Annotated in this window: 50 protein-coding genes (1 of these 50 running past the window's edge); 8 read left to right on the forward strand and 42 right to left on the reverse strand. The window is 50.7% G+C overall.

What is annotated here, in order from left to right:
* Nucleotides 1–187: hypothetical protein (locus J2Z18_RS19335; protein ID WP_210095189.1), on the forward strand; the 187-nt coding region annotated here is incomplete at its 5' end.
* Between the two features lie 35 nt (nucleotides 188–222).
* Here the strand turns inward: J2Z18_RS19335 and J2Z18_RS19340 are convergent.
* The 3 genes from J2Z18_RS19340 to J2Z18_RS19350 all read right to left on the reverse strand — a co-directional run bounded on the left by J2Z18_RS19340 (nucleotide 223) and on the right by J2Z18_RS19350 (nucleotide 2,660).
* Entirely contained in the window at nucleotides 223–771 is a 549-nt protein-coding gene (locus J2Z18_RS19340; protein ID WP_007130122.1) for a GNAT family N-acetyltransferase, read from the reverse strand.
* A gap of 252 nt (nucleotides 772–1,023) precedes the next feature.
* Nucleotides 1,024–1,494: a DinB family protein gene (locus tag J2Z18_RS19345; RefSeq protein ID WP_007130123.1), complete on the reverse strand. Its 471-nt coding sequence runs from the start codon at nucleotides 1,492–1,494 to the stop codon at nucleotides 1,024–1,026.
* Nucleotides 1,495–1,745: 251 nt separating this feature from the next.
* Nucleotides 1,746–2,660 (reverse strand): LysR family transcriptional regulator, encoded by a 915-nt coding sequence (locus J2Z18_RS19350; protein WP_040738675.1) that lies wholly within the window; start codon nucleotides 2,658–2,660, stop codon nucleotides 1,746–1,748.
* 287 nt (nucleotides 2,661–2,947) lie between these two features.
* Between J2Z18_RS19350 and J2Z18_RS19355 the strand changes: the two genes are divergently transcribed.
* Complete coding sequence (locus tag J2Z18_RS19355; protein ID WP_007130125.1) at nucleotides 2,948–4,168, forward strand: hypothetical protein; 1,221 nt, start codon at nucleotides 2,948–2,950, stop codon at nucleotides 4,166–4,168.
* A gap of 89 nt (nucleotides 4,169–4,257) precedes the next feature.
* Here the strand turns inward: J2Z18_RS19355 and J2Z18_RS19360 are convergent, their stop codons facing one another.
* The 6 genes from J2Z18_RS19360 to lacZ all read right to left on the reverse strand — a co-directional run bounded on the left by J2Z18_RS19360 (nucleotide 4,258) and on the right by lacZ (nucleotide 12,046).
* Nucleotides 4,258–4,530: an ATP-dependent DNA ligase gene (locus tag J2Z18_RS19360; protein ID WP_007130126.1), complete on the reverse strand. Its 273-nt coding sequence runs from the start codon at nucleotides 4,528–4,530 to the stop codon at nucleotides 4,258–4,260.
* Nucleotides 4,531–4,604: 74 nt separating this feature from the next.
* Nucleotides 4,605–5,123 carry a hypothetical protein gene (locus J2Z18_RS19365; protein WP_210095190.1) on the reverse strand — a complete coding sequence of 173 codons (519 nt, stop codon included), beginning with the start codon at nucleotides 5,121–5,123 and terminating at the stop codon, nucleotides 4,605–4,607.
* Between the two features lie 52 nt (nucleotides 5,124–5,175).
* Nucleotides 5,176–6,177 carry a hypothetical protein gene (locus J2Z18_RS19370; protein ID WP_007130128.1) on the reverse strand — a complete coding sequence of 334 codons (1,002 nt, stop codon included), beginning with the start codon at nucleotides 6,175–6,177 and terminating at the stop codon, nucleotides 5,176–5,178.
* Nucleotides 6,178–6,436: 259 nt separating this feature from the next.
* Complete coding sequence (locus tag J2Z18_RS19375) at nucleotides 6,437–7,348, reverse strand: tyrosine-type recombinase/integrase (protein ID WP_007130129.1); 912 nt, start codon at nucleotides 7,346–7,348, stop codon at nucleotides 6,437–6,439.
* 204 nt (nucleotides 7,349–7,552) lie between these two features.
* The gene (locus J2Z18_RS19380) at nucleotides 7,553–8,272 is read right to left on the reverse strand and encodes a YebC/PmpR family DNA-binding transcriptional regulator (protein WP_040738722.1); all 720 of its coding nucleotides are present in this window, start codon (nucleotides 8,270–8,272) and stop codon (nucleotides 7,553–7,555) included.
* 651 nt (nucleotides 8,273–8,923) lie between these two features.
* Nucleotides 8,924–12,046 carry a beta-galactosidase, LacZ type gene (gene lacZ, locus J2Z18_RS19385; protein WP_210095191.1) on the reverse strand — a complete coding sequence of 1,041 codons (3,123 nt, stop codon included), beginning with the start codon at nucleotides 12,044–12,046 and terminating at the stop codon, nucleotides 8,924–8,926.
* Nucleotides 12,047–12,165: 119 nt separating this feature from the next.
* On the opposite strand from lacZ, the gene J2Z18_RS19390 reads away from it, so the two are divergent.
* On the forward strand, nucleotides 12,166–12,990 hold the full coding sequence (locus J2Z18_RS19390) for an AraC family transcriptional regulator (protein WP_007130133.1): 825 nt from the start codon (nucleotides 12,166–12,168) through the stop codon (nucleotides 12,988–12,990).
* A 16-nt stretch (nucleotides 12,991–13,006) separates the two neighbouring features.
* Here J2Z18_RS19390 and J2Z18_RS19395 read toward each other — a convergent pair whose 3' ends face one another.
* From J2Z18_RS19395 to J2Z18_RS19415, 5 genes are all read right to left on the reverse strand, one after another.
* Complete coding sequence (locus tag J2Z18_RS19395) at nucleotides 13,007–14,590, reverse strand: extracellular solute-binding protein (protein WP_007130134.1); 1,584 nt, start codon at nucleotides 14,588–14,590, stop codon at nucleotides 13,007–13,009.
* 45 nt (nucleotides 14,591–14,635) lie between these two features.
* Nucleotides 14,636–16,393 (reverse strand): cache domain-containing sensor histidine kinase, encoded by a 1,758-nt coding sequence (locus J2Z18_RS19400; protein WP_007130135.1) that lies wholly within the window; start codon nucleotides 16,391–16,393, stop codon nucleotides 14,636–14,638.
* Nucleotides 16,390–17,907, reverse strand: coding sequence for a response regulator (locus J2Z18_RS19405; RefSeq protein WP_007130136.1), 1,518 nt, complete (start codon nucleotides 17,905–17,907; stop codon nucleotides 16,390–16,392). The genes J2Z18_RS19400 and J2Z18_RS19405 overlap by 4 nt, the downstream gene beginning before the upstream one ends.
* A 201-nt stretch (nucleotides 17,908–18,108) precedes the next feature.
* Nucleotides 18,109–19,020, reverse strand: a complete 912-nt coding sequence (locus tag J2Z18_RS19410) for an NADP-dependent oxidoreductase (protein WP_007130137.1) — start codon at nucleotides 19,018–19,020, stop codon at nucleotides 18,109–18,111.
* A 72-nt stretch (nucleotides 19,021–19,092) separates the two neighbouring features.
* Complete coding sequence (locus tag J2Z18_RS19415; protein WP_007130138.1) at nucleotides 19,093–20,484, reverse strand: MFS transporter; 1,392 nt, start codon at nucleotides 20,482–20,484, stop codon at nucleotides 19,093–19,095.
* A gap of 145 nt (nucleotides 20,485–20,629) precedes the next feature.
* On the opposite strand from J2Z18_RS19415, the gene J2Z18_RS19420 reads away from it, so the two are divergent.
* Together J2Z18_RS19420 and J2Z18_RS19425 are read left to right on the forward strand one after the other, a co-directional pair.
* Nucleotides 20,630–21,517: a LysR family transcriptional regulator gene (locus tag J2Z18_RS19420; protein WP_007130139.1), complete on the forward strand. Its 888-nt coding sequence runs from the start codon at nucleotides 20,630–20,632 to the stop codon at nucleotides 21,515–21,517.
* 307 nt (nucleotides 21,518–21,824) lie between these two features.
* Nucleotides 21,825–23,024, forward strand: coding sequence for an MFS transporter (locus J2Z18_RS19425; RefSeq protein ID WP_007130140.1), 1,200 nt, complete (start codon nucleotides 21,825–21,827; stop codon nucleotides 23,022–23,024).
* 73 nt (nucleotides 23,025–23,097) lie between these two features.
* Here J2Z18_RS19425 and cysI read toward each other — a convergent pair whose 3' ends face one another.
* A complete protein-coding gene (gene cysI, locus J2Z18_RS19430; RefSeq protein WP_007130141.1) occupies nucleotides 23,098–24,819 on the reverse strand; it encodes an assimilatory sulfite reductase (NADPH) hemoprotein subunit in 1,722 nt (573 codons plus the stop codon).
* A gap of 43 nt (nucleotides 24,820–24,862) precedes the next feature.
* Nucleotides 24,863–26,701 carry an assimilatory sulfite reductase (NADPH) flavoprotein subunit gene (locus tag J2Z18_RS19435; protein ID WP_007130142.1) on the reverse strand — a complete coding sequence of 613 codons (1,839 nt, stop codon included), beginning with the start codon at nucleotides 26,699–26,701 and terminating at the stop codon, nucleotides 24,863–24,865.
* Nucleotides 26,702–27,006: 305 nt separating this feature from the next.
* Here J2Z18_RS19435 and cdaS point away from each other — a divergent pair, with 305 nt between their 5' ends.
* The gene (gene cdaS, locus J2Z18_RS19440) at nucleotides 27,007–27,630 is read left to right on the forward strand and encodes a sporulation-specific diadenylate cyclase CdaS (protein WP_007130143.1); all 624 of its coding nucleotides are present in this window, start codon (nucleotides 27,007–27,009) and stop codon (nucleotides 27,628–27,630) included.
* 102 nt (nucleotides 27,631–27,732) lie between these two features.
* Here the strand turns inward: cdaS and bshB2 are convergent, their stop codons facing one another.
* From bshB2 to J2Z18_RS19480, 8 genes are all read right to left on the reverse strand, one after another.
* On the reverse strand, nucleotides 27,733–28,389 hold the full coding sequence (gene bshB2 / locus J2Z18_RS19445; protein WP_007130144.1) for a bacillithiol biosynthesis deacetylase BshB2: 657 nt from the start codon (nucleotides 28,387–28,389) through the stop codon (nucleotides 27,733–27,735).
* Between the two features lie 22 nt (nucleotides 28,390–28,411).
* Nucleotides 28,412–28,756 (reverse strand): YojF family protein, encoded by a 345-nt coding sequence (locus tag J2Z18_RS19450; RefSeq protein WP_007130145.1) that lies wholly within the window; start codon nucleotides 28,754–28,756, stop codon nucleotides 28,412–28,414.
* A 307-nt stretch (nucleotides 28,757–29,063) separates the two neighbouring features.
* The gene (locus J2Z18_RS19455; RefSeq protein ID WP_007130146.1) at nucleotides 29,064–29,858 is read right to left on the reverse strand and encodes a helix-turn-helix transcriptional regulator; all 795 of its coding nucleotides are present in this window, start codon (nucleotides 29,856–29,858) and stop codon (nucleotides 29,064–29,066) included.
* Nucleotides 29,859–30,115: 257 nt separating this feature from the next.
* On the reverse strand, nucleotides 30,116–31,204 hold the full coding sequence (locus tag J2Z18_RS19460; protein ID WP_007130147.1) for a Gfo/Idh/MocA family protein: 1,089 nt from the start codon (nucleotides 31,202–31,204) through the stop codon (nucleotides 30,116–30,118).
* 14 nt (nucleotides 31,205–31,218) lie between these two features.
* Nucleotides 31,219–32,169, reverse strand: a complete 951-nt coding sequence (locus tag J2Z18_RS19465) for an AraC family transcriptional regulator (RefSeq protein ID WP_007130148.1) — start codon at nucleotides 32,167–32,169, stop codon at nucleotides 31,219–31,221.
* Between the two features lie 27 nt (nucleotides 32,170–32,196).
* On the reverse strand, nucleotides 32,197–33,198 hold the full coding sequence (locus tag J2Z18_RS19470) for a Gfo/Idh/MocA family protein (protein ID WP_040738678.1): 1,002 nt from the start codon (nucleotides 33,196–33,198) through the stop codon (nucleotides 32,197–32,199).
* Nucleotides 33,199–33,353: 155 nt separating this feature from the next.
* Entirely contained in the window at nucleotides 33,354–33,878 is a 525-nt protein-coding gene (locus J2Z18_RS19475) for a YfiT family bacillithiol transferase (RefSeq protein ID WP_007130150.1), read from the reverse strand.
* A gap of 261 nt (nucleotides 33,879–34,139) precedes the next feature.
* The gene (locus J2Z18_RS19480; protein WP_007130151.1) at nucleotides 34,140–35,120 is read right to left on the reverse strand and encodes an aldo/keto reductase; all 981 of its coding nucleotides are present in this window, start codon (nucleotides 35,118–35,120) and stop codon (nucleotides 34,140–34,142) included.
* Nucleotides 35,121–35,233: 113 nt separating this feature from the next.
* Here J2Z18_RS19480 and pdxR point away from each other — a divergent pair, with 113 nt between their 5' ends.
* The gene (pdxR, locus tag J2Z18_RS19485; RefSeq protein WP_007130152.1) at nucleotides 35,234–36,655 is read left to right on the forward strand and encodes a MocR-like pyridoxine biosynthesis transcription factor PdxR; all 1,422 of its coding nucleotides are present in this window, start codon (nucleotides 35,234–35,236) and stop codon (nucleotides 36,653–36,655) included.
* A 139-nt stretch (nucleotides 36,656–36,794) separates the two neighbouring features.
* Here the strand turns inward: pdxR and J2Z18_RS19490 are convergent, their stop codons facing one another.
* The 18 genes from J2Z18_RS19490 to J2Z18_RS19575 form a co-directional block, all read right to left on the reverse strand.
* Entirely contained in the window at nucleotides 36,795–37,703 is a 909-nt protein-coding gene (locus J2Z18_RS19490) for a hypothetical protein (protein ID WP_007130153.1), read from the reverse strand.
* A complete protein-coding gene (locus J2Z18_RS19495) occupies nucleotides 37,700–38,065 on the reverse strand; it encodes a glyoxalase superfamily protein (RefSeq protein WP_007130154.1) in 366 nt (121 codons plus the stop codon). Before J2Z18_RS19495 ends, J2Z18_RS19490 begins: the two co-directional genes overlap by 4 nt.
* Nucleotides 38,066–38,397: 332 nt before the next feature.
* Nucleotides 38,398–39,054: a DedA family protein gene (locus J2Z18_RS19500; protein WP_007130155.1), complete on the reverse strand. Its 657-nt coding sequence runs from the start codon at nucleotides 39,052–39,054 to the stop codon at nucleotides 38,398–38,400.
* 19 nt (nucleotides 39,055–39,073) lie between these two features.
* Entirely contained in the window at nucleotides 39,074–40,315 is a 1,242-nt protein-coding gene (locus J2Z18_RS19505) for an MGDG synthase family glycosyltransferase (protein ID WP_007130156.1), read from the reverse strand.
* A gap of 22 nt (nucleotides 40,316–40,337) precedes the next feature.
* Nucleotides 40,338–40,874 (reverse strand): phosphatase PAP2 family protein, encoded by a 537-nt coding sequence (locus J2Z18_RS19510; protein ID WP_007130157.1) that lies wholly within the window; start codon nucleotides 40,872–40,874, stop codon nucleotides 40,338–40,340.
* A gap of 1 nt (nucleotide 40,875) precedes the next feature.
* Nucleotides 40,876–41,502, reverse strand: coding sequence for a YqaA family protein (locus tag J2Z18_RS19515; RefSeq protein WP_007130158.1), 627 nt, complete (start codon nucleotides 41,500–41,502; stop codon nucleotides 40,876–40,878).
* Between the two features lie 309 nt (nucleotides 41,503–41,811).
* Nucleotides 41,812–42,462 carry an HAD family hydrolase gene (locus tag J2Z18_RS19520; protein ID WP_007130159.1) on the reverse strand — a complete coding sequence of 217 codons (651 nt, stop codon included), beginning with the start codon at nucleotides 42,460–42,462 and terminating at the stop codon, nucleotides 41,812–41,814.
* 81 nt (nucleotides 42,463–42,543) lie between these two features.
* Nucleotides 42,544–42,702, reverse strand: coding sequence for a hypothetical protein (locus J2Z18_RS19525; protein ID WP_007130160.1), 159 nt, complete (start codon nucleotides 42,700–42,702; stop codon nucleotides 42,544–42,546).
* On the reverse strand, nucleotides 42,699–43,241 hold the full coding sequence (locus J2Z18_RS19530; protein ID WP_312889666.1) for a GNAT family N-acetyltransferase: 543 nt from the start codon (nucleotides 43,239–43,241) through the stop codon (nucleotides 42,699–42,701). The genes J2Z18_RS19525 and J2Z18_RS19530 overlap by 4 nt, the downstream gene beginning before the upstream one ends.
* A 217-nt stretch (nucleotides 43,242–43,458) precedes the next feature.
* On the reverse strand, nucleotides 43,459–44,205 hold the full coding sequence (locus J2Z18_RS19535) for a GNAT family N-acetyltransferase (RefSeq protein ID WP_007130162.1): 747 nt from the start codon (nucleotides 44,203–44,205) through the stop codon (nucleotides 43,459–43,461).
* Between the two features lie 201 nt (nucleotides 44,206–44,406).
* Nucleotides 44,407–45,294 (reverse strand): sugar phosphate isomerase/epimerase family protein, encoded by an 888-nt coding sequence (locus J2Z18_RS19540; RefSeq protein WP_210095192.1) that lies wholly within the window; start codon nucleotides 45,292–45,294, stop codon nucleotides 44,407–44,409.
* A gap of 188 nt (nucleotides 45,295–45,482) precedes the next feature.
* Entirely contained in the window at nucleotides 45,483–47,759 is a 2,277-nt protein-coding gene (locus J2Z18_RS19545) for a glycoside hydrolase family 95 protein (RefSeq protein ID WP_007130164.1), read from the reverse strand.
* A 479-nt stretch (nucleotides 47,760–48,238) separates the two neighbouring features.
* Nucleotides 48,239–49,897, reverse strand: a complete 1,659-nt coding sequence (locus J2Z18_RS19550) for an ABC transporter substrate-binding protein (RefSeq protein ID WP_007130165.1) — start codon at nucleotides 49,895–49,897, stop codon at nucleotides 48,239–48,241.
* 52 nt (nucleotides 49,898–49,949) lie between these two features.
* Nucleotides 49,950–50,876: a carbohydrate ABC transporter permease gene (locus J2Z18_RS19555; RefSeq protein WP_007130166.1), complete on the reverse strand. Its 927-nt coding sequence runs from the start codon at nucleotides 50,874–50,876 to the stop codon at nucleotides 49,950–49,952.
* Between the two features lie 24 nt (nucleotides 50,877–50,900).
* Nucleotides 50,901–51,875 (reverse strand): ABC transporter permease, encoded by a 975-nt coding sequence (locus tag J2Z18_RS19560; protein WP_007130167.1) that lies wholly within the window; start codon nucleotides 51,873–51,875, stop codon nucleotides 50,901–50,903.
* A gap of 272 nt (nucleotides 51,876–52,147) precedes the next feature.
* A complete protein-coding gene (locus J2Z18_RS19565; RefSeq protein ID WP_007130168.1) occupies nucleotides 52,148–54,451 on the reverse strand; it encodes a helix-turn-helix domain-containing protein in 2,304 nt (767 codons plus the stop codon).
* 277 nt (nucleotides 54,452–54,728) lie between these two features.
* On the reverse strand, nucleotides 54,729–55,997 hold the full coding sequence (gene xynC / locus J2Z18_RS19570; RefSeq protein WP_210095193.1) for a glucuronoarabinoxylan endo-1,4-beta-xylanase XynC: 1,269 nt from the start codon (nucleotides 55,995–55,997) through the stop codon (nucleotides 54,729–54,731).
* Nucleotides 55,998–56,066: 69 nt separating this feature from the next.
* Entirely contained in the window at nucleotides 56,067–56,891 is an 825-nt protein-coding gene (locus tag J2Z18_RS19575; protein WP_007130170.1) for a sugar phosphate isomerase/epimerase family protein, read from the reverse strand.
* 132 nt (nucleotides 56,892–57,023) lie between these two features.
* On the opposite strand from J2Z18_RS19575, the gene J2Z18_RS19580 reads away from it, so the two are divergent.
* Nucleotides 57,024–57,671, forward strand: the 5' portion of a protein-coding gene (locus J2Z18_RS19580; protein ID WP_007130171.1) for an AraC family transcriptional regulator. Its footprint extends 135 nt past the window's final position; only the first 648 of its 783 coding nucleotides appear in the window; the start codon lies at nucleotides 57,024–57,026; its stop codon lies off the right edge, out of view.

Genomic DNA, 57,671 nt, shown 5'->3' on the forward strand with positions numbered 1-57,671 from the left:
GTCTTGTTGGTCAAACCTCGATCTCTCCACCCGCATAGCGGGTGGTTTTTTGTTTCGCACGCTTCGCGAGCTCAACTGGCTAAAGCCGCAACAAAAAAAAGGTCTCCATCCTCTGATAGGACGAAGACCTTTTTCAATTGGCATCGTTTATCGGCTTCAAGCCGGTTCTACCATATCGTTAAGTTGATGCTGCATTTCAATCCCCACGCCTTGTGGAACTTCCTACTTCACATCCTTGCTGCTCCGGCTTGAACAGAGTACCCACTCCGACTTCAGCACCGCGTAATAGTATTCGTCCCACCAGGTACCGTCTTCCCTTGGGATGCACTGAATAAAATGCCCTTCCCGGCGCATGCCGATCTTCTCCATCACCCTGTAAGAAGCGATGTTATCCGGCTGACAAGTAGCCACCACCCGGTGCAACCCAAGGTTGGTGAAAGCGTAATTCAACGTGGAAGCAGCGGCTTCCGTTGCGTATCCTTTACGCTGATATCCGGGATGGAATACCCAGCCGATCTCGTACGTGTGCTCGCCGAACCACGGGTGAAATACGATATGACCGATCAGTGCTTGTCCCTCTCGAAGCGTAACCGCATAATTTTTGGCGTTCTTGCCCTGATGGAGCAGCACGAACTGCCTGGCTTTCTCTTCAGTAAATACGCCCTCTGGGATATATTTCATCACAACCGGATCTGCGGTGTATGCCAATACTTGATCCCAATCATCTTCAACGAATTCCCGTATGATCAATCTTTCTGTCACGATATGCATCTTAAAGCGCTCCTTATTAAAGTTATTTAATGATCTAATAACTTCAATAGAGTCGCAAATGCGTTTCGTCGAATAAAGCGATGTGCTTGAATAACTACGAATCAACCCCTTTTGTTCACCCTGCCATTGTTGGCATAACCATCATATTCGACATGAATATGATCATTCCCTTCGTACGCTTTCGCATGCTCATCTAATTTAAGGTAGAATATGTACAAAAGAGTCCTTTGGAGGACTTCTGCTTTGCCTTTTTTAGTACGTTACCCTATTTAGAATCGTCTTGATTTTGTCAAAATGCATGCCTTCATGGTAGAGACAGAAGCTTAGAAATTCTTCCACGGTCGTAAGCTTCAAGCCTTTGGAGGTCGTATACGGGGATTTCACGGTTTCTTGCAAACGATGGGCGTATCGCTCCTCGATCCGTCGAACCTGACCTTCAAGATGCTGGATGATCTCCTCCATCGACGGCCAAGCTGCCTCAATTTCTCTTGGCTTGGTCCCCGAGCGGAACAGCTTTTGGTAGGCCTCCGGCAGCTCCGCCGGTTCACCGTTCACAACGAAAGCAAACGATTCCAGCGTGTAATAAATATGCCCGGCATTCCACTTTATATGGTTGTTGATGCCCTCCGGGATCATCTCGGCTTCCGCGTCGGAAACCTGCCGGATGACATTCAATGTCTGATTCCGTACGAAATCTAAATGCTCAAATATAAAATCTCTCATGTTTGGCACCCCTTCTAAAGGAAAAAATAGTGTGTAGCGTAATTTCGCTTATTTCGATACTGGCGTCGTTTCCCTTCTAACGCTCGAAAAGTCGTATTTTGATGTTGTTATGAATGATCGATATTCTCTCTCCTCCATACTCGTAGTCGGCGCCCCGGTTATCCCGAGTGTATCGTATGGCATGAAAAAAGAATAATATGGATTTCAAGCGGATTCATAAAAAAAATGGATGAATCATAATTATTCGCATCTCATCCTTCGATGGTCTGGTCTGCCGTCCTTATATCGGATTGGATAAAGGAAATGAACGAGCGAATGACGGGCGATTCGGTCCCGTGCTTGCGCGTGCACACCCGAATTGGATGCGGCAGCTTCACACCTTTGACATGAATCCGCTTAAGCTGACCGGAAGCAAGCTCTTTCTTCACGAACAGCGAAGGCAGAAGCGCGATGCCGAAGCCTGATTGAACGGCCTCTGCCGTTTCTTTCAGGCCTTCGATCAGAATCGCACAACGGGGCTGGTCGTATCCAGTGGATCGAAATAACGTGAGCAGCTGGTCACGCGTGTAGCTCCCCTCCTCTCTCATGACAAAAGGCTCCTTCACCAGCTCATCGAGCGTAACCTCCCTCCCGGCAAGCCGGTGGCTGTCCGGGACGGCAAATATCAACTCATCCTCGAGGATGGTGAAATAATCCACGGCTTCATCCTCAATCGGCCAATTGCCGCAAACGATCGAAATATGTACTTGCTCATCCAGCAAGCGCTGCAATGCAGAGCGGGCTTGGCCCTTAAGAAGCTGGATCGCCACTTCAGGATGCTCAAGCTTATAGCCGGTTATCCAGCGATGCAGCAGCGTACGTTCAGGAAGTTCCGTCGCGCAAATTTTCAAGCTTCCTAGAAGGCCTGTTTTCATCGCAGCCATGACGCCCTCGATTTCAGCTTCCATTGCGAATAACCGCTGCGAATGCTGAGCCAGAAGCTCCCCTGCTTCGGTAAGACCGATATTCCTTCCCCTGGCCTCAACGAGCTTCAAACCGAGTTCGCGCTCAAGGTTTCGAATTTGCGCGGTGACGGCCGGCTGGCTTAAGAGCAGGTTCTGTGCTGAACGCGTGATGCTTCCTGTTTTGGATACGTCGTTAAATATTCGAAGAGCATGAAGGTTCATACGAATCCCCCCTTTATAATCCATTAACAGCTCCATAATCAATTAGATATCTTATATCCTACAGCAAGCCGATTTGTAAACCGGAAGTTTTTCAATTGGCATGAGGCCGTCCTAATCACATAAACAAAAAGATGAGGAATTTCGTTTTCCGTTTTTTTAGCGGACTGCAACCTTTGCATTTATTTGCCGTCTATGACTATGAATCCAGCACATTTTACCAAGAAAATCGTGCCTGGTTACTTCCTATCGCGTTAGGACAATCTACATAATAATGGAGGAGACCCGTAATGAACAAAATTTACAAAGTACTAGCAACGACAACACTTCTTGCGATGGCAGCCATGCCGGTTGTTAATGCGCAAGCAGTGTCTCCCGCCCCGATAACTTCCGGTCAAGGAAACTTACAGCAGCAAGTGAAGGTTGTGCCCGGAACGATGGGTTATATCACCGATTATGTAAATGACAGCAATGAAAAATGGATTACCGTAACCGGACGCGGGCTCGGGCCTACCGATCAGAGCGAGATCCGTTTGTCGGTGAACCAAGATACGAAGATCATCGATGCCAAAGGCAATAAAGTACAGCTGCAGTCGATCGTCGACAAGAACAAAGCAATCAAAGCATTTTACAGCCCGAATATCACCAAGAGCCTGCCCGCACAAGGTCAAGCATTGACCATCATCGCGCTGGACAGAGACTTCGCCGCGATTGACGGTACAATCTCTGAAATCAGCAAGGCCGGTATTCTTGTGGAAGGACGCAACCTCTACACATCCGATGAGGAGACCATATTGCTCCATCTGGATCCGAAAGCTAAAATCATTGACCAGAACGGAAATACGCTGGAGGAAAGCGAGCTTAAAGCCGGCATGCAGGTGAAGTCTTTCTATGGCCCGGCCGTTGCCATGAGTCTTCCTCCGCAATCGACAACCAACTATATCCTGGTTAACACCGAAGCTGCAGAACTGCCTGATCTTGACCAGCCTGCGGGAACGACCGGTATCATAACCGACACGACAGATGGCAAAATCACCGTCATTGGTCAGGCTCTTGAGACCGGCGGCGTCAACTACGTCATCTTAACGGTGGATGAAAAGACAGAGATTGTAGACAAGAACGGGGCTGCGCTCAGCCGTGACGTTTTGAAGGAAGGCGTGCGCATTGAGGCATTGTACTCCCAGGTGATGACGCTGATTTATCCTGCCCGGACCCATGCCGACAAGATCGTTGTATCCGATACGAAAGCTCCGAAGATTGAAGGAACCATCGCCGAGTCGGAGCGCAACTCAAAGGAACAGCTCTATATCAATGTGGGATCGGATTCCTCCACCGACAATGACGTGATCCTGAACATTTCGAAGGATACACAGATTATTGCGGGACTTGACCCGGATGCAGAGCTTGCACCTGGTACCAAAATTACGGCTTATCATTCGCCGGTAATGACGAAATCGCTGCCGCCAATTACGGCTGCCGAAGTGATTATCGTTCATCAGAATCAAGAGTAATAGGCCCCATACGTCAAATATGACGAAAGTGGATGGTAGAGTTGCAGTTAATGCAGCGATTTTATCCGCCTTGTTCGCCTGGAAGCGCGTCATAACGGATTCGAATTCGGAGATGCCTTTGCTGGATCAACGCATGCAACTTCGCCGTCCAAAACTATGTCATGTGGAAACAGAGCATTAATTGAGCCGTTTATTTCGGGATATTGACGCGTACAATCGTTGTTATTTCGAGTGTATAGGCGAACGGTACCGTTCTGCTGCGAGTAGATCAAGCGGTGACCATCGATTTTAGGTTCGAATATATAGTGCAAGTCCGAGAACGGGGTTTTTGCTGTTGCGAGTAACATCGGTTCAATAAACATAAAAACGCCTCCTTATCGAATTATAGCGTTTTGCTAAACGATAAGGAGGTGGTAAATTTTAGAGATTAAACTTTTTACTTTTTTTCGTATATTAGATCACCATTAGCTGAAAAGGCCTCGAGTTTACTGTCCGCAGAGTAGGGTTCTTCTAATATGAGGTACCAGAAAGTTAGACCATCACTTAAGGTAATTTTATTTGTTACTTCTCCATTTACCTTAATCTGTTCTATATCTCCTTGATTAATTGATCCATAAACAATCCTAAACGGTACTGTTTCTGAATAGTCCCAAACGTAAGAAATTGGAATATCTTTATCAACTAAAGAGGCACTTCCACTACTATTAACCAATTTCCATTTCCCTGAGTTATATTCAATATAGCTCTCATTAAGACTGTCATCATGAGTGTAAAAAACAACAATTCCATTATCTACTACTTCGTAATGCAATATTTTGTCAAAGCTAATACTTGCTTTCTCTAGTACACTTTTTAACTGATTCTCTAGAGCAGGGCTATCTGGTGCTTTTGTGCAACCAGAAAGGATCGAGATTAACAGACACACCAGTAAAGTGAATTTAAGTTGAATTTTCATTTGATGTCAATCTCCTTGATGAAAAGGCGCATATATAGACGCCCGATTCCTTTTAATATGCTCTGCCTGTGCTAGTACGAGGGTAACGATTATTAACCGATTTATATGTGACAGTAAGTTGAGTATCTTTTAAACCTGTTCCTGAGATTGTTGCAGAAGCATCAAGTTTATGAGTTTTCCAGTTGTGTTCGAAGTCGAGAAAAACTTTGTTTGTAGAAGCTGAGCCTATTTTAGTAAAGTATAGCGTTGCTCTACCATGATCCGTATCATAACTTCTAATTAATATCGACTTGTCTGCAGCACTTCCACAAGACCAAGGAATACTAGATGAGTAAGCATTAGTATCATCAATTGTCCAGATAACTCCATTCGCAGTTTCTTTTTGCTTAGTTACTTTAGAATTGGCAATAGGAACTCCATTGTTATCGTAGCCAGATTGACTCTCTTTATATGATATCCTATTTGCCGCAGTAACGCTACCACAATAACGCGCTTCAACTTTAGTAGTAGTTGCGTATGATTTCACTATGCCAATCTGATTATTGCTTCTAATGGCTAAAACATCGTAAGTATCAGCATAATTATCCCATCCAGTGAGGTCCGTGAAGTTAAACTCTCCTGAAAATTGATATTGTTTTGTACTGGAGTTATACAAGATAGTTTCGTCCGTCATTGCCAACTGAGAAGGAGTTGAGAGCGGAGTAACAACATTTTCAGTTTCCGATACTTCGCTCCATCCATTCTCTAAAAGAAACTTTTTGTTCTCCTCTTTAGCTGCTTCCCGATACTTATCATAAATTGCCTTTTCATCTATGACTGCATTGTCTATATTCAAACTAATGCTTTTTCTCGTTTTTTCTTTCTCAATCTCTTCTTCTGCTTTTTTATAAGCATTCTCGTAAATTTGGTCTGTTATTTTTTGCGTTTCCTCAGCTTGTTGAATCTGCTCTTGTGTCGGGAGTTGCTCATTTCCTGCATCTGCAAAAGATATTGCACTTCCGCCGATAGAGAAAGCTAAAAGTACAGATGTCAAAGTGACTGCTATTTTCTTCATTTGAAACCTCCAGTTGTTAGTATGTACATCAATTTACAATTTTTGAGACAAACATACAATAGGAGTATTTAACTGTTTATTCCAATATAAAACCAAAAAATGGGACTTTCGTATCTAATTTGGATGTTTTGGAACTTCTCTATCTTTCACACGCTACTCAATAACCATCGCTATCATAGCGCCTCCATTTTGTAACGAAAATTTTAATTGATTCTCTTCTTAAACATTCAATTATTTCAATGAAAATATAATGCAAACTCTATAAGTTCATTAACGGGCTGGTTGTCTTTGCCAACTCAAGTATCTGCTCATCTTGAATTGACTGTAGATAACGATTAGTGATAACAGTCGACTCATGTCCTAATAATCTACTAAGACTGTAAACATCCAATCCTAATCTTAATTGTTTTTGAGCATAGTAATGTCTAAGTGTATGGGGACTGCAACGAATATGTTCTCGAACCTTAGCCTCCGCTCCAGCTTTTTTGACTATTACCTCAATTGCAACAACTGTAAGAGTTTTACCATTTTGAGATAAGAAAAAATTCGAATCAGTCATAATTTTATCTTTAAAATATGCCTCTTTTACTCTCTCGTATTTGATAATGTACTTTTTCAAAAGAGGTGAAATGTATAAATGTCTTTCCTTATTCCCTTTTCCATGTATCTTTATAACACTATCTCTTACATCAAGAGAACTAAGAGTACATAATTCCAAATTTCTGATTCCTAAGTCCACAAAGAACATCAGAATTAGCTTATTACGTAAACTTAAATAGTAATCCCCTTTAAAAACGTTAAGCATTCTCTTCACTTCTTCATCATTGAAAGTCTGAATCAGAACCTTTGGTTCCTTCATCCACTTCAAACCAAGAACAGGATTTCTTTTTTCAGCAATATATCCTTCTTCAACATTGAAACGGAAAAACGAACGAATGTTTTTTTGTATCCCATTGATGTAGGTTTCAGATAAACCTTTGTCTTTTAAGTTCCTAAGATAGGCTTTGATATGGGAAGTATTAACTTCTTCCACTTCCGTCACGTCATATTCATTAATTAAAAAATTTAAGAAGGCTCTGTTATTATTTCTGTATCCTTTTATAGTTCTGATACTATAATTCTTGATCTCCAAATCAAATAGAAACTCTTTGTAAACATCCTCTAATAACATAAAAAACTCACTCCTTGTATAGTCATACAAAAAGTGAGTTAAAATAGCGAGCACTTCTGGAAAAACGTACATCATCATAAATTTCATCAATCAACAAAATGTATACCATCGCTGATTGAGAAAAACGGTGAAATTCGGATATTTACCCATGTTTGAATCAGCAGTAAGAGCATCTAAACACTGAGTTTAAAGGATTCTTGTATCCTATTCCTCAAATTCCACGTTGTGATATACCTGCTGGACGTCTTCGAGGTCTTCCAACGCATCGATCAGCTTCTCGAACTGGGCTAAGCCATCTTCCGGCAAGGTGACGAAGTTTTGCGCCAGCATCGTCAGCTCGGCGACCGTAAACTCGGTTACCCCTGCATTCTTGAACGCTTCCTGAACCGCATGGAATTGATCCGGCTCTGCATAAACGATAACCGCCTGATCCTCTTCGATAATGTCACGGACATCCAGGTCCGCCTCGAGTAGAAGATCCATAACCTCCTCGGAAGTTTTGCCTTCTACGCCGAATACGGCTGTTTCATCGAACATATACGTAACCGATCCGCTGACACCCATATTGCCGCCGTTTTTATTGAACGCTGCGCGTACAGCGGAAGCTGTACGATTCACATTGTTCGTCAGCGCATCGACAATGATCATGGAGCCATTCGGCCCGAAGCCTTCGTAACGAAGCTCCTCATAGTTCTCATCGCCGCTGCCTTTGGCTTTCTCCAGCGCACGGTCAATGATGGCTTTCGGCACGTTATATGTTTTGGCACGCTCCAGAACGACCTTCAGTGCACGGTTGGATTCCGGATCCGGCTCACCCTTCTTCGCGGCGACATAAATTTCAACGCCGAACTTCGCATACACGCGACTTGTATTCGCATCCTTGGATGCTTTTTTCTCTTTAATATTATTCCATTTACGGCCCATACTTTTCCGCTCTCTTTCATCATTGAATCTGTAGCCGGTATTCAACAAATACCCTCGTCCATTATATCTCTATTAGAGAAGATGAACAAGTTAAGAGCGAAGATTAGGGGATGTGGAAGGATAAGCAGTCCTTCGGTCATCCCCTAGCCGCGTCCGATACCAAACTGGTCAATAGGGCGTAAAGTAACTCGGATATGGATGTTGAAAGTAACGTTAACGATACAAGTCCCTTTTGGGGACTTGCTGCGCCTTTGGAGCTCCGGTTCGCTCGTACTAGTCCCTTTTTGCAGCTAGAATAGAAAGTAGACACCCCTTAGTGATAAAACGATAATGAAACAAAGGAGACGAGAAGGTGTCCAAAAAATGAGTGGCCATAGACAACATTATAACGAGACATTTAAACGTGAAACCGTAAAGTATGTGCAAGAACAATCGAAGACGGTGGAGCAGATCGCCGATGAATTGAGTATTCGTGCACGAGTCTGTCAACCATGGTGAAACCTTACGTCAGCGGGGCAACCGGCAAGCTCTTCTCTTGTCTCCACTCCCACCATCCAATAAGGAAACGACCGTTTCTCCTAAGCGGGAAACGGTCGCTTCTTATTTTTATGGCTCGGTGGTTCTTCGGTCGTTCCTTTTTAAAACTTCAAATTACTTTCCGAACGCTTTTAATGTTAGTGCCAGGCTGTATTCCCGGTTCGCGTACAGGATATGCTCCGGATGAGGCTTTGCTCCCCAGCTGTCGTCACCGCCGACGCCCATTTGCTTCACCATGAGCCGGATAACGGTTTTGTCGGAAGCCGGCAGCTTATAGGCATGATCGCTCGCCTCGATTTCGGACGGCGTATACGGCAACGCATTAAATTCAAACCTGGTGTTACCTTCGAACAAGAAACCCGTTCCGACTTTGTTCTCCACCGATGCCCATCGAACTTCCGTCTTGTTTCCGCATTCCTGCGGCCGCAAATATGGAACCCATTGATCTTTGACGAGCCCTTCATATTTACCGATCTTCACTCCGCTGTTCCGGTCGGAATAATTCTCAAACGGGCCCTTTCCGTACCACTTGATTAGATCGAACGAGCCTTCCATTGCAAACAGCAAACCGACTTCCGGGATTTCCGGCAAGCCCTCGCCGGGTGTGAGCCGCATCCGCACATCCATCGTTCCATCGCCTTGAATGCTGTATTCCAGGGTACAGCTGGACTCCGGTACGGTCGGCAATGCATAGCGAACCCTGACATCTGCCAAAGCCGGAGCTGCACGATAGGAGAACTCGAGCAGCCTCCGCTCCATGCTGGCTGCGCGCCATATTCCGCTGCGCTCCTCCAGATTGTTCCCGCGGTCATTATCCACCATGGCCCGCCAGAAGTTCGGACGGAGCGGCACAGCGATAAGCTCTACGCCTGCGGCTGCGTAAGAAACCAGTTCCCCCGTGATTTTATCAAAAACAACCGCAAACTCCTCCCCTTTTACGGTAACCTGATCCTGTTTCACGTCCAGCTGTACCGGCTTCCCGGCAGGAATCGGGTTCACTCGAGTCTTCTGAACGGCCGGAAGCACAAACTGTCCGAAGGCAACCTCATACCCTCGTTCAGCCCATGTCGTGCCTTCTTTCAACTGAAATCCGAAGGTTGCGATAAATTCATCACCGGCCGATCCAGCTTCCGTATGCTTCAGGATGTCCGTGACGTCAACCTGGATGACGTCGCCCGGCGCGCAAGGAATTAAGCGTTCGCCTTCCGCGACTGGATCGCCGTTACGCATGAGATTCCATACAAAATCAAATTCCGAAAGATCCGTAAACAGATACTTGTTCGTTATGCTCAAGCGGCCTTCTGAGAGCTTGCTTCCGTCAAATCGGACGCTTTGATAGCATTTTTTCACTTCAGCGATCTTCGGCGACACGGTTCGATCCGCAAAGATGAGGCCATTGCCGCAGAAGGTGCCGTCATGCGGCGATTCGCCGAAATCTCCGCCATAAGCCAAGTACTCCTCGCCGTCTTGGTTGCGGGTAAGAATGGATTGATCGATCCAATCCCAGATAAACCCTCCCTGAAGCACCGGATACCGGTCGAACAGCTCCCAGTAGGCGCTTAACCCGCCGCAGGAGTTGCCCATAGCATGGCTGTACTCGCACAGGATGAACGGTTTGGGCGGGTTGTTTCGGGCATAGCTCTCGATATAATCGAGCTTCGTATACATATGGCTTTCGATATCAGATGCCGCATCCGACCGGCGATCGTGGAACACGCCCTCGTAGTGCACGATGCGGGACGGGTCATTATCTTTGAAGTAACGGTACATATGAAGGAAATTGTCTCCGCCGAACGATTCGTTGCCTAGCGACCAGATCACGATCGACGGATGATTTTTATCCCGTTCATACATCGACTTGGAGCGGTCCAGCACGTTGCCTAGCCATTCCGGCTTGCTTCCGGGGACCGTATCCTCTTCCTCTTTCTGTCCGTAGCGCCAAGTTCCGTGGGTTTCAAGATTCACCTCGTCAATGACGTATAAGCCGTACTCATCGCAAAGATCGTACCATTTCGGATGGTTCGGATAATGGGAGGTCCGGACCGCATTGATGTTATGTTCTTTCATCAGCTTGATATCCGTCAGCATCTCTTCGACGCCGATCGCGCGGCCCTTCTGCGGAGAAAATTCATGGCGGTTGACGCCCTTGAATTCCACCGTCTGTCCGTTAATCTTCATCAGCCCGTCTTGAATCTCAAACCGGCGAAAGCCTACTTTGCAGCTTACGTATTGAACGGGCTCGTTTCGTTCATTTTTCAAACAAACGACCAACGTATACAAATTCGGATATTCCGCGCTCCATAGCTTTGGAGAATCGACCTGGCCAGGCAAAGTGATCGTCTGCGCCTTGTCGGTGCCGAGCGTGAAGCCTTCCGATACGGCATTGCTCCACACCGGCTGCCGATGCTCGTCAAACAGCTGCATTTCCAGCGCCAATTCCCCTTGATGCTGTTCGCTATAATTGTTGATTCGCACGGCAACGTTCAGAGAAGCATTCTTATAATCGTCATCCAGCTCAGGGAGCGCTTTAAAATCGTAAATATGGGCATCCGACGCCGTGTAAAGGTACACATCCCTGAATATGCCGCTCATTCTCCAGAAATCCTGATCCTCCAGCCAGCTGGCATCACTCCAGCGATATACCTCGACGGCGAGCTTATTCTCGCCCTGCACCAGGTAAGGGGTAAGATCAAATTCAGCTGGCGTAAAGGAATCCTCGCTGTATCCAACCATCTCTCCGTTCAGCCAAACATAAAATGCCGATTCAACGCCTTGAAAGCTGATAAAAACAGGTTGGCCGCTCCAGTCGTCCGGAACTGCGAACGTTTTTATATAGGAACCGACGGGATTGTATTTCGTCGGCGCGTAAGGCGGTTTCAAATTCTCCTGCTCGACCCAGGGATAACGGACGTTCGTATATTGTGGGTAATCATAGCCTTGAAGCTGCCAATGCCCGGGGACGGTAATCTCTTTCCAGTTCGACGCATCATAATCTCGTTTGTAGAAATCCTTGATCCGCTTCTCCGGATTTTCCGCCCAAGCGAATTGCCATGAGCCGTTTAAACTCAAATAGTTTCGGGAATCCTCGAACCTACCTTCGATAGCTTCCTCCAAAGTGTCATATGTAATGAGCGTGGCATGGGCATCCATACGGTTCAATTGATAAATTTCAGGGTTATTATTCCATTCGGGATAACCGTTCGCTGGCGGGCTGTAGATCCACTTCGTCTTTCCCAAATTCCGTTCACTCCATTTCTGTTATAATTATATTCACATTATAGAGTGATGAATTTTCTTTTTTCCATTAAACGATATTCAGCATGATTTAAATATTTGAAACCGAGGTGCAGACTTCTATGGATATTATCCATTTCTGCCATCTGAGTGAATCGGACAGACGTCTTCCCGTGTATCTTACGTCAGCGGGACAATGGAACCACCAGGAGCCCGTTCATAGGCCTGACGGCTTCGCATCCTACCAGTGGCTCATGATCTTGTCGGGTGAAGGAGCTCTCTATACAGACGACAGCGTTTATTCCGCCAAAGCGGGGCAGGCGATCTGCCTGTTCCCGGATGTTCCGCACCGCTATCACGCACTCCAGGAGCCATGGAAACTGATGTTCATTTCCCTGGAGGGCAGTCTATGCGGGCCGCTTCTCGCCCAAGCCGGAATTACGAAGTCGGGCGTGTATACGATGCTGGACCCGGATAAGATGCAGGCGGTTTTTTCAAGCATCATTGAGAGTGCCGGCTCAAACGACAGCCATGCCGGCGTGGAATGCTCCAAGCTGCTTTACGCTCTGCTCCTGGATATCCCCATGCAAATCCAGGCTAAGCAGCATACCCGGCATCAGCATTTCGAGCGGCTGCAGCCTGTCATTCGATACATTAAGGAATATTGTCAGCATCCGCTAACGCTCGATCTCTTGGCGGAACAGGCTGGCGTCACCCCGCAATATTTGTGCTTGCTGTTCAAAAAAGCTTTCAATTTAAGACCGATGGAATACGTGAATCGGGAGCGCATTCAATTAAGCAAAGAGCTTATGGTCTTGGAGCCGCAGCTTAAAATCCAAGAGATTGCCGGCATGGCCGGATTTGAGCACACCAGCTATTTTTGCACGGTTTTCAAACGATTAGAGGGGGTTTCCCCTGAAACATTCAAGAAATCTCATAGCTATTAGATTTCTGGATCCCGTGTTACTTGCTCGTTGCTGCGAACGCGTCAAGCTGATCCTGCAGCTCGGCCATAAACGTTCTGAAGCCGGCTTGATCCAGCTGCTGTACGGCATTCACCAAATCCGATTCGATATCGCTCGTCATCCCGACCGCTAAAGGCACGATATAACGGGATTTCACCTTCTCCATGGCTGCCATCTCCGCCGTGACTTTCTGCGGGTTCAGGACGAAGCCTGCGAGCGGGCTCAGGCCGTTAGCTTCAGCCCGCTTGAGGCCTTCCTTTTGTAAATACGTACTGATGGCCTGCCATTCATCGGGATATTTCTCCGGAAGGCTCATGTAGCCATCATGCAGTCCCGTCCAACCGGGCTTTTTGTTTTCTGCTTTAATGCCCTCATAGCTCACAAGACCGCCGTCGAGCTTGTAGTTCTCACCTTCGACACCATACATAAGCAAATTGTAATACGTTCGGTCCGTATGGGCTTTCTCGATCAGCTTCAGTGCAAGCTCCACATGCTCGGAGTGCGCACCCACCGAGATCATCGTCGTACTATCCGGGGCCATAAACGGCAAATAGGCTGGCGTATGGTCAAGAAAATAATCGAACCAGCCGTATTCATAATCCGGATGCAGCTCTTTCAGCACCCCTATGTAACCGCTGCTGACGGCTCCGAAATGATTGTTGAATTCAAGCGGCTTCTCGTCGGCTTTCATCCATTCCAGCGTTTCGCTGGTTGCATTACCCTGAGCGGCAAGGATGTCGCGGCTGACGATGCCATCCTCATACCATTTCCGGGCCCGCTGCAGAACCTGCTTGTACTCCGGTGTATCATATATGCTGACGGCTGTGTAAGGATCTTCGACCGAGACAACCGCATAGCCCTTTACCAGCTCGATATACTTGGAGCCTGCCGTCAGGGTCCAGATATTATCCGCGAAGCGTTTATCATTAATCATCGGGGTCTCCGGATATTCCTCTTTGGCCCGGTAAAGATACTGTTCTGCCGTATCCAGATCTTTTATTTCCGACAGTCCCCAAGCTTTGCGCAAATCCTCCCGGTACAGCATGCCTTCGCCTCCCCCGCCCGGCTTGTTGTACTGCGGAATGCCATAAAGGCCGCCGTTGATCATGACGCTGTCCAGCGAGCCCTTGTAATGGTCGACCAGATCAGGGACTTGTCCGAGCAAGGGCGCCAGGTCGGCAAACGCATTTTTCAAGGCAAAGGTTGTAAAATCGGACCATGCCCCTCCCACGTAAAGGTCATATTCTTTGGATGCAATCGCTTTGCTGATCTGATTCATTTCATCTCCCCAGGGAATGTAATCGAAACGAATAGTCGCTCCAAGATCCCGGATCGTTAGAGCATCGAGCTGCTTATAGAAATTATCCATCCCACTGGCCGGCGGACGGCCCATGGTAATGGCCCTCAACTCCACAACCGGTGTTCCACCAGGTGTTGTTATCATATCCACCGTATCCACCGTCTGATCGACCGCTCCCGTGCCGGGTCCATCATTCCAGCAAGACGTTAAGACAACGGCGAAAACGGTCGCGAAAACGATGAAACAGGCCGCAGGCAAACTTCTGATCCGTATTGATTTCAATGCATTTCCCCTCCGTAATGACAGCGAAATAATCCATCCTGTACGTTATGAATCCGGTTCTTCCGTACCCTTCATTATGGCCGGAACGTCGATATACACGGTTGTCCCCGCTCCTTGGAGCGAGCGCAAATCAATCCCATTCGGCTCGTTAAAGTAATATTCCAATCGTTTCCGAATATTGTTCAGTCCATATCCGCTACCGCGATGCTTCGAGGTGCGCGTATCCGCTGTTCCGATCCCCGGTCCGTCATCGCTTACCGTCAACTGCAATCTGCCATCCCGGGTGCTGCCTCGGATAATGATTTGCCCCTCTCCCTCAGGCTTTTCCAAGATCCCGTGCACGATCGCATTCTCAACGAGCGGCTGCAGCGTAATCTTCGGCAGCAGGCACGCTTCAACGGACTGCTCCACCTCAATGGCAAATCGGATCTTTCCCTTGAACCGCTTCTGCTGAATGGCCGCATACATTTCGCACAGCCGCAGCTCATCCTTCACCGTAACGAAGTCCTCGCCCTTGTTCAGAATCAGCTTATAGTAATCGGACAGCGCATACACCACATGCTGAATGTTCTTCTTCTCATCCTTCTGCGCCATCCACACGATCATATCCAGCGTATTATACAGAAAATGCGGATTGATCTGGGATTGCAAAGCTCTGAGCTCCGCGCCTTTAATCTCCTGTCCGAGGCGGTATTGCGTATCCATCAGCTCCTTGACGCTGTTGATCATATAATTGTAGCTCGAGACCAAATGCCCGATTTCATCCTCTTGGGTCGCGATATCCAAGGTGCTCAGCCGACCTTGCCGGACCTGGCTCATCTTGTTCATTAGCAAGAAAATTCGCCGCGTAATGGATTTGGTTACCGGCATGATGCATACCAGTAGAGCCAGGCATACGGCCCCATACACGATAAGCACTTGATTGCGAACCTGATTGACCGCTTGAGCGGCCAAATCGGCTGAAATGACGGAATGCAGAAACAGATTCGTCGATCCGATTCTTGAATCCCTAACCAGATACTTCATGTTATCCGTTGCGACGGGCTCGAACCGCTCCCGGGTCACTTGTTTCGTAAACAACTGCTGCCGATGCTCCAGCTCATCTTGCCCGTTGCTGATCACGACTTCTCCGTCCTCGGTCTCCACGTATATCAGCTGCTCTACGGCCGTGTTCATGACGTAGGATTGAAGCTGACCCAGCTCTACCCGAATCGTAACAATGCCTACCGGCGTCGAATAATCGTTGACATCCCACAGCACTCTGCCAAGGATCAGCTGCGTCTTTGAAGGCGAAGCCTCATCCTCTGCCAGGACCCACACCGCATCCCCTTTGGCTGCCATGATCTTCTGTGCCCATGGAAGGCCTTCTACTCTCCCGATTGGCCGGTACATAGCCGCCCGAGGACCTGTAACGACAAAGCCGTCATCAATGTAATAGACGATGCCGTTCATCTCCGAATTCGTCTGCAAGATCCGCGTGTAGTCCGTAATCCGCTCGAAGGCGGACAGCTGCTCCCATACCTGCATGTAATCCGGATCCTGAGAGAAGACGGCATTCATCTGCTCATCAATCATAATCATCGACGATACTTCCTCAATATGAGAGAACTTACTCGACAACAAGGAAAGGGTTTGTTCGAAGCTCTGATTCGCGGCATAGCTCTGCCGGCTGATCACGGAATCTCGGAGCTGCCCATAGGTAGCGAAAAACGTGATTACAAGCGGAAGGATACCGGCAAGCGCAAACAGGATCATCAGCTTCTTCTGCAGCGATAAATTGCCAAGCCACGCCCCCAACTTCATCCGCAGCGCTTCTTTCTATATTCAACCGGCGTCAAGCCGGTGGACGTTTTAAATACTTTGGTAAAATAGCCCGGACTCGCATAACCGCACATTCGAGCTATATCGGCCATTTTGAAGTGCTCCCCCGCAACGAGCCGCTTCGCCAGCTCCAAGCGGTAATCGTTCAAATACTGCTTCATCGTAGTCCCCGTCTCTTGTTTAAAGAGCATGCCGAGATGAGCAGCGGACAGATGGACATGATCGGCAATCTCTCGAATATCCAGATCCGCGTTGCTGCAATGTCTGGATATATAGCACAACACGGTACGGACAACGTGCGAATAGGGAGAAACTTCTTCCGCTTCTTTTTGGTAGGCATGACAGATGCTAAGGATAAACTGCTTGACTTCCTGCATGGACCGGCAGGCATTCAAATGGTTCTCGATCTCTTGGAATTGATACACTTTACCGGTTGTCAGCAGCACTCCGCCTCTTTCGCTTAGCATCGCGTGTGCAAAGGAGAGGATCCATGACATAACCCTCGTTCTGGGCATATATCCGCCATTCATCAGCCGGTCGCAAAAGGATTCCATCCACCCGGTCAGTTCATTCGGGCTCTGCTTCAAATAGTGATAGAATTCCAAATAGATGTCGCCCTTGATCATATAAGGAATCCACGAGGACTTATCGTATACGATGATGCTGGTCCGGTGCCGAAAGAAGATAAGCTCCAGGGCAAGCTCAGATTCATGGAAGCTTCTTGGCACTTCATCGAGATGCGAAACGACAGAGCCGACACCGATCCGAATCTCCCTCCCGCTCCCGCATAAGCGTTCTGCCGCATGAAGGACAGCTCCGCGCTCATTCGGGCTACATAGCGGAACGATCATCAGCTGCCGGTTCTGATCAAGCTGTTCCGTTAAGACAGCTGGAGCATAGGTTCCCCAGTCATTGTCATTCGGACTCGTTATCGCCCATCCTTGGCCCTCTTGATCCCATCGTGATACGACCAAGCATACATAGCTCACATCCGCCGGAAACCTTGCCGCATCGCATATCCGCCTAATTTCATCCCCGCCAAGCGACTGCGTACGCAAGACATTGGCCAGTTTCGTTCGCTCCAGTTCAAGCTTTTGATCCAGCAGAACATGCCGTTCTCGTTCTTGCTGAATGAACCGGATCGTTTTCCGGATGGCCTCCTCCATCTCAGGCAGCTTGATCGGTTTCTCGACATAGTCTACGGCTGCGAGGCGGATCGCGCTTTTTAAGTAAGCGACGTCCATATAGCCGCTTATAAAGAGCACCTTGCTGTCCGGACAGGCTGCAACCAACCGTTCCGCGAATTCAATGCCGTTCAGCTTGGGCATTCGGATATCCGTAATAACAATTTCCGGTCGATGAATGGTCGCCTTCCGAAGCGCTTCAGCCCCATCCTCCACCTGAAGAACCTCGCTGACGCCATAATCCTCCCAGTCAATGGACTCCACAAGCCCTTCCCTCGTGTAAACGTCATCATCTGCAATCAGCACTTTCATGCGGATTCCTCCTAATATCCTATAAATTCTGAGATTTTATAAACTACGGATAGCGCTTTCATATAATTCTAATGAATACGCTCTGCTATTTAAATATACATGATGAAGCCTGGGTCTGGTATCAGTTCCGGCAGTGACTGGCTTAAGACATGAAAAAGCCGCGATCATCGCGGCTTCCATTCGTAAAAGTCTCAGCTTGGCTTATAAAGTTAATACCACTTTTCCTCGTCCGTGGCCGGTCTCTACCAGGCGATGCGCCTCCTGCGCCAATGCTAGCGGATAGGTTTGGCGGAGATGGATCCGAACGGCCCCTTCCTCATACAGATCGGTCAGCTCTTGGAGCCTGGCTGCGCTTCGCATGCCTTCCAGCGCAGGTACGCCAAGCTCGTCGGCGGTCTCGCTCGCTACCATCGTTCGTATCCGTTTCTTGTCCGGAACAAGCTCTACCGAAGCCCTAAGCGCCTCGGCTCCTGCGGCATCAAGTGCAGCATCTACGCCCTGGGGTGCAATCGCGCGTACCCGTTTCACAAGTCCTTCCCCGTAATGGACGGGGATGACGCCGAGTGAACGCAAATAGTCATGGTTTGCTTCGCTAGCCGTACCGATGACGACCTTGGCCCCCCAGCGCTTAGCCAGCTGGCAGGCCCATGTGCCGAATCCCCCTGCCGCGCCATGGATGATCACGGTATCGCCATGCCCGATGCCGATCGCCTTCAGGGCCATATGCGCTCCTTGGCCGTTGCCGGATAAACCTCCTGCAATATCCCACGGCATATACGGCGGCTTCGTTACGATTTGGTCTGCACTGACTACGATATACTCCGCATAGCTGTTGAATAGGGAGAAGCCTAGCACCTCCATACCGGCCTCGAACCCCTCAACCCCCTCGCCTACCTGATCAATGACCCCGGCAAACTCATTCCCCGGAATGATGGGCAGCGGTTTATTACGGACATAGGATATCGTTCCTTCCCGTACACGGCAATCAAAGGGCATCACGCCGGCAGCTTTCACCCGAACTCGCACGGTGCCGGGACCTGCGGAGGGGTTCTCCATTTCCATCAGGGTTAAGACTTCCGGAGGACCGAAAGTGGATACAGCCATGGCTTTCATATACAACCTCTCCTTTATACGAAATTAATTTTGACAGATATAACTTCCTTCGCCCTTTCCGCACCTGGACTTTCACCCTGTTGAGGAAGCATCCTGAAGCTTCTTCGACCGCCGTATGAACGCTGCTGCATAGATCATGACGACCGCCATCATCAGCATGGCCAGCAGCAAATAAATGTTGCTGAAGGTATTGGCTTCAGCGGTTTTCTCTCCAATCAAAGGGTTCCAGGCTGAACCGATCCCTTGGTCCACCATTCTTCCGTACAGGCTGGCAAAAACAGCTCCTGAAACAAAATTCAGCATCGACATCAACCCCAGGCCAACACCGCTTTGATCCTTCGGAAGGGCCAGCGATATGGTTTTGGTAAGCGAAATCGCCATAAACGCCTGGCCTACAGTGCCAAAGATTAGGAATAAGGCGATGAGAATCTGCGCACCCATTGAAAAAGAAGACATCATCATGAAGCAGATCATGTATAGCGTCGAGGCTAAGAAGAAAAGAAAGCTGTTGCCCTTGTGATCCGCCGCTCGCCCTCCCGACTTGCTTAAGAGCGCTGCGAGGACAGCAGCGGGTACCAGCACCCAACCGGACCTGCCGTCTCCCATCCCATGCAATTCGGACAGCAGGGTCGGTGTCAGAAATGATAGCGAGTAGCCGATGCCGGTTGTCATAAAGACAATACCCAGGCCCAGCGCATAACGCCTATTCGAAAAAAGCCGGGGACTGATGAAAGGTTCTTCAGAACTCGTTATTCTCAGGAGCAGAGCCGACATAAGCAAAACGAAGCCAATGAATGTCCATGGTGCCACCGACGTTACGAACAGCAGCAGCATGGCAATCGTCCCGGCAAGCAATCCTCCTCCAAGCCAATCCATCCTTACCTTGCGGCCTTGCTGATCATCCTGTAAATATTTGTAGTAAAGCGGCAATAACAGCAGGGTCAGCACAGGCAGCAGGAACAATAGCCGCCAATGCACAACGCTCGACAGCAGGGCTGCCAACGCCGGGCCTGCGGCGCTGCCGACAGCGCCGCCCGTCATCGTAATCCCCAGGGCTCTCCCCCTCGTAGATGACGGAACATAACGAACAGGGATTATTCCTGATACAGCAGGGATTACAGCCGCGCCTGCGGCTTGCAGCATCCGTCCGGCAATGACCATGCCATAGGATAACGACAGCATCCCGACAAGCGAGCCCGCCGCAAAGGTAATGAATCCAAACGTAATCAGGGATTTTAACCGACAAGCATCTGCGAGTTTGCCGTACACTACGCTGCCGACCGCAAACACCAGCAAATACGTGGTGCTCACCCAACTGACCTCTGACATGCTTAGCTTGAATTCATGCCGAATCTCTGGAAGCACAATGTTGAACATCGTTGCATTCATAACCGTAACGGCAAGGGTGAGGGCCACTAAGACCATGAGGCGGTCCGTGGGTGACTTAATTGACCGTTTCTCCATGCATAACACCCCTGACTTAAATGGAATCCCCGATAAATAGAGGAATGACCTTCTGTTTCACTTGTATTTTATATGGCTTCTGGAATAAACTGAAATATATATCCTAACATGTTGATCATATACTTCAGTATATAGGGGGATGAAGATGGAGCTGCTCCAGCTGCGTTATTTTCAGACAGTAGCCAAAATGGAACATATGACGAGGGCCTCACAGGAGCTGCACATCGCTCAGCCTGCTCTTAGCAAGACGATTGCAAGGCTGGAAGCCGATGTCGGCGTCCCTCTTTTTGATCGATACGGCGGACGAATTCGGTTAAATGCATTTGGTAAATTATATTTGGACAAGGTGGATCGCGCGCTGCGGCTGCTTGAGGAAGGTCAGAAGGAAGTAATGGAGCTGGCCGGTCTCGAGCATGGAAGCATCCACTTGGCAACCTCTACGCTCGACCTGCTGTCCGATCCGCTCAGCCGATTTATTGGACGATATCCCGACGTGAACTTCAAGATCTCCCAGGTCAGTCCGGATGAAATGATCCAACTGGTGGAAGACGGGCGGGCCGATATGTGCTTTACTTCAATAGCCCTGGAGCAGCCCTTTTTGTCCCAGGTTACCGTTCTGAGCGAAGACATCTATTTAGCGGTACCGGCGGGGCACCGGCTGGCGGGTCAAACGAGTGTCCGGTTGTCCGAGCTGGGCGGAGAATCGTTTATTGGATATAAAGAAGATTTTATTTTTCAAAAGATGTATGACGAGTACTTTCGTGAAGCGGGAATCCGTCCAAAGTATGTATGCAGGGTGGATGAGCCGCCGGCAGTTGCCAGCCTGGTTCGAGCGGGGATCGGGGTTGCATTGTACGGATGCAAAAGCGCTCAGGACGGTAAGCTTACGCTGATTCCGATCACGGAACCGAAATGCAGGCGCGATTACCGGCTGGTCTGGCATAGCAAACAATATCTGTCTCTGGCTGCCCGCACATTTCGCGAGTTCTTGATGGATTATTTCAAGGATCCCGATGGAATCACATCCCTATAAACAAGCACAAAACAAAGAGCCCCCCCTATCATCAAGGGAGTGGCTCTTATTTCGTCTATCTGTACGTTTAGGCGTGAAGCTGCAGGCCGTTCCAGTACCTCCTGCACATAGCCTGCACGAACGATAATATCGCCGAAGTATACGCCTATTCCTCTGCAGCATCATAAATACGGAAAAATAAACACTTGTAATTTTATAGACATTTTATTATTATGTCTATGTATTAAACATCGTTCTGCGCATTCGTTTGTTTGATTACGTTATTTAGCTTGATTCATTCGATAGCCTAGAAAGGAGCCCTATTTCCGTGTCTAACAATCCCTACGTCCGCGTCATTTTGCTGTCGCGGGTGTTTCTCAACCTGGGCATTTGGGTCCGTAACTTTGCGATTTTGCTGTACGTTACGGATTTGACCCAAAATGACCCGCTGTACGTCTCGCTGATATCCGTTGCGGAATATGCGCCGATCTTCCTCTTTGCGATCATCGGAGGAACGTATGCCGACCGCTGGCAGCCCAAACGAACGATGCTCGGGGCTGATATGCTGTCCGCCCTTTCCGTATTTCTCGTATTGGCCGCCGTTCACCTCGGATCATGGCAGGCTTTGCTCGGACTAACCTTTTTCTCAGCGGTCGTCTCCCAATTCTCGCAGCCTTCCACGATGAAGCTGTTTAAACGTCATGTGCCGGAGGAGCAGCTTCAATCGTTGATGGCGATGTTTCAATCGTTGGTGGCTTTCTTTATGGTCATCGGCCCGATCGCCGGAGCTTTCGTCTACCAGCGGTACGGCATCGAAATATCGCTGGTCGTTACGGGCGTGTTATTCAGCGGATCCGCACTGTTCCTATCCCGTCTGCCAAGAGACGAGAAGAATGCCCGGCCATCTGATAAGCCTGATTTTAAACGAGAGTTGACGGAAGGGTTTCAGTATGTCTGGAATCGGCCCGCCTTGCGCTCTCTTGGCGCTACGTTTACGGTCGCCGGGCTGGCGGCAGGCCTGATCCAGCCCTTATTGCTGTTCGTCACGATCGAGAATCTGGGGAAGGACAAAGCGTTTCTTCAATGGCTGCTGACGGCGAACGGTGCGGCTATGCTCGTTGGCGGTGGATTCGTCATGTGGTTGGCGAAGAAGGTTTCCCCTCAAACTCTACTGGCCACTGGACTTGCCGTCAGCGCCATCGGAACAATCGGTATCGGCTTTTCTACCCATATCCCGCTAACGCTGCTGCTTCAAGTCGTGAACGGTTTTTTCTACCCTTGCATCCACATCGGCATCAATACGCTGATCCTGAAAAATACCGACAGCTCCTTTATCGGCCGGGTAGGCGGCATTCTCACCCCGATGTTCATGGGCATGATGGTCATCGGCATGTCGCTGGGCGGCATGTTGAAAGGCGTCTCCTCCTTGGTTACCGTCTACTCGATCAGCTCCATCCTGTTCCTTGTTGGCGTCCTCTTCCTCCTTCCGTTATTGAAACGAAGCGCGGTTTCCAAAGGAAGCGTTTGATCCCTATCCGAAATAATTCAAGAGCCTCACCCTGGACAGAAGGGTGAGGCTCTTGGTATTTTTCGCGAACCGATTATGCGTGGAACTGCCGGCCGTCCAGTACCTCCTGCACATAGCCTGCCCGAATGACAAAATCACCGAAATGCTCGCCGTCGTGCCGGTCTTGGGCATAGTGGGCGATGATCGGACGAAGGGTATCCAAAATTTCCGCTTCTCCGATGTTCTCCTTGTACAGCTTGTTCAGTCGATGACCGGAAAAGCCTCCACCCAGGTACATATTGTATTTGCCCGGCGCTTTGCCGATAAATGCAATCTCCGCAAGCATCGGCCGTGCGCAGCCGTTCGGGCAACCGGTCATCCGAATGACGATATCCTCTTCGCTCAGTCCGTGCTCCGCAAGCATCGGTTCGATTTTATCCAGCAGCGAAGGCAGGTAGCGTTCGGACTCCGCCATTGCCAGACCGCAGGTCGGCAGCGCCACGCAGGCCATGGAATTGCGGCGAAGCGCAGAGCCGTGTTTGCCGTCCGTCAATCCATAGGTTTGGATGAGTTCCTCGATCTTTTTCTTCTTATGGCTGCTGACATTGGCAATGATCAGATTCTGGTTCGCCGTGAGGCGGAAATCGCCGTTATGAATATTCGCAATTTCCCGCAGACCCGTCATCAGCAAATAATCCGGTTCGTCCTTCACCCGGCCGTTCTGGATAAAGAGGGTATAGTGCCATCGTCCATTGCTGCCTTTTACCCAGCCGTAGCGGTCGCCGTTATGGTCAAAATGGAACGGACGCGCCTCCTCCAGCTCCCAGCCCAGCCGGCTGCTCAGCTCGCCTATGAACCAGCCGATTCCGCGGTCATCGATCGTATACTTGAATCTGGCATGCTTTCGCACGGCCCGATCGCCGTAATCACGCTGAATCGTAACCGTCTTCTCCGCAACATCGATGACCTGCTCCGGCTTACAGAAGCCGATCAGCTTCCCTACCTGCGGATAAGTGAGCGGATCCCCGTGCGTCATCCCCATGCCGCCGCCTACCGTTACATTGAAGCCCTGGAGCTTCCCGTCTTCCACAATCGCGATCAGGCCAAGATCCTGCGAGAACACGTCGACGTCGTTGGAAGGCGGAACCGCGATGCCAATCTTGAATTTACGCGGCAAGTAGACTTTGCCATAGATCGGCTCCTGCTCTTCATCCTCACGGCTGTCGACGACCTTTTCCCCATCGAGCCAAATTTCGTGATATGCCCGAGTGCGGGGATCCAGATGATTGCTGATCTGGCGTGCCCATTCGTAGACCTCCGAATGAACCTCGGATTGGTACGGATTCGGATTGAGCATGACGTTCCGGTTCACGTCACCGCAAGCAGCCAACGTGCTCAGCATCGCTGCGTTCACTTCCTGGATCGTGCTTTTCATATTCCACTTAAGCACGCCGTGAAGCTGGAACGATTGACGGGTAGTCAACCGGATCGTCCCGTTGGCATACTTCTGGGCGACGCGATCCATCATCAGCCATTGCTCCGGCGTCACCACGCCTCCGGCGGCTCTAACGCGAAGCATGAATTGATAGGCTGGCTCGAGCTTTTGCTTATGCCGCTCATTCCGCAGATCCCGATCATCCTGCATGTAGCTGCCGTGGAACTTCATGAGCCGGTTATCATCCTCCGGGATGGAGCCCGTGATGCGGTCTTGAAGCGTCTCGACCAGACTGCCTCGCAGATAGTTGCTTCGGCGCTTAATATCTTCTACATCGCTATGCGGTGCACTATTCGGTGATAACAAATTATTATCAGACATGTCCCTGCTCTCCTCTCGCGATCACGGGATATCGCTTCCTAAATTAATAGACATCCCGCTGATAACGTTTCTGTTGCTGCATAAGGGTAAGGTATTCCGATGCCTCTTCCGGACTAAGGCCGCCTTCCTGCTCCAGTATGGTGCCCAGCGCGGCATGCACGTCATGAGCCATCTTCTTCTCATCTCCGCATACATAGACGCAGGCTCCCTCTTGCAGCCACTGATATAACTCTTTGCTGTTCTCCAGCATGCGGTGCTGTACATAAACCTTCTGCTCCGTATCACGGGAAAAGGCCACGTCCATCCGCGTCAGTACCCCTTCCTTCAGCCAGCGCTGCCACTCGATCTGGTACAGAAAGTCCGTTGCGAAATGCTGATCCCCATAGAACAACCATGATTTCCCTGAGGCGCCGGTCTCCTCGCGTTCCCCGAGGAATGCCCGGAATGGAGCAACTCCCGTACCCGGTCCGATCATAATAATCGGCGTGTCCGGATTCGCCGGCAGCTTGAAATTCGGGTTGTGCTGAATGTACACCGACAGTGCATCGCCGGCCTGAAGCCGCTCGGCCAATTGAACGGAGCAAACGCCGTAACGGTTCCGGCCATGTGCCTCATAACGGACCGTTCGTACCGTAATGTGAACCTCGTCCGGATATGCCTTCGGACTGCTTGCAATCGAATACAGGCGTGCTGGAATCTTACGCAGGACCCCTACCAAATCACGGGCTGGCACTTCCCGCAATCCGTAATCCTGAACCAAATCCAGCAGGTCGCGCTCTTGAATGTAATTGCGCAGCTCCTGTTCGTGGCCTGGCTCGAGCAGGCCCTTCAGCCCTTCATGGCCCGTCAGCTTCGCCACTTGTTCAATCAAAGGCTTTGTCAGCACGGTAATCTCATAATGACGCAGCAGCGCATCGCGAAGCTTGCGCACCTCGCCGTTCTTGTTGATCACAACCTCTTCGTCCGCATTCCATCCCATCGCCGTAATCAGCTCATCTACCAGCAGCGGATGATTTTCCGGGTAAATCCCGAGGCTGTCCCCCGGTTCATACTGGAGATTGGAACCTTCGAGGGATATTTCGATATGGCGGGTCTCCCTCTCTGAACCCCGGCCGTTCAAGTTCATGTTTTCCAGCACTTCGGCCTGAAACGGATTGCTTCTCGAATATTCCGATTCCGTACTCTCGCTCAGAGCTACCGCAGCAGCTTCACCCGAAGCAGCCGAAAGCCCGCCGGACTGATTCAAGGATCGAAGAACTTGAGTCATCCACTCGGATGCCGGCTCATCAAAATCTACGTCGCAATCCACTCTCGGCGCCAGCCGTTGTCCTCCCAATTCTTCGAGCCGCTTGTCGAAATCCTTTCCGGTCTGACAGAAAAACTCATACGAGGTATCTCCCAGCGCCAGCACGGAATACTGCAAACCGTCCAATTGCGGAGCACGCTTGCTGTGGAGGAATTCGTAGAAAGGGATCGCGTTATCCGGCGGTTCTCCCTCACCGTGCGTGCTCACGAGAATGAGGAGATGCTGCAGCTTTTTCAGCGTGTTCGGTTTGAAGTCGCTCATGGATGACAGCGTGACCTTCATCCCTGTTTCCTCGAGCTTCTTGGTGAGCTTCTTCGCCAATCCATGACAGTTGCCGGTCTGAGAGCCGAATAATACGGTGATTTCCTTCGGTGCAGCCGCCGCGGGAGCTGCGCTGACCGAAACCGTCGCTTGCGTAGCAGCAGCAGGGATAGCCAAGGCAGCTGCCGTACTTTGGAGAGCTGTAATATAGCCGCTGAGCCAGGTTCTCTGTGCTTCCGTCAATGTCGGCAGCAAACGGTTCAACAGATCAACCTGCTCTTGGTTGAAAGGGCTGTTCGTTACTTGAAGTTCCAACAATATCCACCTCGCAAAAGCATCCGATTTTAATTCCCAGTAATACGATACAATTAATTTTATTACTCCTCTGAACCTATCATAGCTAGGGGAAACGGTCAATTCGAATGTTCTTATAGCAGTTATCAGATCTGCTGATAAATCGATAAGTTCGGGATATGATGCTCTCAAAGTTGACTATTTGGACGTGTTGGGCGGTATTTGCGGGGAGTGGCTTTTACAAGGAGAGGTGTTTGCGTACAGCAGCCATAAGAATATACGGATAGGGGAATAGTAAAGATACCTAAGGATAAGGAGGGAAATTCATGGGATCAAGCACGGAACATTGCAATTTTGCCCCGCTGAAGCACAAGCTTGAGGAGCAGCTCGTCGAGATCGAACAGCAGATCCGGCAGATCATCGAGAAGCTGGATCAGGATCAAACCTGCCTGCTCAATGATCTGGATCTCGTCAGATCCAAATTCCTGGAGGCTGAAGCTCTTTCCTCCACCTATTATTTGAACTGTTTCCTCTATCCTTTTACGAAAAAATACAAAGAAATTGCGACCTCGATCTATCATTTAAGCCAGAAGAAGATGGGCGCGCTGATCGTGATTCAACGAGAAGATGTGCTGGAGCCTTTTATCACCCCAGGAATTCCGTTGTCTGCCGAAATCACGAGCCCGCTGCTCGAGTCCATCTTCATTCAAGGCAGCCCGCTTCATGACGGGGCCGTCCTTGTTCGGCAGGATATGATTCTCTCGGCAGCCAATGTATTGCCGCTAACTGGCCGTACCTACGGAGAACGGAAGCTGGGCACCCGGCATCGGGCGGCCATCGGTTTGACTGAATTGTGCGACGCCCTCGTGCTGGTCGTCTCGGAGGAAACCGGCAAAACCTCTTTTTGCATGCAGGGAACGTTGTATCCATTGTCGATTCCTATCCCCTAATCATGAACCTAGTTTCCGCAAACGCAAAAAACCGCCCTTTGACGGAATGGAAGCGAAGAGCGACCATTTCTCAAAGGAACGGTTTCGATCACCAATACTTGCTTAAGCGAATGTATATGTCCAGAAGCGCTCGGTCCCGAAGCGCTGCTCGATTTCCTTCGTCTTCAGCTGCTTCTTGCCAAGCAGCTCCGCTGCCTGGAACTGCGAGCGATGAGCCTGGATCGAGTTCATCTTCTGCACAATAAACATGGATACGTCATGAATAACGTCCGGCTTGCCGAGCTCCTCCTCACAATTCTTGGAGAATGCCAGACAGTGTACGGCCGGTCTCTCTTCCGCCGGCATCCGCTGAATGGTACGTGTTACGGCTGCGCCGGTTGCATCATGGTCCGGGTGTACGCTGTAACCGGGATAGAACGTGAAGACAAGCGAAGGCTTGATTTCCTCTAGCAAGGATGCAATCACTCCATCCAGCTTATCTTGATCCTCGAACTCGATCGTTTTATCATGGAAGCCCATCAGCCGCAAATCCTGGATACCGATGGCCTTGCAGGATTCCTCCAGCTCGGCTTTACGAATGCTCGGCAATGTAATGCGGTTGGCGAACGGCGGAATGCCCATATTGCGGCCCATCTCCCCGAGTGTCAGACAAGCGTAGGTCACATGCGCGCCTTCAACGATATATTTAGCCAGCGTCCCGGATAAGCCGAACGCTTCATCATCCGGATGCGGCAGGATTACCAGTATGTTTTGCCCCATTCTCCTCAACTCCTCTCTGTATTTAAAAAGGCTCCCGACTAAGCTGCAGTGCGACGACCAGCTTCCCTTGACTGTCATGGCCGGCCATGATCAGCCGCTCCGTATCGGATTGCTCGAAATGCGTAAGCCCTTCGGTGTAAACCCAGCCATGGCTCATCTTCAATCCGACCCGGTAAGGGCCGTTCCCCGATATAGAGCCGTGCTCGTACCGGATCAGTGCATTCGTGATGAAATTCGCTGCAGGATGCTTCGAGCTGTCATAATGAGCCGCATAAGCACCTGTCGTCATTTCAAGATGAATATATAAATCCTGATTCTTCAATGTATCGATCATTCGCTGTACTTCAGCCGGATTTATGAGTTCCATAGTTCCCTCCTGTATTCAATAGATCGTCTCAAATCTCGTAAGGCGTATGGTCCATTCTACCATATTCCTGCACGGGGGCGAAACAAGCAAGCTGTGATACAGTCACTGCGGTCGCGCTTAAACTCAGGCATATTGGCTTTCCGCTCTTGCAATGCCTGATGCCCCTCATTTAAGTATCATGATTCGCGGCGTGATTGTCAACGAACCACCGTTCAGCGATACTGCTCTTAGCGGTGATGACGCCCTTCAATCATGGAGAATAGATAATGGGTACAATCATTTCAAATAGCAAATCCTCCTTAACAGCCTACCGGATGGCCAGAGGCACCTTCTTCAAGAAATGGTCCATGAGCAGCGGCAGCGAGATCAGAATCGGCGGATCATCCAATCTAGGAACGTGCAAGGTTACTTCTAACGGCGGAACCTTGGTATAAGGTGTCACGACAATCGGCTCCCTGGAACGGGTGCGCAGCGTTGTAGATTGGGTAAGAAGAACGTCCACAGGTTGCATGCCCCATGGAACGGAGGTTGCCATCAAGTAATACGTTCCGGGTTTAACATCCGTGAATCTGAAGGGACCCAGCGATGGCAGGAGCGTGCCGTACAGCGGAAGGCCTTCGGGTATGGGCTTTGCGAATAATCCGATCAGAATAACACCCTGAAACGGGGCATGAGCATGTACCGTGCCTTCAATGGTTGCGTTGGGATTTAACACAGGCATCGATTGCCGCCAGTTGCTCAGCTTTTGAAGCGCTAACAAACGCTCGTTCACCTCATCCCTGGAATTGCGAAAATTCGACGGAGATACCCCTACCCTTTCGGTAAAGCGGGTTGTAAAGGTGCCCAGGCTTTGTTGTCCGATCTCAAGCGCGATATCCCGGATGCTCAGATGTGTATGCAGCAGCAAATCCTTGGCCTTCTCAAGTCGGAGTGAGGATACATAATACAAAGGAGGAAGTCCGATGCGCTCCTTGAAGATCCGGGAGAAGTGATATGGGCTGTATCCAATGTAGTTGGCTAATAATGACAATGGTAACGGCTCGTAAATGTTCTTATGTATGTATGCGATGACTTCATCTATCTCGGCGTAACGCTCATTCATGAACGGCTGCACCTTCCTATTGATCAAGTTATGGGATATACAAAATGGTTCTTTCAATTACCCAACAGAACAATCGTTCGCATATGCTGAATGATACCATATTCATGCATATAATGGAAGAACTCCGTCAGATATTTCTTGTCCATATGAAGTGCCGAAAACCATGACGAAATGATCATTTACGAGATGTATGACCCGATTCACCCAAAGCCCAATGCAACAAAAAAGCCGCGCCTATGGCGCGGCTTTCACTCATTCTAATCCAAATCCGGAATCTGGATTTCCACTTCTTTTTTGCTCTGGGAGGAGCGCAGAATCCCGTCCAGAATCGCCTGGTTGCGCAGAACCTGCTCCCCTGGAATCGGTGCGGGACCGCCTTCGCGGACCGCCCGGACGAAATCCTTGATTTTCTCCTCAAACACGTTAATCTGGTGGTTGATCAGCGGAATCGGACTTTCCGTATGATGCCCCTGGATGTCATGGAATACCGAGATCGAGCCTACTCTTCCGTCCCATACGCCGCTCCAAGGTCCCGTACCGGCCGGCGTAATCTTCATCCCCGCATCGGTTCCAAGGAACATAGTAGCGCCCAGCGTATCCATATGCATCGCCCAGGATGTCTTGAAGTTCAGGACTAGGTCCCCTTCGAAGCGCACCATAGCAACCCCGAAATCCTCGACGTCAAACGATCCGGCCTCCGCATGGTATTTCGGATTCGTGCCGAAATGATTGGATGTATACGCCGATACGGTCAGCGGCTTCGGATATCCCATGGCATTCAATGCCATATCCAACGAGTAGCAGCCGATATCGGCCATCGCTCCCGCACCCGCAATTTCCTGGCGGATAAACGTGCCGCCCGGCATGCCGCGCCGGCGTCCGCCGCCCGTCTCCACATAGTAAACCTTGCCAAGCTCCCCGTTCTGGATCAGATCCCGGATGATCCCCATATTCGGGTCATACCGCGGCTGGAAGCCAACGTTCAGCATATTGCCCGTCCGCTTCGAGGTCTGTACCATCTCAATGGCTTCATCTAGCGTAACGGACATCGGCTTCTCCAGCATGACATGTTTACCAGCGGTAAGCGCGTCGATCGTCGTGCGGTAATGCGCGACATTCGGTGTGCAGATGCTCACGCCGTCAAGCTCCAGATCCAGAAGTCTGCGGTGATCATCGAAACCGATCGCGCCTTGCAGCCCCCATCGCTCGATGAACTGATCCGCTCTGCCCGGCAGAATGTCCGCCACGGCTACAATCTGGACATCTTCAATTTGTTTATAATATTTGGCATGCTCTCCGGCGATCCCGCCGCTTCCGATGATGCCGATTCGAATGGTTTTCCCCATGTCTGATGTTCCCCCTACGATTTCACTTTCATCGTTCTATAAGTTGAAGGCGTGAAGCCATAACGTTTGCGGAAGACCGTATGCAGATAGCTTCCGCTGGAGAATCCTTCGTGCAATGCAATTTTGTCGATCGACCAATCCGTATCGAGCAGCCTCCTGCACACGGACTCAAGCCGGACATCCTCAAGGATTTCACTGAAGGAGCGCCCGTCCGCCTGATCCTTGAATATTCGCTGCAGCTGCCTTGAACTGATATGCAGCTTCTCCGCAACATCATCCAGCACAACCTCGCCCGCCGAATTGGCATAAATATATTCCATGGCCAGCTGATAGCGGTACGCCTTCATGTCTCTTGACGGCAGCTCCGCCTCCGTCGGTTTCGAGGCATAAGCTCTTACCGTTCGGATCAGAATCTGAATAATGCAGTGCTTGATGGTCGTATAAAGCCCTGGATATTTCTCCTGGGAGGCTTGATACGCCTCCAGAAAATACGGCATGGCCCGATGGATATCCATCGTCGGCTTCAGCGGCAGCTCCTTCAGCTTCTCCATGCAGTCTTCCGCTTCAGCGATCTCCCACGGATCCGCAGCCGGCAGCGACCGATTCTCCTTATGCAATTCCTGCTCATCCACTTGCGTAATATCCACGTGAAGACAAAGCTCATCCATCGGCTCCACCGGGTCCGCTTCCTGATAATGCAGCACGTTTGGCCCTGTTAGATAGAACATTCCTTCTCGGAGCGAATAGGGCGTTTCTTCCATGATCACGGTTCCTTTACCGCGAGGAATGAAATGGAATTCAAATTCGGCGTGCTTGTGGAAGGAAACGATCTTCCCCGGCGGGAACGTCGTCAGATGAAAACGCAGAACCCGGATTTCATACCGGCCCCAATAAATTTTCAAATCCAGCCGCTCCAAGGCATCCTGTCGTTCCTTCATGCTTTCATATGGAAAATGGGTGCTCATTGCAGGAAACTCACCTTACCCTTACGCTTACGCCTGCAGTTCATCCAATCGGACGGCGCGGCGTTCCTTCGCAGCGCGGTTGGAAGCCTCCATCAGCTTGGTCAGTTCTACGGCGTATTCGATGTTCTCGTCAGCATTTGTGCCGGTCTTAATATGTGTAACCCACTGTTCAAAAGCACTTTCGCGATTCGCAGGTACCGGAAGCTCTACCCAGCCTTCGCTATACTCCTCCTTCTTCGAGGAACGAATGAGCAATTTGCTATCCGGTGTGCCATACAGAATCGTACCGTCCGTACCATGAATTTCAATGGTGAATGGCGAGTAATTGTTCACGAATCCGGCCTCTACGATGCCCACGGCGCCCGATTCGGTCGACAAAGTGGCCACCGCATTATCTTCGACTTCCTTGCCCGTTACGTAACCGAAATTCGCCTGCACATCGACCGGCGCTTCACCAAGGAACAGCCGCGTCAAATACATCGGGTGGCAACCCAGATCAATCAGCGCACCGCCATGGCATTCGGACAGACTGAAGAAATGCTCGGGCAGCCAGCCTGCGGTCGCGCCGTTATGCGACAAACGCACCCGTACCAGCGTCACCTTACCAAGCAAGCCCTCCTCAAGAATTTTTCGGATCGCAAGCGTATAGCCATCGTTTAGTCTTGGCAGCGATACGGTCAGCTTCACGCCATGCTCCTTCACTGCCTCTAGAATTTCATTCACTTCGTGAAGCGTTGACGCAATGACCTTTTCCGTAAAAATATGCTTGCCGGCCTTCGCCGCCTTCACCATAACGTCACGGTGCATGGATGTCGGTGCATCCACAATAACGCCATCGATATCTTCGCGTGCCAGCATTTCATCCAATGATTCATAGAACGGAACGCCCTGCTGCTCTGCGGCTTTGCGGCCGCGTTCCGGATTTTCGTCCCAGACCGCAGCAATTTCCGTGCCCGGATGCTCCTGGGCTTGTTTCGTATAGTCCCAAGCGTGAACATGCCAATAACTGATTTTTCCGATTCTGATCATGATCGTCACCCCAGTATTAAATATTAAGACATCATGCACTAAATCTATCACAGGAAAATCCGGATTTACAGTGTAATATTACGACAATCAAGTTAGATATCACGACATGCATGAATAAAAAACTCCGTCTCAAACGGAGCCATCCGGGAATTTCCTTATATGGCTAATCGCTCGCGCAGGGATGTAATGTGGGCCGTATGATGCTTCCCGTGCCATGCATACATGCCGGTTGCATAATCCAGGCTCATGGTTTTTTGGGATTCGGGATGATAGAAGGTTCGATCGAAATCGCTCGGGTTCATGGCGTTTAGCACAGCCGTCCAGCGGGCATGCAGTCCTTCGATTAATGAAAGGGATACTTGAACATTGACAAGGGTCGCGTCCTGCATCATCGCCCACTTCTGCTCATCGTAGGGCTTAATCGTCGGATTGTCCTCCGTCAGCGCCAGCTTAAAACGGATGTAACTGTTCATATGACTATCGGCAAGATGGTGCACAACCTGTCTGATGGACCAGCCACCTTCGCGATATGGAAGGCCTAGCTGATCCTCGCTTAAACCTTGCACGGCGGCCGAGAGCATTGAAGGCAGCTTCTCAATATCGCTTATCCAACTCTCCCGCTGCTCTGCTGTAGCGGTTCCTTCCCAAGCAAAAGGCCCGATCGGGTATCTCAAGTCCATGGTCTCTCACTCCTGTTCAATATTTAATGTTGCATGGTTGCTCTTTCAGTCGAGGCACATGTGGATTGCCTAGTTGTACGAGATATCGTACAACTCTGATCGAAGTCTACCGTTTTACAAATTCGTTCATATCGTTTCAATCTCCTCCCATCAAAAAATGGAACGAAACGAAATCAAAGAACGCTGCCTTTGGACCCAACCGCATCGCTTTAAATGTAAAGCCCCTGGTACCAGAACCAGGGGCTTTTCCGAAATATCGAATTACATGGAGCGGAGAATATCGTCGATTTCCTTCATTTGCGATTCAGACAGTGGCCCTTGTCCGATCGCGCCTGTCAAATCTTCCACCTGGCTAGTCGTCTTGAATCCCGGGATCGGTATGGCCGCCGGGCTGCGCCCCCAAATCCAAGCAAGCGCCCCTTGGACCAAGGTGCGGCCTCCGCTCGTTAAAATTTCCCTTATGGCCTCCAGCTTGGACAGGAAGGACGGTACCGCCTTCCCTTCATGGAAATAAGTCACCCACTCATGACCGCTTCCTCTTACATCTGAGATCGGAAGCTTGGAGTCAGCCGTAAACTTTCCGCTTAACAGCCCCATGGCCAGCGGCGAGTTATTGATGCTCGCAAGCCCGTAGCGTTCACAAACCGAGATCATCTCCGGGTCGTCCCTTAGCACGTTCAACGGATGCTGAATAGCAGCGGCCACGGATTGCCGAGCGAAACCCTCCGCTTGCGCGGCATCCCAGGTGCTCCAGCCGTAGCTGCGGATCAAGCCCTCTTGCTGCAGCCCATTCAACGTATCGGTGACCGATTCCAATTCCTCTGTGCTCAAAGAGCCGACGTGTATCTGGTAAAGATCAATATAATCGGTCCCGAGCCGTCTCAGGGACCGCTGGCATGCATCCCGAACGTATGCAGGGGAGACGTCGTGTCTTGAATACACTTCTTTGGTTGCCTCGTTGTTGGTGAAACCAAACTTTGTAGCGAGGACGGCCTCCTGACGCCTTCCCTTCACGGCACGCCCCAGCACTTCCTCACTATGTCCCGTGCCGTAAGCGTCCGCTGTATCAAAGAAGGTTACCCCTCTTTCCATCGCCGCGTGAATAGCCTTTATCGATTCTTGATCATCGACCTGCCCCCATCCATCCGGAAGACCATCCAGCGTAAAATGTCCCCCGATCGCCCAGCAGCCTAAACCGAGCGGGCTTACGGGAATGCCCGATCTGCCTAAAGTGTGATTCATGCACATTTTCCTCCCTTTTCGGATTGGTATGGCTTCATTATAATAAGGAAAATGGTTGATCATTAGATCCAATTCGGATGTATTTGGAGGAACCAATAAGGAGCTGAATCACAATGTACGGCATCTATATCGACCGAAACTCCTCCCTACCCGTAACCCGGCAGCTATGTCATCAACTGCGTGAAAGGATCGAATCCGGCCAGCTGGCCGCCGGCACTAGACTGCTCCCGACCCGGGTAATGGCCAAGGAGTGGGGAATTGCACGCAATGTCGTGATTGAGGTGTATGAGCAGCTGACCGCCGAAGGCTATTTAGACTGCCGCGTCGGTTCTGGCACTTACGTCGCCGGCGGAATTATGCCGAATGCGGCAGCCCGGGTACATCAAGTCCCGGCGAAGATGGAACCCGCCATAACATCGCCAGCATCTCCTGATCGGACCATCATCGATTTTGCAACCGGCATCCCCGATCTAGCACGGTTCCCCGGAAAGAGTTGGGCCAAATATTTAAAGGAAGCGGCGGGATCGAGCCCTCATGATTATAATTACGGCGATGTAAAAGGAAGCCCGTCCCTTCGCCTTGCCCTGCGTGACTACCTATTCCGTTCCAAAGGCATCAGCTGCTCTGCGGATCAGTTGTTTATCGTTTCCGGCGCCTCCGAAGGATTCCTTCTATTGGCCAAAGCCTTATCCGCTCAGTTCAATTCCATATACATAGAGGATCCGACCATCGATATTACTCGCGATATTTTTCGCATGATGAATTATTCACTGGTTCCGGTTCAAGTGGACTCCAACGGCATGCAGGTTGATGCGATACGAACGTTCCTGCCCGGACATTTACTGCTGCTGACACCGTCACATCAATTCCCTTCCGGCAGTCTGATGCCGATTCAGCGGAGGCATCAAGCCATTCGCATGGTGGAGGAGGCGGATGCCTATGTGATCGAGGACGACTATGACAGTGAATTTCGGCTCAAAGGCATTCCGGTTCCTCCGTTGCAAACACTCTCGCCTTCCAGGGTGATCTATGTCGGCACCTTCAGTAAGACCTTGTCTCCGAGCCTTCGCATCGGATTTCTGATCGTGCCCCCGAGTTTGATCGATACCATTACCATGACGAAGGACAGGCTCAATCTGCATACCCCTGCCGTGATTCAGAAAGCGCTGGCTGCATTCATACAGGACGGCCAGCTGGAACGCCATATCCATACCGTGAAGAAGGTGTACAAAAAGCGGCGAAACTTGCTGACGGAACGGCTCGCACAGATCTTCGGAGACCGGATCTCCATAACGGGGGATGAAGCCGGCATGCATCTTCAGGTCCTGTTTCATCATGAAAGGCATATTGAGCTGCCATGGAACGATACGAGCGCTTTCGGCTTCCGGGTGGAACGCTCTGATGATTACAGGATAGCGGATCGAAACCCTGAGGGTGGCATCGTGCTTGGATACGACAACCTGACTTCGGAGCAGATTACGAAAGGAGTATGCCGAATACACAGGTTCGTCTCAACTTTTGATGACTCTATGTAAATTTAAAATCGCCATATCTATCATTTGAACGCAGCTCAAGAATCGCCCCACTCAAAAAAACGGTTCGCTTGCCGATTAAGCAAACGAGCCGTTTCTCCATCAAGTTCCCGGACATCTATCTTACATTCTTTTATCCGCGCTACTGAACCGTTTCTATCCGTTTAAAGTTTCGCAGCGTTCGCAAGGCGTTCAGCGTCAGGATTCCCTTCCACTCTTCCTTCGCCAACGGCCACACCTCATCGTATTGGTACCACGTCCAATTCGGCTCCCACGCCCCGTCCTCCCCTTGCGTCTCCACAAGCAAATCCAGTTCTAAGGGCAGCATATTTTTATACTTCTTATAATAAGGCGAATTAGGGGAATCCATGATGCTGAGCGCTGTCGCACCGTATCCTTCGCGTTCCGCGGTATCGCTGCTGATACAGTTGTCCAGATAACGTTCTAACAGCTCCTGAATTTCAAGGGCTTGCTCCTCCGGCAGTCGCTCCTTGAAACGCAAATAGCAGAATAACTCATGCATCTCCGTCAGATCGCAGGCTTCCCGCAAATAATCCAATGCATAGCGGATGACCGAATCCAGCGGACCAAACGGGCACAACGCCCGATAGTCCATGAAATAAGCAGCGATATCTGCATTCGGGTTGCCCCAATGGTCAGCAAAAGCCCCGTACTTCCACCAAATGGCCCTCGGCGATTGCTCGGCCTCTTTCGGGATGATATCCCACCCGAACCGTTCCGGAATATACGTACGTTCAAGATAACCCAGCGTCCGGATAACCATTTCTTCGCCCTCGCCAGTACCATCCAGCCGAAGCAGCTCCAGCGCCCGGGTTGTGGCAAGCGCAGATGATTCTTTGCAGCGAAGATCGGGCTCAAGCCCATGACCAAATCCGCCGTCATCATTTTGATACCGGCTGAGCTCTTCAAGCACTTCGGAAAAGCTCCCGCCTTCGAATTCATATCGATATAGGGCGGCTTCAAGCGCTCTGGCTTGAGTCAGCATGTACTGTTTCGCCCGGTCCGTTTGCTCGTGTGACAGCAGCTTCATGACGGTTCCAACTCCTCATAAAAAGTGATTCTATTGCCGAAGGGGTCGGTTACGCACACCTCTTTGCTGTTCCAAGGTGCCGTCTCAACGGCAGGTCGTGCATATGGATAGTTCTTCGAGTGGAGCTCCGCGTGATATTGCTCGATCTCCGTCATTTCAATGCGAACAGCCGACCCGGGCGTACAGTCCCCATGATGCTCGGTCAAGTGAATGGAAACCTCTCCCTTGGTTACCTGCATGTACAGCGGAGCTCCATCTTCAAAACGATGCTCCCAATCAATCTGAAAGCCAAGATAATGAACATAAAATTCCTTGGCCTTGTCCACATCAAATATTCGAAATAATGGAATAATGCCCAGCATGGGATGGTCCCTCCTAATTCTAATAATCGTTATTATGCTTATTTGCTCCATTCGTCCGATCTCAAGCTCAACTAAGCGGTTTTAATCGCATCCGCCCAATTCGCATCGGGGTTGAGATATCGAAATCACTTCAATTCTCATAACGGCCCCCTTCTAACTTCCGTTCACCAAAACTACTGAAAAAACCCAGCTCAAGAAGATCCTTTCTTTCAGCTGGGTTTGTATTTCATGGATGTATACCTTCGATTATACAATGGGGAAGGTCGCTATGGAATCCTTGTTTAGTTCATCCGCATTATCTGCAAGGGAGACCGAATGAAGTAAACAGTACCCTATTCCCCAATTTTGCGAACCTGCTTGATTTTTTCACCTTCGGCAAGCTTTTGCGCCCGCGCGCGCTTTACACGACTCCATACCAGCAGAATCAACAACGAACACCCTAGGCAGATGAAGATGACCTTCAAATAGTGTTCAACCAGGTTCAGAATAACCTGCCACTGCTCCCCGAAGATAAAGCCGATACTGAAAAAGCCGATGACCCACGAAGCAATGCCCAAGTAACCGTACAGGCAGACCGTCCGGAACGGGACACGGATCATCCCGATAAAGTACCCGATAAATTGCCTGACGCCGGGAATGAAAAAGCTAATGAGCAATAGCTTATTGCCGTATTTGTCGTAGTAGGCCTGCGTCTTCTCTACCAGGGACGGCTTCAGAAACAACCACTTCCCGTATCGCTCGATGAGCGGCATGCCCAGCTTGTAGCCCAGCACATACGTAATGGTTAGGCCGATGGCTGCGCCGCAGAAGGCAAACAGGAGTGCCGGAGCAAAGCTAATGACTTCCTTGTACGCCAGGAAGCCGGTATACGTCAGTGTGCTGTTACCCGGAGGAATCGGAAGCGCAATAAAATCAAGGGGCAGCCCGATCAGAAGCACCATATATCCATATTGTTCAAATAATCGTTCAACGACTTCGAATAAATTCATCGGTCTGCTCCTTCATCTTTTAACGAAAGCTGTCTGCGTATTGCCCCTCGTAATCTTGCAGGTAGGCTTCTCTAGACATTAATCCATAAGCACGGGGATCGAGCTCATGCAGCCAGTTCCGCTGTGCGGAATGGCTTTGCAATACCGTCATTAATGCTGATAACACGGAAAGCGCGGAATCTTTATGACCGTATCGCGCAGCGCTGCGTTTCATCTCTGCCAGAATGGACGCATGATGCAGCATGTGGAGAAGCCGGTCCTCAAGCTCTCCCTCGTCCGCCTGCTGGGCAACCCCGATCCCGACCAAATAATCCGCATTATCCTGTTCTTGACCCGGAACCGGCTTGAAGAGCAGCATCGGCAATTCCATCGTTAGCGCTTCGGATATCGTGAGTCCGCCCGGCTTTGTTATCATGAGATCGGCAATGGCCATTAATTCGTGCATTCGGTTTACATACCCCATGACCATAACCTGCTGGTGATCCGCAAATTCTTCCTGCAGCGATTGATACAGCTTATCATTGCGTCCGCATACGACGATAAACCGGACATGCTCGGGATATGCCCGCGATTGAAGCAGCTTCACGATCTCGCTGTCGATCATACCTTCGCCGCCTCCCATCATGAGGACGACTTGCTCAGACGGGCTCAGCCGGTAGCTCTCGCGAACCCGATCACGATTCACCGGCTGCGTATACAGCGGATGGACCGGTATGCCCGTGACCGATATTTTCTCGCCGGCTATTCCTTTACGCTGCAAGGCCTCCTTGACCTTACCCGATCCCACCATATAGTGATCGGTATGCTCATGAATCCAGTAGCTGTGATCCGTATGATCGGTAATCACCGTGACGACAGGTACATCGGTGAGGCCCATCGATTTCAGCAGCGACATGCCTGCAGCCGCAGGCGGAAACGTGCTGATCACAACGGACGGTTTCTGATCTTCTAGCAAACTGCCCAGCTTTTGCAGGCTGAACGTGCTCAAACGCTTTAGGAGCTGGATGAGGGTGTTTTCCTCCCTCGTCTTTTGAAACAAATAACCGTACAACGAAGGAAAGTGCTTTACCCATTGAATAAAAAAGTATTGGCCTGCCACATGCAAACGTGGATGCGTCAGCTCCATATAATCAATGACTTTAACGCTTAGATGCGGGGAGTTTCTCTTGGCTGACTCCACAATGGCCCTGGCTGCCTGGTTATGGCCTTCGCCCAGACTGCCGGTTAATATTAAAATTTGGTGCTCATTCATGGATTTCATCGATACGACTCCTTATCAGACGTTAAGATATTCCTACAGCATTCATTAGGTACACGACCAGCCAGCCGGTTCCGAATCCAATAGCGCCGCCCGCCAAGCAATCCGTCGGGTAATGATACCCCCAATAAATTCTGGAAAGTCCGACCAATGCGGCCAGAGCAAGCAACAAACAGGTGTACAGCGGGGACACGAGAAACAATACCGGTGTTATGACCGCAAAAATAGCTGAGGTATGTCCCGATGGAAACGAATAGTCCTTGAGCGGGAAGTTCCCGACCTTCACTTGCTCCAAAGCCCGGAACGGCCGGTTTCTCCGCACTCCTTTTTTGATCAATACGACAATAATGTGACTGACGAGCAGTGCGATTGCGCTTTGGTACGCCGATACATCCCACGCCTCGTAAGCAAACCAGGCGATCAGCAGTGCGCTGGCGATGGTCGAAATGGCACCGCCCAGATGTGTGATTCCGCCGAACAACCGGTCAAATATCCGGCTGCTGATCGATTGGTTGCACCATACGAACAATTGATGATCCCATCGTTGAACGCGTTCCAGCATATTAGTTCCCACCTGCCGATACTTGATCTTGATGTGTTGCTTCTGTTTCTGCCGGAGCTTGAAGCTCCTCCGCCTGCTTCTTCTTTCGTTTCTTCACGGTATGGATCGTAAACCAAATGCCCCCGATGAGTGCGCCGGCAACCAGCAGAATGATGGTCAGCACATGATCAACCATATGCTCGGCGGCTCTGCCGTATATATAGAACAATACGCCAACCGTGTAAAATTTGAACGCCCGCCCGATCGCGGCATAGCTGAGGAGCTTCCACAACGGGTAATTCATGCAGCCCGACAAAATCGTAAAGATTTTGAATGGGATGGGCGTGAATGCGCCGACAAGGATCGCGGCCTCTCCGTGCTTCTTAAACAAGCTTGTTGCCGAATCATACCATTTCTTCTTGAGCATCTTGCTCAGAACAAGCTGCCCGGAAGCTTTGCCGATGCCGTAACCGATCGGCGTTCCGAGAATACATCCGACAAATCCGATGGTTGCCAGCCAAATCGCCCGCTCCGGGGTTAGGACGCTCAAAGATAATTGCGAAAATAACGCGGGGATCGGAAAAATAATGGCATCGATCATCGCGTGAATAAATAAGCCGATATCGCCTAAGTTACGTAAAAACTCCATTCAACACGTGCTCCTCTGCATGGTTACTTGTGTTACAGCCGGGTAATATGAGTTCGCTTAAATTCGCGGGCACTCCGAATGATCGAGGCAATACTTCCTGACCACGCCTCTGTCCTGTTCAAGTTAATGAAAGGATACCATGAACGAGTGGCGATAGCTTCCGTCTCCAGACGATAATCATCCTAGACTTAGGTCTAGCTATTAGTAGCTGCTATTATATTAACGAGAACCACCCCGGATAAGTTGGTCCCATTCAACCAAGCCTCAAAAAATAAAGCCCAGCCCTTACAAGGACCGAGCTGTTACGACCTAACTCTTCAGCTGGCATATTGCGCTCACTTCTGCAATTGAGCGGACTACATAATCTGCGGCGGATAGATCCTGGTTACCCGAATTTGGATTAACGAAACCGATACACTGCATGCCGGCTGCTTTGGCCGCAGCAATGCCATGGCGCGCATCCTCCAGCACCATGCAGGAAGCAGGCTCCGAGCCAAGCAATTCAGCTGCCTTCAAATATACATCAGGCGCAGGCTTGCCTCTGTCGACCTCTTCCCCGCTTACGATACAGTTAAAGGCATCCAGCAGACCGAATTTGTCCAGCACCGCTTGGATAAATACGGGGGGCGATGAGGATGCGATCCCAACGGGGATGCCGCTGGCTTTCAAATCCGCGAGCAGCTCGCGAATTCCGTCAATCGGTTCCATTTCGCGTGCGGTCAATATTTTAATTTTATTGGATAATTGATAATCGATGATTTCGGATACCGTCCGCTGCAGCTGATATTCTTCCCGGATCAGCTTCCACATTTCGGGATTGGTCATCCCTACATATTTCTCGAGCTGCTCCTGCGTGATAGCAGCCCCAAAATCCTTCATAACCTGAATGTCCACTTCGAAATGAAGCGGCTCGCTGTCAATAATGACACCATCCATATCAAAAATAAAAGCCTGAATCATACATGCTCCTCCTTTGAACGATTTCGGTTCAGCTCCCGAATCTTTTCCCTATTCTGAGAGCGTCTTTGCTCCCTATGATATTTAACGATTTCCATCTGCTGTATGAGCGTTTAGAGCGAGCAATGTAATCATTACACCTGCAGCAAAGATCAGCGTGCCCCATCCATCCATTGTAAATAATAGAATGAGGATCAGCTCCACAACGATGAAGATTCCTGCGCCTATAGCCAAGTTTTTCATAGCTCCGTCAAATCCCTCTTCATCTGAATCGTAATCATCGCGGCATCTCCATTGAGCGTGGTAATGTTTACTTCATACGGCTTGAACCCCTGTTTGTGATAAAAAACCAGCCCCCGCGTGTTGGTATTATGGCAGCTGAGATGCAGGCTGTTCACCCCGTATTTCGTTTTCGCCAATCGCATCATTGTTTGAAGCAGCTCTTTCGAAGCGCCTTTCCCCCGATGGTCCGGGGCAACGATGACATTGCCGAGCCATGCTGAACCGTCCTTCACATCATAGAAATTCGCGTAAGCGACTGGCCGATCAGTGGAGGCCTCAACGATAACCGTAGGCTCTAACCGATTCTCGAGCAAGTCCATCACTTGCTGCGGCGTCAAAGGAAAGCCGGACCTCGGACTCATGTAAAAAAGCTCCTCCGGCGTTTGCGGAAAGCCGCATATCAACTCGAGATCCAGTTCATTTAGCGGCCTGTATGTATACAAAATTGAACACTCCTTTACGTTCGGATGCCAAAGCAAGCACAACATACACACATCCATCCCCCCCATCATTGGTCCCGATGGCATGGCATGGTCAACCACGGCTGACTTGAAATAAAGACCCGGCTTAGACAGCTTATCTAAGACCAGGTCTTCAGGTTAGCTTCACCCATGATTATACAACCGATCGGCCGATAGAGTAACCCCTTGGCGATCAAGCCTTGGACTTGCTGCCATACTCTACATGCAAAAATCCGCATAGACTGGTAATGGTTTATCATTCAACATGTTTCGCCCGATACCAATAAGTGTATATTTCCCGGTAGCGCAGCCGGTCGTATAGCCGGTTAGCCGGCAGATTCGCTTGCACGACTTGGAGATAGCTGCTGGTCGCCCCTTGTGCTCTCGCCCATTGAAGAATATGTAATAAAATCTGTGTGCCATAGCCTCGCTTCCTATAAGCAGGTGCGGTTGCAATATCAAATATCCCCACAACGTTCTCCTCTAGAGCACCGATTCCGCAGGCCGCCGGCCTGCCTTGATCATATAAGGAAAAGAAGCCGTAAGGAACGGAAGAGCGGCTGAACAGCTGCTGCTTGATGTCCCTGTTTTTTGCCGTGAGCCCCGTAACCACCGTCAGATCATCAAGCCATTCGTTGTTCAACTGTTCATAGACGGACACATCCCGATATGTCGGGGCCGGCACGTGGTCCAGACAATCCAGCACTTTGAGGCTCGTGGGGTCGAGAAAGGAGTAACCTTGGTCATCCAGAATCGAATCGAGTTCAGGGGGATTGAACGGCGTAACTTTAAATACAACGTCAAGACCTTCTCTTGCATATATGCGTTCACAATATTGAATCTGTTCATACAGATCAACCGACGGCTCCGTGTAGAGCGCGCTGACCGAGTTGGAACGCTTCGTGAAGCCGGCCGCTAACCGGAGCAGCCAGCCGTTACGGACGATCGTTTGGAATGCGGGCCAGGCATTCAATGTCATTTCCTCAATCCGCATATCATCCATATCTACCACCCCCACCTTCATAGAATAGGATTAAAATACACTATATCGTATATTCATGCAACACCTGAACAAGCATGATATGTTACGAAATTTCCTTTATGAAACACTGTTTCCATAAATATTGCTTCTATCTTTATGAAAAAAAAGTAACCATCTATTTTAGATGGTTACTGACGTTCCTTTAATTTTTAATCTCGCAGATTACACCGGATTCGGTATGAAGTCTCCGCCTCGGCATCGCTTCAAATAATGAAGCGCATGAACCTGTCCGGTCATTTCAAGCTCCCCGTTATATACGGGATCGTGCCAGCCTTCAATATCGATCGTTCCCTGATAGTTGCCCTGACGCAAAATCGTGATGATATCGGTCCAGTTGGTGTCGCCGAATCCGGGAGTACGGTGCCATACATAAGGCTTCGGCCCGTGAATGCCATATTCCCTCACGATATCCCAAGCAATCGTTGCATCCTTGCCATGGACGTTGAATACTTTATCCACCCATTTCCGCAGCTGCGGAATCGGATCGATCAAAGACACCATCTGATGGCAGGGCTCCCACTGCAGGCCGATATGGTCCGACGGGATGGCGTTGAACATCATCTCCCACGCCGTCGGGTTATGGGCAATATTCCAATCCCCCGTCTCCCATGTCCCGCCCATGTCACAGTTCTCGAATGCAATGCGGACGCCTTGATCTGCCGCTCTTTTGGACAGCTCGCCGAACACCTTCGCATATTGCGGGATCGAGGCGTCGATGGATTCGCCCGTCAATCGTCCGGTAAAACCGGAAACGATGTCGGTGCCGAACAGATGGGCATGATCGATCAGACGCTCCCAGCTCGCCAAGGTATCGGCATTACTGCCTTCCCCGGTCAGCGGATTGCCGAAAATCCCGAGCGTCGACACGATAAAACCGTGTTCTGCTTGCAGCTCACGAACCCGCTTTGCCGTCTCCACAAGATCGGTATCGCCTGTCGTCTGCCAGAAGGTAAGGCCGAACGATTCAAAGCCGTGGGGCGCGATCTGAGGGATGACCCGTACAGCGTCCCCGCCGCCAACCAGCGTTCCGATGCGCAATAATTTCGTCATGTTGATTTACCACTCCCATTTGACGTTTAGTATGCGTTTGCAAGTTCAGTATAACTGGGTTTCCCTGCCTTTTCTCGTCTTATCTTGTGCTTTCCTAGTTCAATATTGCGGGAGTTTCTTGTCTCGATCCCCAGCCTGGTCATCGGATTCCATGGTATAGCGGGATGTCTCGAAGAAAGACCATCCATTTATCGATCCACTGCCGTCTCTTTGCTAAAGAACGTATAAGAACGTCCAGTCTCGCCCACAAACACTACGGGTTCGAAGCCGGGAGCCTCCAATCGGCAAGGGCCTGAAGCTGCGCAAGTGACGACGGCTTCCGTAACCTTGCCCTCTGCCCAAACGAAGTCGACGGTATAACCTCCCCTGGCTCGCAGCCCCTTCACGCTCCCCTCGCTCCAGCAATCGGGCACTGCGGGAAGGAGCCGGATTGCCCCGTCATGGCTTTGCAGCAGCATCTCGGCGATGCCTGCCGTACCGCCAAAATTACCGTCGATTTGAAATGGCGGATGATCATCGAACAGATTAGGCAGTGTGGAGTGGTCCAAGAGCGCCCTCACATTCTCGTAAGCTGTGGCTCCGTCCTGCAGACGTGCCCAGAAGTTAATGATCCATGCACGGCTCCAGCCGGTGTGCCCCCCGCCGCTGGCAAGCCTGCGTTCCAATGTCGTCTTGGCGGCCTCAGCCAAATCCGGCGTTCGCTCCACGCTAAAGCGTTCGCCCGGGTAAAGGGCAAACAGATGGGAGATGTGACGGTGTCCCGGCTCCACCTCTTCGTAATCCTCCATCCACTCCTGGATTTGGCCGTATTTACCGATTTGCGGTTGGGGCAGCCGCTTCAGCGTGCCCGTGAGTTCATCGCGGAACGCCTCATCCCGTCCGATGATTTCCGAAGCCCGAATGCAGGCATCAAACAGCGCTTCGATGATCTGAAAATCCATCGCGGCTCCGACGCAGAGCACCCCCGTCTCGCCGTTTGGCAGCTTATACCGGTTCTCCGGTGAGACGGAAGGGCAAGTCACCAGCCGTCCTTCGGCGTCTTCGATCAAATAATCCAGCAGAAACAACGCCGCTTCCTTCATTGTCTCATACACCCGCGCCAGAAAATATCGGTCCTGACCGAACCGGTAATGCTCCCACAAATGCAGGCACAGCCAGGCAGCGCCCATCGGCCAGAAAGAAGCCGGAAGATACGTATCCTGCGGCGCCGTGTCCGCCCAAATATCCGTATTGTGATGGGCGGTGAAGCCCCGGCAGCCGTACATGACATGTGCTGTCACCCGACCGGGCTCGCGCATCCGTTCGATCAGCTCGAACAACGGCTCATGGCATTCGGCCAGATTGCAATTTTCTGCATGCCAATAATTCATCTGTGCATTGATATTAATCGTGAATTTACTATCCCACGGCGGGGTGAAGTTGTCGTTCCAGATGCCTTGAAGATTCGCGGGCAAAGAGCCCGGCCGGCTGGAAGCAATGAGCAGGTATCGGCCGAATTGAAAATAAGTCGCGATCAGGCCGTGATCCTCTCCTCCTTGTTGAAACTGCATCAACCGTTCGTCGGTCGGCAGCACGGTTTTGTCCGGGCTCTCGGGCAGCTTCAGATCGACCCGTCCGTACAGCTCGCGGTAATCGGCGACATGCCGGGCTAGCAGCTCAGCATATGGAACCCGGCTCAGCATCTCCAGCCGCCGTTTGCCATCAAGCTCCGGATCGGGATGGCGGAACGTTGTTCCGGCAGTGATCAGCAGCGTTACCGAGCTTGCGCCATCCACCAGCAAATACTCCCCAAGGGTACGGCAGACGCCGCCATCCGGAACCGCTTTCAGGACGGCGCTAAACGAGCTGCCTCCTTCGCCGCCGCAATCCCCGCGCATGGCAAGCCCGCTTTCCTTCCATTTGTCCGTCTTCTCCAGGTATCTCCAGTTTCGGCGATTGAACCGGGCTTTTAACGAGACTGTCCCCTGTTTGTCGGCGGATATCCGGATGACGATCGCCTGATCCGGATAGCTGGCAAACAGCTCGCGCGTATACCTGATCTCGCCGATCCGATAGCTGACCCGGGATATGCCGTTCTCCAAATCAAGCTCCCGCACGTAGTCGACGGCAGGAAGGTCGTGATGGCTAAACGACAACAGCAGATCGCCGAGCGGCATATAGTGCCGCTGCGCTTCGGGCAGCCCCGCCATCGTCATCGCTGCCAGCTCCTCGGCCTCCCGCAGCCTTCCCTCCATAATCAGCTTTCGAATCTCTGGCAAATGAGGCAGCGCGTCTTCGTTGTTGCGGTCGCGGGGGCCACCATACCATACGGAATCCTCGTTGAGCTGCAGCTTCTCCTCAGCCGTGCCGCCGAAAATCATCGCCCCCAGCCGGCCGTTTCCGATCGGCAGCGCCTCGTTCCATTCGGCCGCCGGTTTCCTATACCACAAGCGATGCTTCTGTTCCTTGCTAACCAAGCTTGTCATGGCTTCTCCTCCAATCCGCTTTATAAATTGCACTAGTTCAGTTCCATCACATGTCGAAAGGCAAATCGCCAAGGTAAAGCACCGGAAAATCGGGCGTAATCCATCCATTTAATCGTTGCGGTCGATTCTCCAATAATGCTGATGGGCTTCAATGCGCATCCAAGCCACCTTCATTCCAACTTATTGTAACGATCCGATATAAGAATAAAAATTGCCTAATCCCGCATATTTGTACCTTATTTTGATATCACGGCCCCATATCAATGATCACTTATAACGAAAAAGCCCGCAGCGCGAGCTTTCCGTCCTTCCATCGCAATGCTGACCTCAAAAGCGCTTCGGGCACGCAAGCCTTGCCTCGAACCGCATTGGTTTCGACTCGTCTGAAGTGCCGTTCACAATTGGACATTCGCTTCGACAGTCCCGCGTCCTGAGCACAGAATCATGCCCCAAAGAATCCGAGCTTATCGCGCCGCGGTCTACTTCGATATCGTCGATGAATCGTAGGCAGCCTGCATGATTTCAAGATAACGCTGCATGTTCAGACCCTCCAGCCCTTTCACGTAATCATCCCAATCTTTATCCAGACTCTTGGCGCCGGTAATGAACAGCAGAGCGTTCTGGTCGACATAGTCTTTGATGTTGGTCTGCATCATGCTGGCTTCATCGGCGACCAACGGGTCGACCCATAGCGCCCAGTGCGGGAATATTTCTTTCGGCTCCTTGCCTTCCATCAATAACGTTGCCTCGTAAAGACGGCGTTCGTAACCATCGTTAGCGTAAATATCCGTGCCCTGAACCTCGGAATCGCGGTATGCCCGGTGGTGATTATATTGGGTTAGTGCCCCCCAGCTGTCATTGCGGGGCTGCTCCCCGGATTCAAGCGGGATCGATTTATAGAGCGGCTCCACTTTGTCGTTCAGCGCGATTTCTCCATCCTGCGGCTTGCGCCAGCTCTTGCCTTCTTCACCGAGATAGGAGAGCATTGCCCCTTCTTGCGTATAGAAATAATCCAGCATTTTAATGGCGGCGATCTGCGCCTCTTTGCTCGCTTTATTCGTCAGAACGAAGGATGCGCCCGGATCGATCGGATAGTTGAACGTTGCATAATTGGCGTGCGGTCCTTGCAGAGGCGGAAGCGGGTTGTAGTCCTTGCTGTAGGGTGCATCTTCTCCTGTGGTTAAAAACAGGGCGGGATGCATGCCTGCTCCGGCACCCAAAAGCTGTGCGTCGGCGTTATCCCCGATTTTTTTGTACGCGCCTGCATTTTGTGTAAACGCCCCCGGGTCAATGAGTCCGCCGTCATACAGCGATTTGATGTAGGCCAGCGCTTCCCGCCATTCCGGTTTGTTCGCCGCGGTGTCGACCTTGCCCTCCTTCATGATGAGATACGTCCTGTCGTCGTTGTAAATAAAGCCGTTCATGAGATACGGAATCACGTGAACGCCGAAATTTTCGACGGATCCGCTGAGCGGCACTTCGTCCGCCTTGCCGTTTCCGTTCGGATCCTGCGTCTTGAAGGCTTCAAGGACCGCTTTGAATTCTTCCGGCGTCGTCGGCTGCGCAAGTCCGAGCTGATCAAGCCACTTCGTATTGATCCACATTTTATTCGGGTATGAGCAGTGGAAGCATTCGTTTAAGCCGGTCAATCCGTAAATCTTGCCGTCAGGAGCAGTGTTCATGGCCTTATAATATTCGTTGTTCTCCAGCACTTCCTTAATGTGGGGAGCATGCTCCTCGATCAGGTCGTTAAGCGGAACGATCACCCCCTGCTGCCCGAACTTCAGCAAGTCCGTCTGCGAGAAACGGTCCACCCAAGGAATAAGCATATACAAATCCGGATAGTCGCCGGACGCAAGCGAAATTTGGCGTTTTTCGGCCGCGCCGTCGAACGGAACGGTTGTCCAGTTGAACTTGATGCCGAATTGCTCTTCCATTTTTTTCGTAAACTTATTGGTTTTCAGATCCACATCCGAGCTTTGATGGGCAAATACGTTGATCGTTACCTTCTCACCGGAATCCTGTAAGCCGCCTTCTGTCCCTTCGCTTCCTTCGTTGTCGTTTCCGCCGGAGCATCCGGCAAGCACCAAACTAAGCATCAGTATGAGAACAAGCAGACGGGTTCCCGTTTTTCTCAAATCAATCTCCCCCTCATGAATTGGTTATCACTATAACGGGCGATGCCCGGGATCAGCCCTTCACGGAGCCAATCAGCATGCCTTGTACGAAATAGCGCTGCACAAACGGATAGATCACCAGCACCGGGAGGCTTGCCACCACAATGAGCGAGTATTTCATCAGCTCGGCCATTTGCTGCTGCTTAACCATCTCCCCGGCATCCATATTGCCCGTTCCGCTGCCCAGGATGAGAATGCTGCGGAGAATGAGCTGGAGCGGATAGAGCGATTGCGATTTCAAATAGATCAGGGCATCGAAGTAGGCGTTCCACTGCCCCACCGCGTACATGAGTGAGAGCACGGCGATAATCGGTTTGGCAAGCGGAAGAACGACGCTGAAAATGTAGCGGATGTCGCTGCACCCGTCGATGTCTGCCGCCTCGGAAAGCTCATCCGGGATCGAGGTCTGAAAGAAGGTTCTGGCGATAATGACCTGCCATACCCACACGGCGTTCGGAATGAGCAGCGCCCAGCGCGTGTCGATCATGCCCATCGATTTGACGACCAGATAGGTCGGGATCAAACCGCCGGAGAACAGCATGGTGAATGTAATGAAAACCATAAGCGGCGTGCGGCCGAAGAATGACTTTTTCGATAACGGGTATGCGACCATGATGGTCAGGGATACGCTGATAAACGTACCGGCAACGGTATAAAACAGCGAATTGGCATAACCCGTCAGCACCTGGCCGTTTCGGAACACCGCTTCATACCCCGCCAGCGATACGTCGACCGGCCACAGCCACACCTTGCCTGCAGAGACGGCGCTTGGACTGCTCAGGGACGAGCTTACGATGTAAATAAGCGGATACAGGACGGCAATTAGAACCAAGGTCAGCAAGATATAGGTCACGCTCAGAAAAATGCGGTCCCCCAGCGACTCCTTGATCTTGATCCTCGTGCTCCGTCGGCTTCCTTGATGGGTTTGCAATGCGTTCATGTCACTCCCCCCTTTTCGCGAAATTTACCAGAGACTGGTATTAGAAGCCCGCTTGGCAACGGCATTGACAACCAGGAGCAGCACCAGATTGATCAAGGAATTGAATAGCCCGACCGCCGTGGCGAAACTGTAATTCGCGTTCAGCAACCCGATTTTGTACACATACGTGGAGATGATTTCCGACGTGGACAAGTTCAGCGGATTTTGCAATAAGTACATTTTCTCGAAGCCGAGCGCCATGATGTTGCCTACGCTGAGAATCAGAATGATGACCGCGGCCGGCAGAATGCCGGGGAGATCGACGTTCAGAATTTTCTGTAACCGATTGGCACCGTCCACCTTGGCCGCTTCGTATAATGACGGGTCCACTCCCGCCAGCGCAGCAAGATAAATTACGGCGGAGTAGCCCATCGTTTGCCATACGTCGGACAGCACGTAAATCGTGCGGAACATGCCTGGCTCTCCAAGATAATTGATCGCTTCGAAGCCAAGCGCGCCGGCAATGGTATTCACGATCCCAAGACGTGGGGACAGGAACAGCATGATGATGGACACCATGACCACTGTGGAGATGAAATATGGCGCATAGGTGACCATCTGCACGGTTTTTTTGAACCTTGCGCTCTTCACCTCGTTCAAGGCCAACGCCAGCAGAATCGGGATCGGAAACCCGACGATCAATTGATAGAACGAAATGTACAGCGTATTTTTGATCAGCGTCGCGAACGCCGGGTTGCGAAAAAACATCTCGAAGTACTGCGTGCCGACCCATGGACTTCCCCAAATCCCTTTCACCACGTTATAGTTCTTGAAGGCAAGCACGGCGTTTGCCATCGGCAAGTACTTGAAGATGATGAAATACAAGACCGGCGGAATGACCAGCAGATACAGCTGCCAATGTCTTCTGAAGCTTCGGGAGGCAAATCTCCCGATTTCCGAGCGTGTATTGCTCGGGGCTCTGACTGTTTTGGACTTGGAAAATAGAGTACTCAGTTCCATCCCTCCTTCGATGAGCAGCTGCCAATGAAGCAGGAACTCTGTTTGGCAGCGCTTTCTTGTGCGTAATCATAAAATTGCACGCTCGGCGCCGTAAAGGCACACTTTCTCCCTCACCGTACAATTTCGGAAACGGATACTTTCCAAGCGTTGATTTTCCTCGTTTTTTTCATTTGACGGATTCGATAAAAAAACGTCACTCGACACGTCCGATCCATTCGTTTAATGAGGTGCCTGACTCCCCTTCCGTAAAAGACGGCTAGGTCGCCGTCTCCTTAATCGGCCATTTGCCGGAACGTGCTCGGCGACACGCCGCGAACCCGCTTGAAGGCCCTCCGAAATGAATGGGCGCTGTTATACCCCACCTGCGCAGCGATTTCGTCAATCGTCAATAGGTTCTGCTGCAGCAGCTCGGCCGCCTTGCCGATCCTCACCAGTTCAACGTAGTCCGAAGGATTCGTTCCCGTATGCTCCTTGAACATTTGGGAGATATATTTTTCTGGCTTGCCAATATGCTCCGCGATACGATAAAGCGTCAGCTCGGCGTCGGAGTAACGCTCGTGGATATAGCGGATGATCTCACTTACGGTCTCGGCATGCATGTCGCATTTTTTCTTCCGGACGTCCATGCATATATCATGAATAAGCTTTCCGAATCTGTCCCTGAGCTGATCGACCCCGTCCGTTGACGAAACGGCAGCGATCTGTTCCTTGATATGGTCGGTCAACGACTCGTCGTGGAATATTTTTTGTTCGGCCAGCTTTAAAAAGGTTCCCTTCAGCTCCGTCACAAACTGCTGCGTCATATCGTACGACAACTCCCTTTCTTCAAAGTTCCGGCTGAACAGCTGGTCAAGAAGACGGTAGGTTTCCTCCAGTTCACCCGCCTTAAGCGTATTGAGCATTCGCTGTTCGGATTCAATCGGATAATAGTACAGCTCCGTTGCTTTCATCGCATCCTCGAACCGGGTGATGCCGACTGCCCCGGTGTGGACGGCATATTCCAGTGCTTGCTGCGCTTCGTTGAACGAGTCGGCTACGCCGTTCCACGCGTCGAACGCCGAACCCAGCCCGATCGTGATCGACAATCGATGCTGCCGATATACGGCATCGACCAGTTCGAGCAAACCGTCTTCCAGGCGGCGATTTAGCTCTCCGGCAAGCACATGCACGAAAGCGATCTGGTCCGAACCCCAGTCCGTAACCAGCACATCGGGTTCCAGCCGGCTCAAGGCCTGCCGGACGATCAACCGGGCGACGCTGAGTTCCTGGATGATTTCCTCACTGTCGGCGCTGCCATATCCGGCAACTTTCAGAATGCCTGCACGTCCATGCTCGCCGCGGAGCCGGACTCCGGTTTGACCGGAAACCGCCTCGAGCTCGCGCAGCGTATAGAAGTCGCCTGTCAGCAGCCGCTTGATGAACGCATCCCTAAGCAGCGGGAGCTGATCGTTCAGTGAAGACTCCAGCAATTTATTGTTTGCGATCAGCGCCGCGATATTGCCGGCCAGAAAATCATACTCGTTGCCGATCTTTTCCCGAGAAACGTGGTTTTGTTCGCGAAATACGGACAGTAGCGAATGGACCTTAGCACTGTGCCGGTACGCGAGCACAAGTCCGATCAGCAAACCGATAACCAGCGCTGCCAGCGTAAATGTCGTCGTAACCTTCTGGATTCTGTCGGCCTTCGTCATCAGCGCCTGCTCGGGTATTCCGGCCATATAGGTCCAGCCGTTCAGGTCGGACCGGATGGAGATCAACAGCCGTCCGTCGCCCGTGGGGCTGACCTCGCCGTTCTCATCGGAGGAAGCTTCGGTGAAGCGCTTGGCCTCCTCTTCTCCGATGCCGCGGGACAGAATCAATCTGCCTTCCCGGTCCGCAACCAACGCCCAGCCCCCGTATTGGTCCACGATATTTTGCAGCAGGCTGCCCATATGATCTTCATCGATCAGTACGCCGATCATCGCCTGCGGATTGTTAAAGCTGTTAAGCGGGATCGATTGCAGAAACGTGACGGCCGGCGTCTCGACAAACACCGTATCGCGGATTTCTCGCCTATATTTTTTAAGCGGAACCATCTCATTCAGATGAGGTTTCTTTAATACAGCCTCCTCCCATTCCTCAAACGTCATTCCTTCAAGCCGATTCGCCTCGTAATAATGCTCGGGCCGGTAATAGACGGTATTCGGCGTAATAATCGCGTTATAATTACGTATGTAGATGAAGAAATTGGAGAGGTAATCATTCGTGCTGCTGTACATGGACAGGCTGCGCTGCATGCGTCCCAAGCCGTAAACGTTGTTGCTGTCGAGCGGCTTGGGATCAGCGATCAGACGATATAGATCCTGATTGATCGCAAGCTGCTTCGTGAAGGTTTCCACCTCCACCAGATGACGCTCGATGATCTCTTTTCCCAGATTCAAGGAACTCAGACTGTTTTCAATTGAGCTTGCTTTCGCCACTTCAATCGAAGTCCTGTACGATGCATAGCCCGCAATTTGGGGGATCAGGAGCACGATCAAGTAGGAAATCAGAAATCTGCGGAACACCGGGGAGAACTTGGACCATAAACGCTGCATATGTACCCTCCTCAATAGAAAGCGTTTTCAAAGTAAGGCAATACGATGATACACTTGACTGTTCGCAAGAAAAAGGTACAATTCCTTCCTCGGGGTACAATTGCTTACCATGGCTATAGGCTGGGAGCGAAATGACATCCAACCGTTTAGGGCTGAAATTGCGGATCAAATCCAGCCCAGAACAAAGAGCTGTCCTTCCAAGTCGCCTGCAAGACCTGGAGACAGCTCTTTGTTAAAACTGCTGCTTATTATTGAAACCAGTACCGTGGACGATAAATTACCGCCCGAGTTCGCCTACAAAGGTCGTAACGCTCTGCGCGGGAAGATGGGCCCAGAAGTTGCTCCCCGTTACATTGAGAGTCGTACCGGGTTGAAGATTGCTGCTGCCGCTCGTGATCCACCTTGATACCTGCGAAACCGATCCGTTTTGCAGCACAAAGTTCTGATTGACCCCGGCGCTGCTCCGGTTAATCGCAACGATAACGATTTTGTTGTCACCTTTATAGGCTGATACGTAAACGTTGGATTCAGGATTTTTCGTGGCATCCACCCTGACATAGCCGGGGCGGACAAATTTGGAGAAATGAGCCATATTGTAGCCGCGTTTGCTGATCGTGCCGTCCTCCTTCATCGGACCGTAAGATCTGCGGATATACCACCACACGTAGGCTTGAAAATCGCCTTCTACCAGCGCATTGTGGATGTGATAGGACACGTCAAGGGCTTCAGGCCAGCGATCCGCCGAGTTGTTGTCGCTGTTCGGGTAGTATACCTCCGTCATCCAGAGATCTTTTCCCGCTCCTTTTTGTTTGAATAGCGGATAAGCGAAATTGCTAATCGGGGTCCCGTACAGATGAGCGCCGAGAATATCCATATTGGCAAGCGCCTGGGGATCATTCAAAATCGGATCCGACATATTTTTCAGATACTGGAACGATTCCGGCGCGATGACTCTCGTGTTGATCGATCCGGCATTTTCTTTCATAAACCGAAGCATTTCCTGCAGTGTCCACCACGTCCAGTCATGTGCATAATCGGGCTCGTTTTGGACGGATATCGCATGCAGATCGACGCCATTGTTTCTCATGTACGTCACGAAATCGTTAAGATGCTGGGCATACGCGGCATACTTGTCGTAACGAAGCCGCTTTGCCGACGTATCGCCGTTGTGGTTAAAGGTCTCGACCATATCGGCCGGCGGATTCCAAGGGGAAGCAAATACGATGGCTCCAAGGGCAATGGCCCGTTTGGCCGTCTCCAGCTCACGATGCCACTGATTTCGGTCTTCATGCACGTAGATTCTTAATATTGAGAAACCTAACTGATTCGCCCCGTTTCCGAATGCGGTATCTCTCTGTGCTGCCGTCAAATCGCCGATCCATGCCGGGTGGTTGATGCCTCCGAAGCCGCGAATCACTTGCTTCTCCGAGGAAACATTGATGACGGCATCGCTGGCTGCGGCAATATTGCCAGGTGCAACCAGAATGGACAAAGCGATGGCAAGAGACAAACATACGCATAAGTATTTCTTAAACCGTAAACTCATGAGACTGCTCCTCTCGAATTTTTTTGGCTCCTCAAACCAAGGTCACGCGTTGAATAAATATTCAGCCGGTCAATTCCATTCCATTGCTTGCTCCGCTAACAATCGCTTTATCGCTTTGGATGCCACAACGAAAAGCTCCGGATTCGTGAATCCCTCGAATTTTCCGGCGGCGCGCAGATGCGGCTCCAACGACATAAACCCTGAAAATCGCCTGCGGCTGAGCTCATGAATGAGCTCGCGGAGCTCACCGTCGCCATCGCCTGCCGGTACGACGGTCCCCTTCCCCATGATGGCGTCTTTCACATGAATATACGACGCATACCCGCCTACCAGTGGATAGGCCTCATTGAAGGGGTTCACGCCGCACTGCACGAAATTCGCCGGATCAAAGGCTGCCCGCAAATGAAAGGATGAAACCGTTTGAAGCAGATCCAAACATCGCTCGCCGGTGTCTCCATAAATATGGCTTTCATTCTCATGAAGCAGGACCACGCCTTCGCGTTCAGCCAATTGAGCGAGTCGTTGCATGCGCCGTATCACTTCAGGCCGATGCTTCTCGTAGTCCCCGTCCGGAATGTAAAAGGAGAACACGCGTACAAAAGGCGCCTGGAAAAACTTGGCTAGACGTACGGCGCGCCGAGCGTCCTCGAGATGGGTTTCAAAGTCGTCGGTGATTTGGATTTTCCCGATCGGCGAGCCGATCGAGGAGACTCCGACCCTCCGCTCCGCTAATCGTTCTTTCACGGTCAACGCTTCCTCTTCCGTCAGCTGCAGCACATTTTTGCCCCAAACGCCTCGAAGCTCAAGATAACGGATGCTTTCGGATTCCAGGACATCCAGCTGAACATCCAAATCCGGGGATATCTCGTCTGCAAATCCGGTTAACGTAATCATTGGACCCTTCCCTTTCTTAATGGATGATTTCACATGATCAAGCGGCGATACATTGGGAAATGACCATCCAACCACAGGTTGTAAATGTTCATGTGGACATTACAATTTGTTTAAAAAGGAGGCGATATCCGCATGGAGCTTGAATATCACCCACATCTCGTACCGAATATTTTTCTGTTCGTGGACCGCAAATGTTATCCGGATTGGAGAATACAGAAGGCCCGGATCGGGTTTCACGATTTGACGTTCGTCGTTGATGGCCGGGCAAACTACTACATTGACGGCAAAAAATTTGCAGTTGAGGCGGGCGATCTGGTGTACGTTCCGGGGGGAAGCGTACGGGAAGCCCATACGTGCAAGGAATCTCCCATGCATGCGTATCCTTTCAATTTTTTCTGGGCCGAACCGCACAATCATATCCGGCTTCCGTTTGGCGTCGTAACGAAGAAATTGATCACCAAGGAGATACTTGCCTACATCCGGGAGTTCAACCACGTGTGGATGAATAAACAACCGTTTTATATGATCCATGCCCGTGCATTGTTCGAACTCATTCTCCACCGGCTGCTTCACGGCATGCATCGCCAAACGATCATGCATATGGACCCGCGGATCAAGAAGCTGACCGCCATCATCGAAGAACACTATGCGGAAGACTTGTCGTTTAACGACTTCGCCGAGCAGTTCAACCTCCATCCCGTTTATTTAGGGAAACTATTCAAAAAGAATACCGGTTCGACCTACAAGGAATACCTGCAGCGGATACGCGTGAATAACGCT

It is taken from the genome of Paenibacillus lactis (assembly GCF_017873605.1).
In the GTDB taxonomy this organism is placed as follows: Bacteria; Bacillota; Bacilli; order Paenibacillales; family Paenibacillaceae; genus Paenibacillus_AQ; species Paenibacillus_AQ lactis.

What these genes read in the sequence shown, in the direction of transcription:
- J2Z18_RS19490 (WP_007130153.1), bottom strand. Translation starts at nt 37,703, where the DNA reads ATGAAGCTGCTGTCACACGAGCAAACGGACCGGGCGAAACAGTACATG.
- J2Z18_RS19390 (WP_007130133.1), top strand. Translation starts at nt 12,166, where the DNA reads ATGGATATTATCCATTTCTGCCATCTGAGTGAATCGGACAGACGTCTT.
- J2Z18_RS19465 (WP_007130148.1), bottom strand. Translation starts at nt 32,169, where the DNA reads ATGAGCACCCATTTTCCATATGAAAGCATGAAGGAACGACAGGATGCC.
- bshB2 (WP_007130144.1), bottom strand. Translation starts at nt 28,389, where the DNA reads ATGGGGCAAAACATACTGGTAATCCTGCCGCATCCGGATGATGAAGCG.
- cdaS (WP_007130143.1), top strand. Translation starts at nt 27,007, where the DNA reads ATGGGATCAAGCACGGAACATTGCAATTTTGCCCCGCTGAAGCACAAG.
- J2Z18_RS19495 (WP_007130154.1), bottom strand. Translation starts at nt 38,065, where the DNA reads ATGCTGGGCATTATTCCATTATTTCGAATATTTGATGTGGACAAGGCC.
- J2Z18_RS19535 (WP_007130162.1), bottom strand. Translation starts at nt 44,205, where the DNA reads ATGGATGATATGCGGATTGAGGAAATGACATTGAATGCCTGGCCCGCA.
- J2Z18_RS19420 (WP_007130139.1), top strand. Translation starts at nt 20,630, where the DNA reads ATGGAGCTGCTCCAGCTGCGTTATTTTCAGACAGTAGCCAAAATGGAA.
- J2Z18_RS19375 (WP_007130129.1), bottom strand. Translation starts at nt 7,348, where the DNA reads ATGTTATTAGAGGATGTTTACAAAGAGTTTCTATTTGATTTGGAGATC.
- J2Z18_RS19540 (WP_210095192.1), bottom strand. Translation starts at nt 45,294, where the DNA reads ATGACGAAATTATTGCGCATCGGAACGCTGGTTGGCGGCGGGGACGCT.
- J2Z18_RS19405 (WP_007130136.1), bottom strand. Translation starts at nt 17,907, where the DNA reads ATGAAAGTGCTGATTGCAGATGATGACGTTTACACGAGGGAAGGGCTT.
- J2Z18_RS19415 (WP_007130138.1), bottom strand. Translation starts at nt 20,484, where the DNA reads ATGGAGAAACGGTCAATTAAGTCACCCACGGACCGCCTCATGGTCTTA.
- pdxR (WP_007130152.1), top strand. Translation starts at nt 35,234, where the DNA reads ATGTACGGCATCTATATCGACCGAAACTCCTCCCTACCCGTAACCCGG.
- J2Z18_RS19555 (WP_007130166.1), bottom strand. Translation starts at nt 50,876, where the DNA reads ATGAACGCATTGCAAACCCATCAAGGAAGCCGACGGAGCACGAGGATC.
- J2Z18_RS19560 (WP_007130167.1), bottom strand. Translation starts at nt 51,875, where the DNA reads ATGGAACTGAGTACTCTATTTTCCAAGTCCAAAACAGTCAGAGCCCCG.
- J2Z18_RS19545 (WP_007130164.1), bottom strand. Translation starts at nt 47,759, where the DNA reads ATGACAAGCTTGGTTAGCAAGGAACAGAAGCATCGCTTGTGGTATAGG.
- xynC (WP_210095193.1), bottom strand. Translation starts at nt 55,997, where the DNA reads ATGAGTTTACGGTTTAAGAAATACTTATGCGTATGTTTGTCTCTTGCC.
- J2Z18_RS19360 (WP_007130126.1), bottom strand. Translation starts at nt 4,530, where the DNA reads ATGTTTATTGAACCGATGTTACTCGCAACAGCAAAAACCCCGTTCTCG.
- J2Z18_RS19455 (WP_007130146.1), bottom strand. Translation starts at nt 29,858, where the DNA reads ATGAATGAGCGTTACGCCGAGATAGATGAAGTCATCGCATACATACAT.
- J2Z18_RS19380 (WP_040738722.1), bottom strand. Translation starts at nt 8,272, where the DNA reads ATGGGCCGTAAATGGAATAATATTAAAGAGAAAAAAGCATCCAAGGAT.
- J2Z18_RS19475 (WP_007130150.1), bottom strand. Translation starts at nt 33,878, where the DNA reads ATGGACTTGAGATACCCGATCGGGCCTTTTGCTTGGGAAGGAACCGCT.
- J2Z18_RS19350 (WP_040738675.1), bottom strand. Translation starts at nt 2,660, where the DNA reads ATGAACCTTCATGCTCTTCGAATATTTAACGACGTATCCAAAACAGGA.
- J2Z18_RS19525 (WP_007130160.1), bottom strand. Translation starts at nt 42,702, where the DNA reads ATGAAAAACTTGGCTATAGGCGCAGGAATCTTCATCGTTGTGGAGCTG.
- J2Z18_RS19450 (WP_007130145.1), bottom strand. Translation starts at nt 28,756, where the DNA reads ATGGAACTCATAAATCCGGCTGAAGTACAGCGAATGATCGATACATTG.
- J2Z18_RS19470 (WP_040738678.1), bottom strand. Translation starts at nt 33,198, where the DNA reads ATGATCAGAATCGGAAAAATCAGTTATTGGCATGTTCACGCTTGGGAC.
- J2Z18_RS19500 (WP_007130155.1), bottom strand. Translation starts at nt 39,054, where the DNA reads ATGAATTTATTCGAAGTCGTTGAACGATTATTTGAACAATATGGATAT.
- cysI (WP_007130141.1), bottom strand. Translation starts at nt 24,819, where the DNA reads ATGTCTGATAATAATTTGTTATCACCGAATAGTGCACCGCATAGCGAT.
- J2Z18_RS19505 (WP_007130156.1), bottom strand. Translation starts at nt 40,315, where the DNA reads ATGAAATCCATGAATGAGCACCAAATTTTAATATTAACCGGCAGTCTG.
- J2Z18_RS19355 (WP_007130125.1), top strand. Translation starts at nt 2,948, where the DNA reads ATGAACAAAATTTACAAAGTACTAGCAACGACAACACTTCTTGCGATG.
- J2Z18_RS19520 (WP_007130159.1), bottom strand. Translation starts at nt 42,462, where the DNA reads ATGATTCAGGCTTTTATTTTTGATATGGATGGTGTCATTATTGACAGC.
- J2Z18_RS19575 (WP_007130170.1), bottom strand. Translation starts at nt 56,891, where the DNA reads ATGATTACGTTAACCGGATTTGCAGACGAGATATCCCCGGATTTGGAT.
- J2Z18_RS19345 (WP_007130123.1), bottom strand. Translation starts at nt 1,494, where the DNA reads ATGAGAGATTTTATATTTGAGCATTTAGATTTCGTACGGAATCAGACA.
- J2Z18_RS19515 (WP_007130158.1), bottom strand. Translation starts at nt 41,502, where the DNA reads ATGGAGTTTTTACGTAACTTAGGCGATATCGGCTTATTTATTCACGCG.
- J2Z18_RS19460 (WP_007130147.1), bottom strand. Translation starts at nt 31,204, where the DNA reads ATGGGGAAAACCATTCGAATCGGCATCATCGGAAGCGGCGGGATCGCC.
- J2Z18_RS19370 (WP_007130128.1), bottom strand. Translation starts at nt 6,177, where the DNA reads ATGAAGAAAATAGCAGTCACTTTGACATCTGTACTTTTAGCTTTCTCT.
- J2Z18_RS19400 (WP_007130135.1), bottom strand. Translation starts at nt 16,393, where the DNA reads ATGAAGTTGGGGGCGTGGCTTGGCAATTTATCGCTGCAGAAGAAGCTG.
- J2Z18_RS19565 (WP_007130168.1), bottom strand. Translation starts at nt 54,451, where the DNA reads ATGCAGCGTTTATGGTCCAAGTTCTCCCCGGTGTTCCGCAGATTTCTG.
- J2Z18_RS19340 (WP_007130122.1), bottom strand. Translation starts at nt 771, where the DNA reads ATGCATATCGTGACAGAAAGATTGATCATACGGGAATTCGTTGAAGAT.
- J2Z18_RS19410 (WP_007130137.1), bottom strand. Translation starts at nt 19,020, where the DNA reads ATGAAAGCCATGGCTGTATCCACTTTCGGTCCTCCGGAAGTCTTAACC.
- J2Z18_RS19530 (WP_312889666.1), bottom strand. Translation starts at nt 43,241, where the DNA reads ATGGATGTGTGTATGTTGTGCTTGCTTTGGCATCCGAACGTAAAGGAG.
- J2Z18_RS19480 (WP_007130151.1), bottom strand. Translation starts at nt 35,120, where the DNA reads ATGAATCACACTTTAGGCAGATCGGGCATTCCCGTAAGCCCGCTCGGT.
- J2Z18_RS19365 (WP_210095190.1), bottom strand. Translation starts at nt 5,123, where the DNA reads ATGAAAATTCAACTTAAATTCACTTTACTGGTGTGTCTGTTAATCTCG.
- J2Z18_RS19510 (WP_007130157.1), bottom strand. Translation starts at nt 40,874, where the DNA reads ATGCTGGAACGCGTTCAACGATGGGATCATCAATTGTTCGTATGGTGC.